The organism is Peribacillus sp. GL_122 (assembly GCF_057835005.1).
Genome location: NZ_CM174415.1, coordinates 1,099,556 through 1,156,818, shown reverse-complemented (window position 1 = coordinate 1,156,818; position 57,263 = coordinate 1,099,556). Strand labels below are relative to the sequence as shown.

Below are 57,263 nucleotides of genomic sequence, written 5' to 3'. Positions count from 1 at the left end.
ATTTTTTAAGAACGATGAAAGACTGTCAATTATTGACAGTCTTTTTTGTTGAGTGAATTAAGCAAAAGCTTGTTCATGCTCCCTTTCCTGAGAATCACCACGGCAACTTCCAGTCCCTCCATTTATTCAAACCTTCCCGAATTTCATTTCCTTTATCAATCCAATATTGTCTCTTTTGCTCCTCCTCTTCTTTTGCGTTTTGCTCAGATACAAGTGCCTGTTGTTCAGCTATAAGCGGACCGATATCTTGAGCTTTAAAGGATTGAGCGGCTTGATTCTGTAAAGCTTGCGACATTATTTTTTGAAAGATGATTGCACTTCCCTGACTGCTGTGTGTCGTTAGATAATGCTTTTCGTCCGTCTTATCATATCCAGCCCATACAGCACCGACCAGCGAAGGTGAATAACCGATGAACCATTGATCTTTAACCCCTGATATTCCTTCGATGGGAACTTGTGTGGAACCTGTTTTACCTGCTATTTCATAACCGGAAACAGCCGCGTTTTTCGCTGTGCCATATTCCACTGTTCCAAGCAGCATGGCATTCATTTTGTCGACGGCGCCTTCAGAGGTCACTTTGGTGCTTTTCTCTTTCCAAGCGGCTACCTCTTTTCCATCGGCATTTTCTATTCTTACAATGGCATGGGTTTCCATCCTTTCCCCATCGTTGGCGAAAGCTGAAAAGGCTCCCGCCATCTGCAGCGGGGACACACCTTTTTTCATCCCCCCCAAAGCTATCGATAGGTTTCGATCATCCTTTTCATATGGAATCCCAAACCGCTTAAGTGAATCAAGCCCCTTATCGATGCCAATCTCATTCAATAGCCAAACCGTTGGTACATTCAAGGAATTCATCACCGCTTCATACATCGGCACTTCTCCTTTATATTCACCACTAAGGTTTGTTGGCTCATATTCACCGAAGCTCATTTTTTCATCCTTTAAAGGGTCAGTGATATCGTATCCCTCTTCAACCGCTGGCAAGTATACGACAAGCGGTTTAATGGATGAACCAGGAGATCTTGTCAGCTGGGTTGCCCGGTTATATCCCATGAATTGATGCTTACCTCTCCCACCGACAAGTGCCTTTATGCCTCCCGTTTCAGGATCAAGGAGGACAGACCCGCTTTGAACCAGTTCATCTGCACTTGTTCCCACTGGAAAATTGGCATCATTCGCATACACGGTTTCTGTAGACTGCTGCATGGATTGGTCCAGTGTCGTGTAAATTTTGTAGCCCTTTGAAAGCAGCTCCTCAAGCTTGATTCCATATTTACTCGATGCTTCTGATAAAACTTGATCGACAAAATAAGGATATTTACCTCTTAATGGATCGGTTTCCTTCTCCCCCATAAGAAGTGTCACCGAATCTTTTTTTGCAGCTGCTTCTTCGTCTTTCGTCAAATAACCATGTTCCGCCATTCTCGAAAGAACCAAATCACGCCTCTTGACTGCCCCGTCTAAATTCTTGTAAGGATCAAGCTTAGATGGCAAGTTAATGACACCCGCCAGCAAAGCTGCCTCGGCAACGGTCAATTCAGAGACCTCTTTGGAAAAATAAATATTTGCAGCCTTTTTGATTCCCCATGCCCCATGGCCAAAATAAACTTGATTCAAGTACATTTCCAAAATTTCATCTTTTGTATATTGATTTTCAACTTCCTGGGCTAGAAAAAACTCTTCTATCTTCCTCTTCAATGTTCGTTCCGATTCCAGCATCGTGATTTTCACAAGCTGCTGGGTGAGAGTGCTCCCGCCTTCAACAACACTTCCAGCCTTCGCATTTTTAACCAAAGCCCGCATAATTCCTTGATAATCTATGCCGTGATGTTCATAAAAACGGTGATCCTCAATGGAAACCACCGCTTGTTTCATATGTTCCGGTATTTCATCTATCGCAACCCCTTCGGATTTATTGGCCGTGATCGTACTGGCAAGATTCCCATCCAGATCATAGATTCCTGTCGGTTGCTGAAGAATATTTTCAAGATGGCTTATATCTGCACCCTGCCTGAAATACAATAATGAACCGGCGCCTAAAACCACAATTGCCAATATTATAATTAGACCTAATTTCACTAACCCTCTCATTTGTACCCCCATTTTCCCATCTGCGACATGTTTCATTAAAAATATTTTACCCTTTTTATTAAAGAAAACACGCCGATTGAATAAAAGGCGCCCTTTTCTTGTAGCACTATACTCGCGAATCGGCATCCTTGCTGATGATATCCCTTCATCGCCTGAGCATGCCAGCTAAATGAAGGACCAGATTTCATCCTACCATTTTAACTATGCTCGTATCTATCCTTTACCCGTAAAAGGCAATCTATATACCGATTAAAGGCGTGAAGCCATTTAAAAGTGGGTATAACACTTATAACGTCTTATAAAGGGGAGAGATGATATTAATGAAAGACTTAAAACATATTGTCGTCGCTTTTGATGGAAATGAAGAGAGTAAACGGGCGGTGGAATATGGAGCAACATTGAAAAAGGCCTTTCCAAAAGCCGAGTTAACCGTAGTTCATGTCCTGAATGATAAGGTTGAACAGCGTATCATGGGAGACGCCTCGGCTCCGGGGTTCGTACCTGCTGCCGGATTTTATGTAGATCCAGTCCAGACACATCCCGTTATTGAAGTCGATCAGCCAGGACCTCAAAAGGTAAATGACACCCCTTCCCCCGTCGAGAATAGTATTCAGAACGCAGAAAGTAATACGTTGAGATTGTTAAGTGAATGTCAAGTCAAGGGGAAATTCGAACTATTGGAAGGATATGCCCCAGATAGCATATGTGACTTTGCAGCAAGAACTTCAGCCGATCTTATCGTTGTCGGCAATAGTGCTAAAAGCGGTTTGGAGAAATTCTTCCTTGGCAGTACAAGTAGTTCCATTGCGAAAAACGCACCCTGTTCAGTATTCATTGCAAAATGAAAATTGAGCGGCTTCGCCCTGTATGGCTCAAGTAGAGCATTCTCCGAAAAAGGCCGGATCCTTATAGAATCCGGCCTTTTTGTTAATAGGACTTTTTCAGTCATACATTTGGAGCAGCCGAAAAACACTGGGGCGCTAATTGCTGCCCAAAACCACATCCTACACAGCGCTAACTATCAGGTTCAAAGTGTCACTCTCAGCCATTTGGCTCCCTTTGCGGAAGTATTTAATTTTCGATCATCGGTTAGAATATACTATTAGTTTCTACAAATGACAATTAAAGAAAATGTACATATCATCTCAACTTGCCATTCCCATTTTATGGCGATATTCTTTTGTTTAACCAACTTCTTTACAGACCTTCATTACACCTGCCATTAATCAAGTTAGATGGCTAAATACGACAATTTTCTATAGACTCACTAAGGTTTGATTTAATAAGCCTAATTTACATTAGGGAGGGAATGGACATGGATAAACATTCGATTTCAGCTGAAAAAGGCGCCTACATAAGCATTGCCGCTTACATGTTCTTGTCTGCTCTTAAATTGTCATTTGGTTATTTCGGTGATTCTAAAGGGCTTTGGGCTGATGGTTTAAATAATACGACCGACATCATCGCTTCCTTAGCCGTATTGATCGGTTTGAAAATCTCAAAGAGACCTCCTGATGATAATCATTCATATGGTCATTTACGGGCGGAAACCGTAGCCTCGTTGGTAGCTGCCTTCATCATGATCACCGTAGGCCTTCAGGTAGTATTCAGTGCCATTGAATCCTTCATAAACCAAGATTCAACAACCGTTCCCAGTATGCTGACCGGTTATGTCGCTCTTTTCTCTGCAATTTTCATGTACGGAATCTACCGTTATAACTTATCATTAAGTAAAAAGATCAACAGCACTTCCATCTATGCAGTTGCACAGGATAATCGTTCCGATGCCCTTGTCAGTGTTGGTGCTTTCATTGGAATAATCGGTTCTAAGATGGGAATCCCTTGGCTGGATGCGATAGCTGCAGCAGTCGTAGGGGTCATCATATGCAAAACGGCCTGGGACATCTTTCGTGATGCCTCCATCTCTTTAACTGATGGTTTCGACGAGCAGCTCCTGCAAAAGATCGGACAAACCATTATATTGACAGAGGGTGTTAAAGACATGAGTGAAATTAAAGCCCGGATGCACGGCAGTGAAATCTTGCTCGAAACTACCGTTCATGTTAACCCTCTCTTGACCGTCATTCAAGGTCATGATATTACAGTTAAAATCGAAGAAAATCTTTTGAAGGAATATAATATCCAGCATGCGATCGTTCACATCGAACCATATGCATTTCATAAAAAAGGTAACCGAGATTAACTTTACGGATACCTTTTTTTGTTATCAATTACTGTAATAAAACTGTGTCAAAAAAAGGGATTTATTGATTGATTGCCGAATATTTATCCAATTGACACATGTTAAAAGGACATTAATCTGTTATCATGAAATTAAGATGTAATTATTTTGATATTTTGTAATTTTATTCAAATAAAGCAAGTTCTGGGTCAAAAGTAAATTCATTTTCCTACAGTATGGAGGGCAAAATGGTATCTAATCGAGAAATGACCATTCACTTTTTATCTTCTCAAAAAAGCAGTATCATTTCCAAGTGGAAAGATGAGTTGCTGCATTTACCGGACGGATATCTGGGGTATTTTAAAGGAGAAGTGGAAAATATTTTCAATCTTCTAATGGATCAGCTTGGAAAATCGGATACTGAAATAGACGATGTACTGAAGGTCGTAGGGGAAAAAATTGCGTCTGATCGAGTTAATAAGCAATTGGATATGGAAAATTTCTTTTCCACTGCAACCATCGGGAGATCCATCATCATAGAGCATGTTTTGAATTCCGAATCACCCAAAGAAGAAATATCGGATCTAATTAAGCAAGTAAACGTTTACTTCGATAAACTCATTCATATTGCATTTTCCCATTATACCGAATTGAAAACGATGGAGCTTGAAGAAAGCTATCAATTCATAAGCCCAAACCATAAAGACCGGTTGACACTCCTTGGCCAAATGACCTCAAGCTTTGTCCATGAATTCAGAAATCCACTGACTTCCATCATGGGATTCATACAATTGTTACAGGCAGAACAACCTGAGATAAAATACCTTGATATCATTTCGAAGGAATTGGATCAGCTCAATTACCGGATCACACAATTTCTTAATATTTCCAAAAAAGAAACTTCAGCATCACCACCAGATCTATTTTCCATTGCTCAGCTTGTGAATGAGGTGATCGAATTTTTATATCCAAGCATTTTGGAAGTTAATGCTTCCATTACATGTAATATTGCCGAGGATGCCGTAATTTCCGGTTCTAAAGAAGAATTCCGTCAAGTTTTACTTAATATTATATTAAATGCTCTTGATGTGGTTGCAGGGATGTCTTCCCCGTCCATTTACATTTCAGGCTCTGAATCACCACCCGGCATTCTTACTTTAAATATATCGAACAATGGGCCGAAGATACCTGACGACGTCCTGCCGAATATTTTTGAACCATTCATCACCACAAAAAAAAGAGGAACGGGATTGGGATTATTCGTCTGTAAAGAAATCGTTTTAAAGCATCAGGGAACCTTATCCTGTCACTCTACCGATTTCCTTACGACCTTTTCCATTCAATTAAAAACTAAATAATGGATAAATATCCTTTTTTCCTTAGGTTTTTAGTGTGAAATTTTTGACTGATTGACGTCCAGTTACTTATACTAATAGGTAGGTTCCACTACTAATCGAGGTGAATGATCCTATAGATTGAAAATAAAAACCAGAGAAATTTTCATACGAGATAGACGAGACTTATTTTTCATCTAACATTTTATATACTAATATCATTTCATTCATTATTGGTTTTGGGAGGTGACTGGGATAATTAAATCGTTCTCAACATCTGGCGATTCAATTAAGTCCCACACTAATTGGACATATTAAGTTTTTTATTTGTCATTATTTTAATTGCTTTAACGGCCTTTTTTGTAGCTTCGGAATTTTCGATCATAAGAGTTCGTAGCTCTCGGATCGATCAATTGATTGAAGAGGGAAACAAAAAAGCCATTGCGGCAAAGAAGGTTACATCCGATCTTGATGAGTACCTATCCGCGACACAGCTTGGAATTACCGTAACTGCCCTTGGATTGGGGTGGCTAGGACAACCGACCGTCCTCAAATTGGTTGGGCCTTTATTCAAGGCATTGAACATCCCTCAAGAAGTCGCAAGCATTCTGACATTCGTTATTTCATTTTCCCTGATTACGTTCCTGAATGTGGTTGTAGGTGAATTGGCTCCAAAGACGGTTGCCATCCAAAAGGCTGAGCAAGTGGCCTTGGCAATTGCCAACCCGCTGATTTTTTTCCATAAGATAGCCTTCCCCTTCATTTGGGCCTTGAATCATTCTTCCCGATTCGTTGTCGGATTATTTGGCTTTAAGCCCGCATCTGAAAGCGAAATAGCCCATACGGAGGAAGAATTACGTTTCATCCTATCAGATAGCTATAAAAGCGGAGAAATTAACCAGTCGGAATTTAAATATGTAAATAACATCTTTGAGTTCGATGATCGTGTTGCCAAAGAAATCATGGTTCCAAGAACAGAAATCATGACCATATCCAAAGATGAAACGGTACAGGAATTCGTCGATGTGGCCAAATTGGAAAAATACACTCGATATCCTGTTGTCGAAGGTGATAAAGACCATGTCATCGGCTTAGTGAACTTAAAGGAAGTTTTCTCGGATCTTATTAAGAACCGGGAAATCCATATCAAAGCGATTGAAAATTACGCTCGTCCGATCATTCGGGTGATGGAAAATATACCAATTCACGATCTGCTGTTAAAAATGCAAAAAGAACGCATTCATATGGCCATTTTGATGGATGAATACGGCGGAACTTCCGGACTTGTCACAGTCGAGGATATCCTCGAGGAAATCGTTGGGGAAATTCGTGATGAATTCGATATCGATGAAGTCGCCTCGATCAGGAAAATTAAAGATGGACATTATATTTTAGACTCTAAACTTCTTGTAAAGGAAGTGAATGATCTACTTGGCATTCACTTAGAAGAAGATGATGTCGATACTATAGGCGGATGGGTCCTTACTGAAAATTATGATGTGAAGGTAGGGGACATCATGGAAAAAGACGGATTCTGCTTTAAAGTGATTGAAATGGAAGATCACGCCATTCGTTCTATTGAGGTCACCAAAAAGGTCGTACAGCTTCCTCTGGAAGAAGACCTTCCTCAAGGATAATGATTAAAAACAGCCACGTAAAAGGTGATTTTACGTGGCTGTTTTTTCTTGTTCATTTATCGGGAAACCGTCCCATTTTTTTGACCGTTACGATTGGAGGAGTGCTCTTTTTTTTCCATAAAATATACAGCATGATAAAGATAAATGAAAAACCAGCAGCCGGAATTAGATATGGTTCGGTTAGTTCCCGGATTTGCTGCCAATTCTCGCCGAGAACCCTTCCTAAGGTCAGGAACAATATGGTCCAAGGTATGACAGCCGCAACCGTATAAAATATAAACTTCCATACGGACATCCTCGCAATTCCGGCAGGGATGGAAATAGCATGGCGAACCACTGGAATGAATCGAGCCGTAAAAATCACGCCTACGCCATACCTTTGAAACCACTCTTCAGCATTTATAATATGATTTTCTTTTATTAAAATATATTTTCCATACTTCAAGAGAAAGGGCCGTCCTCCATAATAACCAGCCCAATAGAGAAATAGTTGTGCCATCGTCCCGCCTGCCACACCTGCAATAACAGCTCCCCAAAAATTCATTTTCCCCAGGCCGACCACATAACCACCGTATCCTAGAACAAGCTCACTCGGGATGATTTCAACCATAAGCCCCAATAAAATCCCCATATATCCCATTTCCGCAAACCAATTCAATATCGTCATAATAAGCTGTGATATCATGCTATCGGACTCCCCTTACCGCTAATTTCAAATTGTTTGTCCTTCTATCCTATTTCAGCTCATAACGTTCTATTCGGTTTTTCATATCCAGTTTCACAATGCATCACATTTAGGAATGCACAAAAAAAGACCAGCTGATATATACTCCGGTCTCATTGCATCAATATTCTTTTAGCTCCCGTTTTTGGGAAAATTGAGAAAAAACAGCTGTGGTGAGTAAGGATGAATCATTTTGCGAAACATTAGTGAAAATCTCCTGGCGTGATTTCGTTTTTTCAATATGAATCCCGAGATTTTTATACTTGTTGATTATTTGATTGTTCATGCTTACCCTCCCTTTCTGCTGTACCGTTATCCTTTAACTTCCCATTTAACGAAAGGATAAAACCTGTTTAAACAATTCGCTCCAAAAAACAATCAATTGACTTGAATGGTTTGCAGTTGGTGTTCATGCACTTCGTCTTTTTCAACATGTACCTGCACCTTATAGGTTCCCGATTCTTCGAAAGATACCTTATTTAGATATGTTCCATCTCCATCTTCTTCAGCTTTGGTGAAATGACTCTCTTCGCTGCCTTCCTTCCACACCTCGAAATTCACATCTGCATTTGTCAGTGGCTTCCCATTCAATTCAACTGTCGCTTCAAAGTCCGAACTGTTTCCTGCCTTTACAGGTTTACTTTGAAACTCGATGGATACATCCGTACTTGGATGAACCGATGCGCCTTCACTTTCATGTTCTGGAACGACAACTTCTTTTTCAGGCATTACATGAAGGCCTTTGGCCGTTACATGGGAGACTACAATATATTTGCCTTGTTCTTCAAAAGTATGCATCACTTGATACATGCCACTTCCAGTATTCTTTGCTTCAAGCATTTCCCGTTTATCCTGCCCTGACTTTCTCACTTCAAACAGTACCTCATCTGCTTCATTCACCAATTGGCTACCCTGTTTCACTTTCGTTTCAAGAATGACTTCTTTTCCTGGCTCCAATTTGCCTTTAATGACAATTGATGCATCCATCGATTCTGGAACAGCACTGTTCACTTCCTTATCCTCTGGCATTTCAGACTCTTGACAACCTGCCAGCATAACTAACAACGCAGTAAACATATAGAGTTTTTTCATATGAACTTTCCTTTACTATTTATTAGACTAAAAATCTGTCCTTTTCATATTGCCCATCCTTTCCTTTTTTCAGATTTTTATACATCATTTAACATTAAATAGTTCGCATCACGGTGACTGAGGTCAGCATGGCTACCGCAATGATCGTTAAAAATGAATATAAAAAGATTGAAGTCCCCACAACATTCAATCCGCAAAGAAGTACGCATCCATCAATTATAAAAATCAGCAAACCTACATTGAATCCGCTCTTCCTGGATAGGATCTGCGCCAGCATATCCGTTCCGCCTGTTGATGTCCCATACCGAAGCATCAAGCCGATTCCTAATCCAATCAAACCTCCCCCGATCATCGCACTTACATAAATGGGAAGATTCCATCCGATGACAGCGTCGGAAAAAATATCGATGCATAAAGAGGAAAAAAGCAGGCCATGCAAGCTGTTCAGGAATAATTTCTTTTCAAAGTACCAAGCATATATATATAATGGAATGCTGCTCAAAATCACACCCAGGCCTGTCGGAAGTCCTATATAGTAATGAAAAATCAGCCCAATCCCTATCATGCCGCCATCCAATAAATGATAAGGTATCAGGAAAAAATTGATTCCCACGCCTACAAGCATGCTGCCGGCAATGATCGCTGCCATCCTTTCCATGATTTTCATGGCTGCCACCCCCTTTAATCTGCATTTAGAACTTGTCTTGGACTCTATAGAATATGTATGAACCATCGAAAAAATAATGAAACTGACCAATTTTTTATGAAACCGCCTCTAATTTTCTGAATATTCTATAATATCATACAATAAAGTAGAGAAAACAGTCAAAAACAGCTAATTATTAGCTCAAACTGATCCTTTACAAGCAATTTACCGGATTTATGGTGCCGGAAGCTATTTGACTGAATGATTAACTCTTTCTATAATGAAAGTATTTAAATTAATTAGATTGAGGTGATTTGATGGGGCATTAAAGAATGTTCGTTTTGACAGGCGGACGCTGATTTGCGTAATGGATATGTGCATCCTATTGAAAAATGGCTGCACTCCTTCAGACAGAAATTCTTCTATTTCCCGTCTACGCATCGCCAATCGGCATATACTATTATTCTCTTCATCACTTAAAGAAATGGGAGTTCAAGCGGCTGGACATCAATTACCACAGCCACTTTGAATGATTCCCGATAATATTCAGCACGGCAAAAAAAATATACTTGTATATTTTAAAAATGTAGGAGGTGTACTCCTTATTCGTCTCGAAGGCGAGTTAAGGGAGACTATTTGGACATAATAAACTTGGTTCTTATTGCCATTTTAATTGCTTTAACAGCATTTTTTGTAGCTACGGAGTTTGCGATTGTTAAAGTGAGAAGCACGAGGGTCGATCAATTAATTGAAGAAGGAAAGCCGAATGCTCTTTCAGCAAAGAAAGTCATATCCAACCTGGATGAATACCTTTCAACATGCCAGCTCGGAATTACCGTTACCGCTCTAGGGCTTGGGGTGCTTGGGGAACCGACAGTTGAAAAGATTTTGCACCCACTCTTGAATCAATTGAATCTTCCAAATTCAGCTTCACATGCACTCTCGGTTGCAATTGCCTTTTCTTTAATTACTTTCATACATGTGGTTGTTGGGGAATTGGCTCCAAAAACATTGGCGATTCAAAAAGCGGAGCAAGTAACTTTATTGGTTTCCAAACCTTTAATTGCTTTTAACAAAATCATGTATCCTTTCATCTGGGTACTGAATGGCTCTGCAAGGACGCTTACAAGAATGCTAGGATTAAAGGCAGTTTCCGAACATGATTTGGCTCATACAGAAGAAGAGCTTCGTATCATTGTTTCCGAAAGCTACAAAAGTGGCGAAATTAACCAATCAGAGTTTAAATATGTGAATAAAATTTTTGAATTCGATGATCGGATTGCAAAAGAAATCATGGTTCCACGTACAGAAATTGCAACGGTATCCAAAGATGATACGATTCAACAGTTTTTCACCGTCATGGCGGAAGAGAACTTTACACGATATCCTGTCATTGACGGAGATAAAGACCATGTTATCGGAATGGTCAATATAAAAGAGCTATTCACTGAAATGATAGACAGGAACAATCAGGCAGCATCAACGATCCAACGATATGTTCGTCCGATCATCCGTGTCATTGACAGTATCCCAATTCACGATTTACTTTTAAAAATGCAAAAGGAGCGCATCCACATGGCTATCCTCATGGATGAATACGGCGGTACGTCAGGTTTGGTGACCGTTGAAGATATCCTTGAAGAAATCGTTGGCGATATCCGCGATGAGTTCGACCTGGATGAAGTTCCGGATGTCCGCAAATTAAAAGAAGATCACTACATCATCGATGCCAAGGTATTAGTCAGTGAAGTGAATGATTTACTTGGATTGGATATCAATGACGAAGATATTGATACGATGGGCGGATGGATCCTTACCGAGAATTACGAGGCCAAACAAGGTGATATCCTGACTTATGGTCCCTATAACTTTAGGATAAAAGAAATGGAAGATCACCATATTCGTTATATTGAAATATACAAACAAGCAAAAGTCGTAAGCGAAGTAAAAGAATTCCCGATAATATCACAAACTGAAATCGTTTCATGATAATAACCCCCGTTCCTAATTGACAATAGGAGCGGGGGTTATTTTTTTCCAACTGGTACATGAAATGAAATAAAAACATATTATATAAAACCTGCTTCATTTAACATTGAATGATTACATGAAGTATAGTTCTACCTTTATTGTTTCATACTGTTAGAAAAGCGATACTTTTTGAAGGAGTGAGGAATCATGAAACTCATAACCATTTGCCAACACTGCAAAGGGAAAGGGAAAACACGCTATCTGCAATTCTTTTCCCGGGACTGCAATCATTGTAACGGTCAAGGTAAAGCTGTAAAGGATATGTCAAATTTAAGAAATCAGGCAAAAAACATCTAATAATCTTTCATATTTTGAAGTTGGGTTTGATGACACCTGCCCTCTTTAGCGTATCATAAACAATCAGTATCGAAGGTCCAAGGAAAAGCCCGATGAAACCAAGCATTTTAAACCCTAAATAAAGGCTGACCAAAGATGCCAATGGGCTCAATCCCATATTTGCTGAATAGATTTTCGGTTCGATGGTCCTTCTTACGATGGTAATGACCAGGAATAGGATGATGAGGCCAACACCTAGATGATGGTTTCCTTGAGCCCAAACAATTACTGCCCAAGGAACCAGTACAGATCCCGTCCCCAAGATAGGAAGAATGTCCACAACTACTATTAACAATGCCAATGGAATTGTATACTTCACATTTAATAACCACAGTCCTCCATAAGCCATGATGAACGTTATTAAACTCAAAAGGATTTGTGCCTTCATGAAGCCTACGGCTGCCATACTTAAATCTTGATAAACTAGCGAAATCTTTTGATAAGTGGATGTCTTTAAATAAAGGACTGCCTTTTTTCTTAACTTAGGCAATTCAAGACTAAATAAGAATAAAGCGATTAAATAAATTAAAAAGTCAATGAAAAATCCGGGAATGAGTGTAACGAACTGAACCATATCCTGAACAAAGCCCTCTGTGAACCCCTCTAAAGCCCTGACTCCCTTTTCCATCGTTTGTTCAATGGACTGTATGAGATTTGGCGGCAACGTTTGGGAATACCTTTCCCATTGCCTAATGACTGGCAATATAGCCGTCAAATACACTTCACGTATGAAACCAGGAAATTCCTCCGAATAGATAATGACCTTCTTGATTAATACCGAAAAGGAAAAATAAGTGATGCTCATAAGCCCGCCTACATATAGAGCAAACGAAATCAATACTGCCCAAAAGCGATGCAGCTTTGCCGTTTCACTAATCATGCGGACCAATCCATCCAAAAGTATGGCGGTAAGCAATGCTAAAATCAAAGCCCATGAATATGGAATGACGATTAATATGCCTAAAAGGAGAATACCTCTCCAAAACCAACGGAAAAAGACGGCGACATTCACTGAACAAACCCTCCTTGCACTTTCCTGTTCTCCTTATATTTATGAAATGGGGTCACATATATTTCGCTTATACGTTTTATTTTCTCAATAAGGGGAAAAAGAGATACAAAGAGATGGAGGGATTGACATTGGATAATAAAGATAAAGAAAAGTATCTTGAGGAACGTAATGATAAATCCAAGGCATTCAAGAAAGATCAGGAAAAACAGCTGGAACGTGATCAAGTGGTCATGCCCATTGATGATTTACCAATTGATGAAATAAAATATGAACGACAAGAAGAACGAAATAAAAAAGAAACAAAGCACCGCTCCACCAGCGAGAGGGTTTAACCAAAAACCAGCCACTTTAGAGGCTGGTTTTTGGTTGCAGAATAATTGCATTCAGCTTCAAGGTGATGTGTCGTATTGACTTTTACCAATTCTCGGCGGCACTTTGGTACCTGCTAATGGAACATTTGAAGAAAATATATTTTTGCCATCATATATTAAGGTCCCTCTTGTCATTTTTTGAAAATTCAGTACAATTGGACTCTCCCATAATTCATTCGCATTGCCGGAATCCCCCCTCTCCTGCTTTACTTCCAAAAATAAACATTGACTGAAAAAAATGATTCTTTACAATAGACTTTTAAGAATTAAAGAATATAATGGACTGGTCGACCATTATAAAGGAGAATCATATGACGAACCCTACTCAATTATTTCATCAATATTTACAAGTATCGAGATCATTAGTCAGCAAAATGAATGAACAAATTACAGCCCTTGAAATTTACCATAATCAGTGGACAATCCTCAATTATTTAAAGAACTGTGGATATTCCACAATTCCCGATATTTGCAGTTACTTGGATGTTGATAGTGTTATCATCACACGTTCGGTCAACAGCATGGAACAGAATAATATGATTAAACAAGTTCCTGGAAAAGATGAACAGGAAAAACGAATCGAACTGACTCCCCGGGGAAAAGAAGTACATACAAAATGTCTTAAGATTGCAGAAAAAATCGAAGGAAAAGCCCTGGAAGGCATTACTGAGGAAGAACAGGAAATATTTTTCCAGACGGTCCTTAAAATCCTCAATAATATAAGAAACTAAAATGGATACCTTATATCATTGTTGAATAAGTGTAAATCAAGGCCTTTTCCTTATTTTTTCGCACCAAGCTATAGCCATGCCATTTTTAAAAGTCGGATTCCCGCTTTGATTTCCTTTTCGGTTAAACCACCGTACCCAATCAAAATAGTCGGATCTTTCACATTCTTAGAATGATAAACCGAAGTTGGGCGGACTTTAACCCCAACACTGGCAGCCTTTTGAATGAGCTCTGCCTCACTGCTGCCGTTTTTTACTTTTAAAAGAACGTGCAATCCTGACTTTTCACCGATTACGGCTACACGATCATGGAAGCTCTCTTCTATTTCATTCAGCAGCACCTTATTTTTTTTACGATAAATCGTTCGCATTTTATTTAGATGGCGTTCCCAATGTCCATTTTTCATAAAAAGACAGAGCGTTTCCTGAATCAGTCTGGAAACGGTCTGTTTATATCCAATTAACTTCTCCTGATAGCGGCAAGCCAGCTCCATGGGTAACACCATGAATCCCACCCTGATTGATGGGATGAGCGACTTTGAAAAAGTGCCTAGGTAGATGACCGTTCCCTTTGTGTCCAACCCCTGCAAGGACGGAATCGGTTTGCCTGAATGTCGGAATTCCCCGTCATAATCATCTTCAATGATATAACCTTTTTTTTCCACTGCCCAATTCAGCAATTCCACCCTTCTAGTTATCGGCATGATCATACCGGAAGGAAATTGATGGGAAGGAGTGACATAGGCAACATTCGCGGCACTCTCTTTCAAGGAGTCCACACTCATTCCACTTTCATCCAAGGGTATGAATGCCATATCCGCTTCCTCCAACCTCAGTACCTCCCTTACTCGATGAAAGCCAGGGTCTTCCAACCCAAATACCCGCTCATTTCCAAGAAGTAACCGCAGCAGATGGATGAAATACTGGGTACCTGCCCCAATGATGATTTGATCAGCCCCGCAGCGAACTCCTCTCGATTGAAATAGATAGGATGAGATCTCAGACCGGAGCCCCCATTCCCCTTGAGGATCACCGCTCATGAACATTTCCCTTTCCTGTAGATACAATGTATTGTTCAAGCATTTTTTCCACACGGCATGCGGGAAAGAATCCACGTCCACCCGTCCATGATTGAAATCTATCTCATTTCTTTCATTCGGAGGGCACATCATCCCTTCTTTTACAGGCAAAGGCTCATTCAAAGGTGAGATCGGCTCTAAATCGGCTACGTAATAACCTTTCCTTAATTGACTTTCCACATATCCTTCTGCCATCAACTGCTGATAAGCCGTATCCACTGTATTTAGGCCTATCCCTAAATGCAAAGCTAGTTTTCGTTTAGAAGGCAGCTTCATTCCGGCCTTTATTTGTCCATTCTGTATTTCCTTAATAAAGTATTTATACAATTGGACATATAAAGCTTCTTTATTCGTTTTATCTAAGTTTAGAGTGATTTCAAACATTTGGTCCTCCTTCAAACTGGTTCCATAAATTATATCAGCGTTGGCCCTTATTGCAGGACCAGAATATTTTTATAATGAAGATATCAATCAAGAGGAGGAGACTATGGAACATATCGAATTATTCGGGAAACACGTGATACTCACCCCGATGATGGATCATCATATCGAACCGCTTTACACCGCTTCCCTGCCAACTGAAATATGGGAATGGAGCGCAACAAAAATTTTGTCATATGAAGAGGCGATTTCCTATGTAAAGGATGGCATTCGAGCAAGGGAACAGGAACTTCATCATCCATTTGTCGTTATCGATCAGACTGATGATTCGATAGTTGGCAGCACGAGCTTAAGAAATATTCAATTTCATAATCAATCCCTGGAAATCGGTGCGACTTGGTATCATCCCGACAAATGGCGGACAGCCATTAACACAGAATGTAAGTACCTGCTATTGCAGCATGCTTTTGAAAAGTGGAAAATGAAACGGGTTGAATTCAGGACGGACGAATGCAATAAAAGATCGCGTGCAGCAATAACCAGGCTCGGCGCCCTAGAAGAAGGCATTTTGAGAATGGAGAAAAAACTGCAAGATGGAAGGATTAGGAACACGGTGGTCTACAGTATTCTCGAGCATGAATGGCCCAGTGTGAAAAGGAATTTGGAAGCCTTTTTGAAAAGGTGAAGAGATGAAAAAGAGTGCCGTTGTTTTGCACTCTTTTTCTCTTGCTGCTATCTTTCATGTGAGTCTTTATTAATCTCCGATAAAAAATCCTTTTGCCTTTTTGTTGATCGAATGAATATGAAAACGCCAAGCGCAAATAAAAACAGCATTAGTAAAGCAAAAAGAAGATAAATCATATCTCCAATGAACAAGTTCATTCCCCTAAGCAATGCGACGCGCACTTTTGTCTGTAAAGCTTTTCAGTCAAACTTGGATGATCATTGCTTAGTCTAAACTTTGTGACAAGCGAATCATATCCTGGCATTGAATCCCATTTTCATAAATGGCCTCGGAATAGTTTCTATTAAAAAAATCCCGATCGACCCCAGTTATTCTAAAACCGCATTTTTGGTAAAGGGCAAGCTGCCCTATCCCCGAATTTCCCGTGCCGATTTCAATCGTTTTATATCCCTGTTCCCTTGCATGGCCTATGGCGTGTTCAATCAATTGCCTGCCGATTCCTCTTCCATGGTGCCGTTCATCCACCGCGATGTTCATTATCTCTATCAGTTTTGGACCTTTTTGCAGTAAAACATAAACACCGATCATTCGCTCATCAGTCACGGCAACAAAGCATGTTCCGCTTCCCAAGTATTCCTCGACCAATTCCCTTGAAGGATCTGCCAAAAGCAATAAATGCATCGGCGGTGGCTCATCCATGAATAATTCCCTTATCTCCATCTCCATCCAAACCCTTCTCATTTTAGTTCTTCTACAAGAAGTTCAACCAATTCCGATGCGGGAAGTTCCCTGCTCACCCTATATCCTTGTCCTGCCCACAAAGCCATCAATTCAGGATTGTTTTTTTGTCCAGCCACTTTTCGCATTTGCTTTGTCATGTGATGGACATGAGGATAGGCGACTGGTGCAACGCCATCATATTCGGTTATAAAGTGATTCACCAACCCGCGTGCCCTCCGGCCGCTGAAGGCTCGGGTAATAGAGGTCTGGGTAAACCGGGGATTTCCCAGAGCTTCCTTATGGACGGGACTTGCCCCGCTTTCGGGACAGCGAAGGAAAGCTGTTCCCAATTGTGCCGCTGTTGCTCCCGCTTCGAGCACGGCTGCGATATCCTTTCCATGCATCAATCCACCCGCCGCAATGATCGGCAGGTTCAGCTCACCTTGTATCAACCGTATCAAAACTAAAAGACCGTAATCATCTTCTGTGCGGTTTTCAAAGCTGCCCCGGTGACCCCCTGCTTCAAACCCCTGTACACATAGTACATCCGCACCTCCTTCCGCCGCCCTTTTTGCTTCCTGAAGGTTGGTTACTGTCACGGCTATAAGGGAACCGACATCTTGGAGCTCCCTTATTACATCATCCGTTGGACATCCAAACGTAAAACTGACGACGGCGACCCCAGCCTCCTTCAATACCGTTATTTTATTTTCCCAATCATCGTCATCACTATCGGCTTTTCCAATCTCAGCCCCAACGCTCTCGGCCTCTTTTTCGATCTTTTCACGATAGGCAGATAATATATTTTCATCCACCGCCTCGTTGCCTGGCACAAAGACATTCACGCCAAAAGGGTGCTCAGTCAACTGACGGGTCTGCCATATCTCGACCTTCATCTCTTCTGCAGTCTTATAGCCAGCTGCGAGAAAGCCCAATCCTCCTGCATTGGATACTGAAGCCGCAAGCTTCGGGGTGGAAGCTCCTCCTGCCATCGGTGCTTGGATGATTGGATATCTCATTAAATCTTTCAACATTCCATACAACTCCTTTTGATTTTTCTTCATGCCCTTATCATTTTTACGTTTTCTTGATATAATGATTATCTGTAAGAGAAAAGTGTCTAAATGATCACCCTTTATATCTTGCAAATATAAAACATAGGTGGTAAATAAAAATGGAAACAAAACCATATAGAGTATTACTTTATTATTTGTATGTACCCATCGAGAATCACGAAGAATTCGCAGCCGAGCATCTTGCGGCATGTAAAGCACTTGAATTGAAAGGCCGTATCTTGGTGGCAGCAGAAGGTATCAACGGAACAGTTTCTGGTACGATCGAACAAACCAACAAATATATGGACATGATGAAAAGCGATCCCCGCTTTGCGGATATCGTGTTTAAAATAGATGAAGCTGACGGCCATGCTTTCAAAAAAATGCATGTTCGTCCACGAAATGAACTTGTAACGCTTCGTTTGGAAGAAGACATCAACCCGAACCGGACGACAGGCAAATACTTGAGCCCGAAGGAGTTCTTCGAGCAAATGCAAGATGAAAATGCCATCGTCCTTGATGCCAGAAATGACTATGAATTTGATTTGGGACATTTCAGGGGTGCAATCAAGCCAGAAATCACGAATTTCCGTGAACTTCCGGATTGGGTCCGGGAAAATAAAGAAATGTTCGAAGGCAAAAAAATCCTAACGTATTGCACCGGCGGTATCCGATGTGAGAAATTCTCCGGCTGGCTTGTCGAAGAAGGCTTTGAAGATGTAAGCCAACTGCATGGCGGCATCGCAACATACGGAAAGGATCCCGAAGTCCAAGGTGAGCTTTGGGATGGTCAAATGTATGTATTCGATGAAAGGATTGGCGTACCTATCAATCAAAAGGAACATGTCATTGTCGGTCGAGACATTTATTCCGGCGAACCTTGCGAACGCTATGTTAATTGTGCTAACCCTGAATGCAACAAGAAAATCCTTTGCAGTGAAGAGAACGAGCACAAACATATGCGCAGCTGTACTCATGAATGCCGAGTGCATCCCCGTAACCGCTATGTAGTCGAGCATAACCTTTCTGAAGAAGAAGTGGCTGAGAGATTACAGCTAATCGAAGAAACCATTACCGCAAAATGATAAAGCAAACCCGAATCAGTGGACATGATCCCTATTCGGGTTTTTTTATCCTTTCAAAGTAAATCTTATTTTCCTATATTAAACCTATGCCTTGGGCTTCATCCCACTGCAAGAATTAACTATGATCTTTTAATACCATCTGCTTCTAATGCACTATTACTTACTCTCTTACTTCTATATCACAATAGAAAAAACCTTCTTAAAACGTAAAAAGAAAAAATTCAGCTCTTTTAAGATTTTAGCGGTCAGCGGTTTTACCTTCAATAAAAAGAGCGATTCCTCTTTTGAAGAATCGCTCTTGCTTCATTAATGCTATTTTTCCTCTGTACTTACAACAATCCCGCAGGCTTGCCTATCGCCTGCATCACCTGTTTTCAAGGTATCTACATCAGGTCCTTTTTCTCCATTGGCTTCATAACGGTCAGGAATATTGGCAAAGTTGTCTGGATTCGCATGAACGATTACAGCCAACTCTTCTTTCTTCAGCTGGTCTATCGTCATGTTATCCAATGTTGCCGTATATTTGGCTGTCCCATCCTCTTTTACATATAAAGAGGGCATATCCCCTGCATGTTTAGAGTGCGTGTCATCAGTTGGATTAAAGTGTCCTCCCGCTGTAGTGAACGGGCCTTCCTTAGCATCCGGCTCACATACTGCGTTTTCGTGGACATGGAATCCATGATAGCCTGGCTCAAGGCCTTCCAAAGCGGTCTCGATCACTACAGTATTCTCTTCGGCGGTAAAGTTAACCGTCCCAAGTGTTTTACCTTCTACATCTTTAACTTCCGCTTTCACCTGCGGATCAACCCCTGTTTCTGTTCCTTGTCCCACTGTAGTCATTTCCTCGGCATCATTGTCGGACTGATTTGAGTCATCCGCTGAATTACATCCATACAGTAAAAGGGCAGCACATATTGGCAGCACAAGTTTTTGTTTATAGTTCATATAAACTCCCTCACTCTCTTATATGTATCTTCCTCTTATTACTTTCCACCATAATGGAAGAATAAACAGAAATCGGAATAAATAGGAAAATAGATTATACCGTGAGGGTGAACACCTTACTAAATTCACAGACAGGAATTTTGCATTATAGCTTAATGGGCTCACATTTTACAAAGTGATGACCCCAAAAGTAATCGCTGCAATCGTCATGATGATGGTTGTCCCAAATGCCCATTTAAACAGGAATTTTTGGTGATCCCCAAAATCCACGCCTACAAGGCCAATTAATATGAATGTTGCAGGCACCAATGGCGATAATGGGAACCCTGCGGTCGAATGGCCTAATAAAGCCGCCCTTCCGATTTCTACAGGAGCAATACCGAAGTTCGATGCCGTTTCACTTATTATTGGCAGAATACCAAAGTAATAGGCATCAGGTGAAAAAATGAACCCCATCGGAATGCTCGTCAGCGCTACCACCAGTGGCAAATGTGCCCCGAGCCACTCTGGAATGACAGTTACGATTGAAGCAGCCATCGAGTCCATCATCTTTGTTTCTGTGAATACACCCGTAAAAATCCCTGCAGCGAAAATGAGTGTACAGATCATCACAAAACTATTGGCATGACTTAAAATCCTTTCCTGCTGTTCTTTTGGGTTCGGAAAGTTAACGAATAGTGCAATCGCAAAAGCAGTGGCAAATAAAATTTGGATCGGCAGCACTTCCATCACCAGCAAAACCATCAGTAAAATCGTCAAGAACCAATTAAACCAAAAAAGCTTGGATGTTCCTTTAGGTGCGGTTTCAACAGCTGCAGCCTGTTCACCCATACCAGGTTGCATGTTCGTCTCCACCGAACTGACTCCTAATCTCTCCCTTTCCTTTTTGCCAAGTACATATGCCGAAAAAAGCGTCCATAAAAGACCGCAAATCATGACCGGAATGAGAGGAATGAATAACTCCGATACTTCAACCTGAAGGCTCGCGGCCGCCCTGACCAAAGGACCTCCCCAAGGAATCATATTCATGACGCCAGCGGCTAAACCAACAACACAGGCCAATACGAGCCTGTTCATCCCTAATTTGATATAAAGCGGCAGCATGGCTGAAACGGTGATCATGAATGTGGAAGATCCGTCTCCGTCCAAACCTACCAACATGGTTATAATGGCGGTTGCCATGACAACCTTTAGCGGATCTCCTTTTACAAAACTGAGTATTTTAGCGATCATGGGCTCGAATAAACCAACGTCAATCATTAAACCAAAGTATAGAATGGCAAAAACGATCATGACTGCTGTCGGTGTCACCTTTAAAATACCCGCAACCATCATATCTCCCATTTCCGAGGCAAAGCCACCAATCAGACCAAATGCTATCGCAGTGAAGATAAAAGCGACAACCACTGATAAGCGTTTTGTGATGACTAAGACCAGAAACGTTAAAATCATGCAAAATCCTAAAATCGTCAACATGTTAAAAACTCCTTTAAATGAAAAAGTGAATACCTTTGTTTAATTTGATTTTTCTGAAAAATCAATATTTTCACATTATACCATTTGCATATTCATTAAAAAACCTGTAAAACAAATTCGTTTAATAAATTAGTTAAATTATGTATACTATTATTTAGGAACCCGAAGTTTTTTTTCGGAGGAAAGAAGTGTTGAATGTAAAATGAATGATCATAAAATAGCTAAACGGAATCTTTTCATCATGTGGTTCGCCAATTTCTTCATAGGCGGGAGCATGACGATGGTTCTCCCATTCATATCCTTATACATTGGTACATTCGGAGATTATTCGACTCAATATATCCAGCATTGGTCCGGATGGACATTTGGAATCACTTTTGTGACTGCCTTTTTATTTTCTCCCATTTGGGGACGAATTGGTGATCGGTACGGCAGAAAAAAAATCTTGATTGCCTGTGCCTTTGGGATGGGGCTGTCCATTTTCTTGATGGGATTCGTTGAAAATGTTTGGCAGCTATTCGTCTTAAGGATGTTCACCGGAATATTCACTGGCTTCATTTCCATGTCACAGGCCTTCATATCAACGCAGACCCCTAAAGAAATTGCCGGACGTGTGCTGGGAACCTTGCAAACGGGAAATATAACCGGTTCGCTTTTCGGACCTTTGCTTGGCGGCCTGCTTGCAGACACACTCGGCTATTCAACCGCCTTTAAATTCACCTCCATCACCATTTTCATCTCTGGACTTCTTGTTTTTGCAACCAAGGAGTACCGAATGGAACGGCAGAAGGGAACAAAGTCGAGCTATACAAGCCGGGAGGTTCTCTCGCATATCTTAAGGAATCCCATCCTAGTCAATGTCATGCTCATTTCGACACTTGTTCAAGTTGCCCACTTCAGCATCCAGCCCATTCTTTCTTTATATGTTGGCGAGCTGCATGGAACTTCCAATCTTGGATTTTATTCAGGTATCGCCTTTTCTGCAGCAGGCCTGGGGAATTTATTGATGGCGCGTCACTGGGGCAAGATAGGTGATCGTCATGGACATGTGAAGATTCTTGTGCTGCTTCTTTTTCTAACTGCTACAGTCTACTTGCCCGGTGCCTTCATCAATCATTTTTGGCAGCTTGTTTTGGTACGTTTCATACTTGGCATGGCAATAGGCGGCATCATCCCTGTAAGGATTGCCTACATTCGCCAGGAAGCTCCTGTCGCAATGCAGGGGGAAGTACTTGGGTACAATACGAGCCTGCGCTTTTTAGGCAATATCATTGGACCTGCGATGGGCGGAATGGTTGCTGGTTTCTACGGATTCTCCGCCGTTTTCATCACGACCAGCACGTTACTCCTCATAGCGGGACTTGTCCTCTATTTCGCGATGCACCGCAATCCGGAATTGGCAAGATCACATTAATCACACTTTGGCAAGAAAGCCTGCTTCCAGATGGAAGCAGGCTTTCTCATGTTTAATGCTCATACAGCTGTAGTGCTGGATACTTCTGGAACTGGATTTCGTTTCGGTCGTTTTCCGATACAGGCAGTGAGGCCAAAAACGAACAAGAGTCCTGCACTCATGAAAAAGGAATATTGGAAACTAGCTGCTGAACATGGTTTCCCAAGCTATAGGTACATAGCATACCAAAAGAGTCTCTTTCATTCGTACTTTTTGTACGAATCGAAGAGACCCTTTTGTATACCTAGCAACTAAAAAAGTACCCGTTCCAAACCTTTCTTCTCTATTTTCCTTCTATATTTGGACAATCCAGCTGATTGCTGTTGATACTTAATAAAAGGGGAAGGTTGGCCGAAGTCATAAACACTTCATAACGCATCAAATTTTATGTTAAGATTATTTTAGGCAAATTTTATGAAAGTAAAAGACGCAAAGCCACGGGCCTAACACAACATCTTAGTTGTCATGGCAGCCGGGCTGCCAAGATTTTTCTTGAATGGATCACTTATTATCAATTGCCCCTATTTAATTTGCCTAAAATTAAAAATAGGAGGGTTATATATGTTTTTTCCAACCATTTATTCAGCTACTACGGATGAGAGACACATAGTTAAAGATCAAAATACTTGTGCATGCGGCACAAGGTATAATGTATTCTCAATGTTGACCAGAAGCGACCTTCGAAAGATCAGGTTCAAGCATTATAAAGAAGTGACATGTCCTAAATGTAAATCAAGTATCATTGATAAGGAATAGCCTCTTAACACCGGGAGGGTTCCTACTCCAAAAACTTTGATAGAGCTGGCCTTTTCTTTTCACCCTCACCACTTCTATGTATGTTGAAAAGGGAAGTTATTGTTCCGGTAACAATAGCCATCTTCCTCATGCCTCCTTACCCAGATTACACACAAAATCGAATAAAAAAAAGATCCTTTCAAGATCTTTTATCATTGCTATGTAAAGTGAATATGCGGCGGAATATAACTGGCTCGATTCATATAAATCATGCAGTTTATAAGCTCTACTCCGCTTCCCTTTTGATATTCCATCAACTGGGTCAATTATTTCTCAAGTAATAACTCGGCAAGTCCAGGATCTTTCAGGTTATTCAATAGCGTGTAGGAGCCCAATTCGTCAAAAATGGCCAAGACATTTTTCGGGAATCCATTTCGGGGAACATTATAAGCATGCATGGCCTGTTTGTAGTCATAATAATAATCGTCCAGCTTATTGGTGGTACCGCCCACCCTCATAGTATCGTCAAGGAAAGCTTCTTTAATATCGGATATTCACTAAGATAATGATTTATCCCTTCCCAGTATGAGGATGCGAGTTTATTTCCCTTTCCACCGGTATCATCAAAATCAGCATATCATCCCGTTTTGTCACGATGATTTCTTTATATTTAAGATAAAGCTGTTCTTTCATATGATCCCATTCCGAGGCTTTTTCCGCTTCTCGATCAGATTCGAATGGGCAGTAAGTGATTCCTCTTCCAGTTTCAAAACGGCAATCCGGTGTGGCCTGTATAGATCATTGTTCATCAATGACTATTTTAGCCTTATCTTCTATTTTCTCTTCAAACAATTTAGTTATGTAACTGTCCTTTACCTCTTCTTCGAAAATTCCCGGGGAACATTCACCTAGGTGAATGGGAAAAGAATCAGCAAAATGCGGCGAACCGCCTTTCCATACTTTTGGATATAAACGATCATCATCCCTCAATACGATCGCCACAAACCCACGAAAATTCTAATTGAAATGATTCCACCGTAAAATCCAATGTTTCTTGGATTGTATCGAATTTCACTAAATTTCTTGCAGTCAATCTTAAACGACTCTCAATCTTTTCCAATAGTTTCGTTCTTTTCTCACTCTTATTCATAGGAGTAACCCCCATTTTCATTCATAATAAAAGAATAATACTTTTAAATACAGAAAAATCTGAATCATGAAAGCGAAATTCATTCAGAAGGCTTTGGAAATTTTTTGCCCTTCCTTATTGGATGATGCCCACGCCATTTCTCTGGATTTCCTTTTTTAGGAATTTCAACTTCTTTCGCCAATGCTAAGAAATGAATAGCCCTCGGTTTGTCGTTAATATTATCCATATAGATAGAAAGAAGGACTCATGCTATAATTTAGTGCGTTAAAAAAGAAATGAACACACATAGATAGAAAGAAGGAGTGTTTCTTTGAATACATCTGGATATAAACAGGAATGGTTCGGCAACGTTAGAGGAGATGTCCTATCGGGAATTGTCGTTGCCTTGGCATTGATTCCGGAGGCGATTGCCTTTTCGATCATTGCTGGCGTTGACCCAATGGTTGGTCTATATGCCTCATTCTGCATTGCCATCGTCATCTCTTTTGTCGGCGGAAGGCCGGGAATGATATCGGCAGCCACTGGTGCAATGGCACTCGTCATGGTCGATCTTGTTAAAGATCATGGCTTGAACTATTTACTTGCTGCAACAATATTGACTGGTTTGCTGCAAATTTTACTAGGGGTTTTAAAAATCGGGAAATTAATGAAGTTCATACCGAAGCCGGTCATGACTGGTTTTGTGAATTCTTTAGCCATCTTGATTTTCACGGCACAGCTCACCCATTTCGTGGGCGAAACATGGATCATGTATGTCATGACAGCCGTTTCTTTAGCTATCATTTATCTTTTTCCGCTAATCACGAAAGTCATACCTTCACCACTTGTAGCAATCATATTCATGACGATCGTTGCAGTTACCACGGGGGCTACGGTGCGGACGGTTGGGGATATGGGGCAATTGACCGAAGCGCTTCCGATGTTCATGCTTCCAGATATCCCTTTGACCTTCGACACTTTGGCGATCATTTTCCCTTATTCCATAGCTCTTGCATTTGTTGGCCTGCTTGAATCATTATTGACAGCTCAAATAGTCGATGAGATGACTGACACGGACAGTAATAAAAATAAGGAAGCCAAAGGCCAGGGGATTTCGAATATCATTGCCGGATGCTTTGGCGGCATGGCAGGATGTGCGATGATCGGCCAATCCGGTATCAATATTAAATCGGGAGGAAGGGGCCGGCTCTCCACTTTTGTAGCTGGCGCTTTCCTTATGGTATTAATCGTGGTATTGAATGATGTCCTTATTAAAATCCCGATGGCTGCACTTGTCGCAGTCATGATCATGGTTTCAATCGGGACCTTTGACTGGTCTTCCCTAAAGAGGCTCGTTAAAGCTCCAAAGTCGGATGCAGCCGTGATGATCGTGACGGTCCTCATTGTCCTTTATACACATGATTTATCAAAAGGGGTATTCGCCGGAGTGCTCTTGAGCATGATTTTCTTTTCGGCTAAAATTTCTAAAGTGGCTGTAGAGAAAACGGAAGATGTCCAGGCTAAGAAAATCATTTATCATATCAGCGGGCAAATATTTTTCGCTTCTGTCCAGGACTTTGTTTCGAAGTTCGACTTCAAGGAAAAAGCCGATTCAATCGTCATCGACTTTTCCCATTCTAAAATCTGGGATGCTTCAGCAGTCGGTGCTGTTGATACGGTTGTTCTTAAATATCAGCTTCTGGGAATACCTGTCCAAGTGCAAGGACTCGATGAAGAAAGTTCGTTATTGCTTGAAAAACTCGCCACCTCAGAAAGTAAAATATCTTGAAGTTGTAAAATTTTGCTGAATAGAAACTTTTCAAACCGACAAAATAGATAACATGAATGATTTCCTTTTGAAAGGAGCGAAAAGCATGACACCCGAGCAGGATTATACGGCAGCAAATCTGTCACCGGATTTATTGAATGAACTGAAAAGCTTTGAAAGCAGACTTGGCGAGGAAGCCAACAAAGAACTGATTGTCATTGCCTATGAAAAAGAAAAGGAAGCTTTGAATTAAGAAAAAAGACTCAAAACACCCTTAATGGTGGTTGAGTCTTTTTTTTGCATGTACAGAAAAAGGATGCCCATGTTTTTAATGAGCATCCCTTCTACTGTATTATTTGCTGAATACGTCCGTTAAGACCGGCACGATTTGTTTTTTACGCGATACAACGCCTTCTAAGACGGCGATGTTATTATTTAATGAAACGTCGTATGCTTTTTCCACTGCATAAGCTGCTTTACCAAGAGCCAAGGCAACAGAATCATTAGTCAAGATATCCGTTACGACAAATAGGAATAAGTCCAATTCCTTCTCAGCAATAACCGCTTCAATCGCCGCTTCCAATTCTGCTTGCTTAGCAAGGACTTCGGTCGGATCTACAGCATTGACCTGTGCTATCTCCACTTTAGCCATTCCCATGGAGAATTCCTTTGCATCAAGAGTGATAAGCTGGGCAATCGTTTTGTCGCTCAAGTCAGCTCCAGCTTTCAACATTTCTAAGCCGTATGTTTCAGCGTCGACTCCCGCAATGGCAGCCAGTTCCATTGCTGCTGCAACGTCTTGCTCCGTGCATGTAGGAGATTTGAACAATAACGAATCGGAAATGATGGCAGACAACATAAGACCTGCGATTGCTTTAGGGACTTCAATGCCGTTTTCTTTATAAATTTTATTTAAAATGGTTGCCGTACATCCAACTGGTTCCGCACGGTAATATAGTGGATCGCTTGTTTCAAAGTTAGCGATACGGTGATGGTCGATAACTTCCAACACACGGACTTGGTCAATATCTTCAGCACTTTGCTGGCGTTCGTTATGATCGACCAGGATTACGCCTTCAGCTTCCCCTGCAACTTTTTCCACAAGGCGGGGAGCTTCGAATTTGAATTGGTCCAATGCATATTGAGTTTCACCATTTACTTCACCCAGACGAACTGGTTCAGCGTTGATACCTAACTGCTTTTTCAGGTCTGCATAAGCGATTGCTGAACAGATTGTGTCTGTATCCGGGTTTTTATGTCCAAAAACTAATACTTTTTCCAAGATTTTATCCCCTTTTTCTTAAATATTTTTCCGCGAATCCCCTCATTGCAATAAGGGAGAGCCACCTTTACTAGACAATTTATTTTAACACAAAATCGCGTAAAATCAGCGCTTGAATTACCCATTCCCCAATAAAATCTTTCATTCCTTCACACTCTGCCATCACTTTGTCAATAGATAAGGATTGGTTTTTTTCAAATATATTAGTTGAATTATCATCGTATATGGCTTACGATAATATAAGCAGAAATACTAGATATTGATTATACAAACATTAACAATAACTATATATAGAATTTTTTATAATCCAAGGTGCCAGTGATGGCTGAAAAGGGAATCCGGTGTAAACCCGGAACTGTCCCCGCAACTGTAAATGTGACGAAATGAGATACCCACTGTATAGCTCTCAATACGGGAAGGACTCAAAGTAGGGTGATCATGAGTCAGGAGACCTGCCTTGAATTTTTCACGTTTCTTATTCTTCGGGGATTGAGATGATGAAACGATAGTTTAACGGCTATTTTTTCATGGCTCTTTTATTCTATCGTTTGATCCGCTCAATTCATTGGGCGGTTTTTTTATTTTAGCGGAAGTTAACAAGGAGGATCATTAATGACTCAAACATATAACTCTACCATAAGTGAAAATGACACAGAAACGAAATCCATCCAGCTCGAGATGTTATCAAAGGAATTCGAAGGCCATCTCGATATGGAGAAGTTCAAAAAGCGTTTTACAAAATGGCTAGATCGCAAAAGTGACTCAACCGAAGAACAGGCATCAAGAAAACTGATTCAGCTCGCTCTTGAAAGTGTGGATATCGATGCTCCGGATTGGACGTTCGTTGCTGCAGCAGAACTGTTGAATACAATGTATAGGGATGCACAAGCCAATCGAGGTTATGAAGGTATGAGTTATGGCCCATTCTATGAGCTGATCACGGAACTCTCCCAGCTTTCAGAAGGTCAGCGTTATCCCATTTATAAACCAGAACTGCTATCTTCATATACGAAAGCGGAAATTGAGGAATTGGGTTCGGTGATCGACCCGGAAAAAGATAAATTATTCTCTTACATAGGCATCTACTTATTGAACGACCGCTATCTAGCCCGCCCACAAAAGGATAAGGTCTACGAACTGCCACAAGAACGTTTCATGATCATCGCGATGGAAATCATGCGATTGGAAAAAACGGAGCACCGCCTGCAACTTATAAAAGAAGCATACTGGGCCATGTCCAATCTTTATATGACCGTTGCGACTCCTACACTCTCCAATGCAGGTAAAACACATGGACAGTTAAGCTCTTGCTTTATCGACGCAATTGAAGATTCCATTGACGGAATCTACCTATCAAACTACGATGCGGCAAAAGTATCTAAATTTGGCGGCGGTGTCGGTCTTTACGTCGGTAAGGTTCGCTCGCTTGGTTCTGATATCCGGGGTTTCTCTGGAAACAGTTCCGGCACGACTCCCTGGATTCGACTATTCAACCAGACAGCGGTAAGTGTCGATCAATTGGGTCAACGTAAAGGTGCCATCGCGATTTACTTGGATGTCTGGCATAAAGATATCATGAGCTTCCTCGATTTGAAGACACAAAACGGAGATGACAGATTAAAAGCCCATGATATTTTTACAGGTGTATGTATACCCGATTTATTCATGGAAGCTGTACGCGACAGAAAAGAATGGTATCTTTTCGATCCGCATACCGTTAAGCAAACCCTTGGATTTTCACTTGAAGATCTTTATGACGAGAAGAAAGGCGAAGGAAGCTTCAGGAATCATTATGCACTTGCTGTCGAGGCCGCAGAAAATGGCAGGCTTCCAAACTATAGCTTTGAAAAAATCAATGCGATGGACATCATGAAAAGCATCATGATTTCTCAATTAGAAGAAGGCGTACCGTATATGTTCTACCGTGATGAAGTGAATCGGAAGAATCCCAATAAACATAAAGGTATGATTTATTGTTCTAACCTTTGCACGGAGATTGCCCAAAACCTAAGCCCTTCGACGATCACGGATGAATATGAAACGGAAGATGGAGATGTTGTTGTGGTTCGTAAAAGCGGCGATTTCGTTGTCTGCAACCTTTCATCCATTAACTTGCCCCGGGCAGTGGGCAGCGATGTTTTGGAAAGATTGATTCCCATTCAGATCCGCATGCTGGATAATGTCATTGATGTGAATAATCTTCCTGTCAAACAAGCATCCATCTCGAACAAACGTTACCGGGCAATTGGTTTAGGAACGTTTGGATGGCATCATTTACTTGCCACGCAGAATATTTATTGGGAATCCGATGAGGCTGTTCACTATGCAGATGCTTTATACGAAAGGATCGCATACTTAACAATCAAGGCATCCAACGAATTGGCCAAGGAAAAAGGATCATACCCATATTTTGAAGGATCTGATTGGCATACAGGGGACTATTTCGAACTGCGTGACTATACAGATCAAAAATGGATGGATTTAAAAGCAGACGTGCAGGAACACGGGACCCGTAATGGCTATTTAATGGCCATTGCCCCGAATTCTTCGACAGCTAAAATCGGTAATTCCACGGATGGAATCGATCCTTTGTATGAAATTGAATTTTACGAAGAAAAGAAAAACTTCAAATTCAAGGTGACCGCGCCAGGCTTGACGCCAAATACGTATGAATATTATAAAAAGACGCGATTTAATTTGGACCAACTGGAAAGCATCAGGCAAAATGCAGCGCGCCAACGCCATATTGACCAAGCAATCAGCTTTAATCTGTATGTACACAATACAATCAAAGCGAAGGTCCTATTGGATATCCATTTAACGGCATGGGAAAGCGGATTGAAATCAACGTATTATGTTCGTTCGACTTCTTCCGAATATGACAATGCCTGCGAAAGCTGTTCAAGTTAACGACAATCATAACCCAGTAATCTATTCTTAAAGGAGTTTTCACGAATGACCAATCATATCAAAAAGATTCGGATGCTCGAACCTACGCATCCAACCAAGGCAACCGGTGTTTTCAAAGGAGAAGCTTCAGGCTTCCTCCTTTGGAACGATATTCAGTATGAAAAATTCTATGATACCTATACACAGCTCATCAATAACTTTTGGAAGCCTTCGAGCGTGAACATGATTCAGGATAAAAAGCAGTGGGGCGAATTGGACGAAGATATCCAGGACGCTTTTCTCGATATCCTTACGATGATTGCTGGAATGGACAGTCTTCAAACGCCCACTTTAGTAGAAATCCTCCGGTACATTAAAGATCCGGCAGCAAAAGCTATCCTGGCCAACATGGCACAGCAGGAATCGATCCATAATGAATCTTATTCCTATATCCTTGCTTCCTTGATTCCTGTAGGCAAGCAAAAACAGCTTTTCGACCGCATTAAAGAACATCCTGAAGTGATTAAGCGTAACCAACCGATCGTTGATGCTTATCAAACGTTCGTGGACGATCCCAGCCCTCAGCATTTATTCGAGGCACTGATCCATTCAACGAACCTTGAAGGGATATATTTCTATCTGGCTTTCGCCTTTTATTATAATTTAGGACGACAAAATTTAATGACTGGTTCCGCTACGATGATATCCTATATTCATCGCGATGAAATGGTCCATTTCGATTTCATTGGAATGCTCGTTCAAATCTTGATGTATGAATATCCTGAGTTAAATAATGAAGAAAACACGAAGTTCATCTATAAAACGATTGAAAAAGCAGTCGAACTCGAAAAAGAATGGTCTGAATATATGCTCGAAGATATCCAAACCAAAGCCGATCTCGATTTGGAAGAATTCAATGAGTACATCGAATATATCGCCAACAAACGGTTACGTATGCTAGGCCTTGAAAATTTGTATAAAGAGTATGGCGAGAATCCGATGCCATGGATCAAAACGTTCGATGATGAATCCATCGGACTTACCAAAACCGATTTCTTCGAACAGAAGTCAAGGACATACAGTCAAGTAAATGCCAGCAATGGGTTCGATGAGCTGTAAAGTTGCCATTGTCTATCATTCTGCCGGCGGCAATACAAAAGCGCTTGCTGAAGCCCTCGCTTCCCTTTTACCTGAAGCTGGACTATATCGAATGAATGAATTCGACATACGCACATTGCCGGATTACGATGCATTGATCGTCGGCACCTATACATGGGGCAATGGGGAGCTTCCTGCTAAATCAGCAGCCTTTTATAAAGAATTGGAACAGTTGCCTATTGCTCATCTGAAAACGGGAGTCTTCGGCACTGGTGAAACCAACTATCATCATTTTTGTGGGGCGGTCGATCATTTCCGGGACATGTTATTTGCCAAGAGCCAGTTATTGGTGACATTGAAGATAGAACAGATGTATCAAGAATCGGACTTGCCCAGACTTCAAAAGTTCGCCTCGCTTTTCCAGGACTGACTGAAAGGGGATATGCGTTTTCGCATATCCCCTTTCAGTGTTTTTTTAAAAAACTTGGCTCCCTCTATCGTAGCAGCGGTAAGCATGAAGTATAATGGAAGAAAAAAGGAGATAATATCCAATGACTGAAAATATAACCCAGTTCCTGCCTATCCTTTTTATGCTTGTGCTTGTCGCATTCATTATATTCATCGTGTTTTTCTTGGCAGGACATTTTAATCGTTCTAAACGGATCGAAGAAAAATTGGACAAAGCATTAAAGGAAATGGCCGAAAAAAAGGAAAAATAAAAAGACTCCAAAATCGGAGTCTTTTTTTTATATGCGTTCAATTATTTTTGAACGTTAGCTGCTTGTGGTCCACGAGCGCCTTGCTCGATTTCGAAAGAAACTTCTTGGCCTTCTTCAAGCGTTTTGAAGCCTTCGCCTTGGATAGCTGAGAAATGTACGAATACATCGTCTTGGCCTTCAACTTCGATGAAACCGAAACCTTTTTCTGCGTTAAACCATTTTACTTTACCTTGTACCATGATAGTTCCTCCTGTGTTTGGAAAAATCCATTTTATTACTATTTTTGGTTCTGGATAATGTTTCAAGAGGAATCCTATTACAGTAAATCCTTCTATCAAACTTATTCCGAACAAAAATAATTACTTATATTATATCATGGGAATTCCTAAAAAAACAAGATTATCACAGTAAATCAACCGACAAATTATCCTAAAATTCTACATATTCCTCTTTTTACTTTGTCGGAAGCCTTCGTCCAATAAGTAGCGCTCCGCCTCTACTGGACTCTCGAAACACTCCTCAAGGTTCGAGCCTGAATACACATTCCATAGCAGGTCTTCCCTTTCAAGTGTAAGCTCTTGCTTTTCAGGGCCAATCCATGTCCCTTCCAACCTAGCGAACTCGTTTTCCTCTTCTTCGAATTCAACCGGAGGTTCAGATAGGTAATCGACGCTTTTTTGGATCAATTCTTTTAATTCCGCTTCATTATAGTCACGAATATTGATAAAACCTTTACGGTCAGTGTCTTTTTTTCTCATATGCCCTGCGTAAACGAATCCATTTCCATTGGGATGCAAGTGCTGAACGACGATCTTTTTCTCCTGGACGCTATCTGGATAATGGAAGTTCACACGTCCCAATGAAACATCTTTTCGCTGTAATTCCGGAAAAGTTTCAATGATGCTCAATTTTTCTTCAAATGTTAACAAATTTCTTCCTCATTTCATTAGTTCATATTGTTTGTCGATTATAACACAGACTGTTTAGAAACAATAATCTCCCTTTTCCATTATAATGTAATGAAAGGGAGTGATAAGATTTGATCATGAAAATTCGGGATCTGGACTCCAATTATGGCCAGCAGCTTTTTAAACTTCAGAAAGAGGCCTATAAGGTGGAAGCGGATATAATCGGTTTTGCCGATATACCTCCTCTATTGGAAACATATGAACAATTCATTCATTGTCATGAAACGTTTTTATGCTACTTAAAGGGTGATGCCTTAGCGGGTGCAATATCTTTTTCAAAAGAGAATGGTCAAATGCTGATTTGCAGAATGGTCGTCCACCCTGATTATTTTCGGCAGGGTATCGCGGATGCACTGTTGCATGCTCTTCAATTACAAGGGGACTGGGAAAAGATATCCGTTTCAACCGGTAAAATGAACCTGCCTGCACGGAACCTTTACGAAAAAAACGGCTTCACACATAAAGCAGACATAGAAGCCTCACCTCACTTTTTCATAAGCATATTCGAGAAAAAACGTTCATTTTATGTATGTCACGATAAAAAGCATAACAAATGAAATGACAATGATTACGGCAACCCATAGCCAGGCTAATGTCATATTCCCCGAGTCCATGGCGATATATATCGCAGTCGGTATGGTTTGTGTCTGTCCGGGAATGTTTCCGGCAAACATGAGTGTCGCTCCGAATTCTCCCAACGCACGAGCAGAACTCAAGATGGCACCTGTGACGATGGATTTCACCGCCAATGGAAGGGATACATTCAGGAATAATCTCCACTCGCCGGCCCCGTCAACCCTTGCTGCATTTTCGATTTCTTCATCTATACCTTCAAAGCCAGTTTTAGCGGATTGGTACATAAGCGGAAACGCTACCACGGTAGATGCAATGACCGCTGCCCACCACGTGAACATCAGGGGCTGATCAAAAACCCTTTCAATGAATTGTCCCGGCACTCCACTCTTGCCAAAAATCACAATCAATAAAAACCCAACGACGGAAGGCGGCAAAACAAGCGGCAATAAAAACGCTGTTTCCAACAGGACCCTTCCCCTGAATTGCTTTTTAGCCATCATTCGCGCCATGATAATTCCTAAAATGAAAACAAGGATACCCGATAGTCCCGCTACTTGTATCGATAGCCTGACTGGTGACCAAAAATCCCCTGTCATGATACTATCCGCACATCACCGTTAAATATCGGCCTATGCAGGTCCTTGTTCCGCATCATTACCCAAACGGCTTCTTTTTCATTAAAGGCAGATTTCATTTCATTTTCTCCCTTTCTTTTTAAAATAACATTTAAGTTTATTTTTCTTGACATCTTGCTGACACAAAGAAACGTTAAAGTAAGAGTATCACAAATATAAAAATAATTTCATTCCAATAAACTTGAAAACTTTGAAGGAGTCGATTTTAATGGTAACAATTTATACTACTCCAAGCAGTCTAGCATGTCGTAAAGCAAAAGCTTGGCTAAAGAAGAACGAAATTTCCTTTAATGAACGCAACCTATATTCCCAACCTCTTTCTATAGAAGAAATAAAAGAGATTTTACGTAAAACGGAAGGCGGGACAGATGAAATCATCTCAACACGTTCCAAAAAATTCAAAAGCCTGAATATCGATATAAATAATACACCACTTAATGATCTATGCAAGCTTATCCAAGATAACCCGGATTTACTTCGCCGGCCAATCATTTTCGACCATAAGAACTTGCATGCAGGATATAATGAAGAAGAAATGGGACGTTTCCTTCCAAGGAAGGTCCGTCATGTACAATTATGGCGTGCAATCAGCCAATTGGCTTAATAGTTAGCGTCACGCATAATAAGAGGGTTGTCCATTACATCGGACAACCCTTTTTTATACCTGATCCGCTTTCTCTATGACAATCGTGAAGGTGGTGCCTTGTTCATCGCTATCCTTAAGCACCAGATCACCCTTTTGCGCTTTTGCGAGCATCTTACTGAATGGCAGTCCCAAACCTAAACCACGTACCTTCAACTTTTTGTTTTCACCTCGATAAAATGGTTCGAACACAAATTGTTGTTCATGTTTTGGGATCCCCCGGCCACTGTCCAGTACATCAAGGCAGATTCGTTCTTCATCCTTTTCATAAAGGTGAATCGCTATTTTCCCTTTGCCATCAAGTGCATGTCTGGCATTATTCAAAAGGTTAATGACGATTTGCTGCATCCGCAATGAATCAATTTGACCAAAGACCGGTTCATCAGGAACTTTTATCTCAAGAGCGAACGCTTGATCATCATCCTGGGTCACCTGCCAGCGATAGGCGATTTCCTTGATGAATATATTGATATTCTCTTTTTGCAGCCGAATTTTAAAAGCACCTGCCGATATGGCATTATAATTGAGTAAATCCTCTATCATACCTTGTAAACGTTGAGTTTCCTTTAAGGAAATATCGAGGAATTCCTTACTTTGCTCTCCCTTGACGACATCATCCTTAACCGCTTGTATCAGTCCGCTAATGGAAGTGACTGGCGTTTTCAAATCATGGGTTACGCCTGCAAGCAATTCCGCCCGCAACTTCTCCATGACCTTCAATCGATTGGTCATTTCCTTAAATGATTCTATCAGTTCATAAATTTCTTCTTCCTTGATTTCCTCTTCCTCTTTGAAATGGATATCATAGTTGCCTTCACGAACCTGGACAGCGGCGTTAGCTACGTCCTGGATGGGACGTGAAATCTGCCTGGAAAGAAAATAAATGACCCCCGTTCCCAGAATCAGTAGGCCTCCAATCATGATCGCCAACAAGCCATGATCTTGGTTGATTTCCTTCAATGCCCCTTCTTCCTGTGCAATGACCACCCAGCCTCTCGTCTCATCATTAAACGTAATGGGGGATTTGACGACATATACTTTGTTGTCGGAAATCTTGACCTTCTGGATTAACTCCGTATTTTTCATGATGACGTCCGGGAGTTTATTTTCATCCGGATCTATATACAATTGTGGCATCGTATATATGATGGTGGCATCGGGATCGACGATATAGATGATTGGCTGTTGGTTCAGATGAAGGATTTTCTCCCTTTCCTCTACAATTTCCGAAAGGATCGGGCCAACGACAATCTGACCATTTTCCTTAATCGCCCGATCGGATGTTTCATCAGCTAAGTACTTAAGAAGGCTAAGCCTATATTCCAAAGCCGTTTTTTCCATCCACCATAAGGAAAAAACAGACAATAAGATCAAACCGGAAATCAAGGTCAATACGTATCTCTTAGTCCAATAGCGTTGTAAAGTGGTTCTTTTTTTAGTTTTCATAGACACTCAATTGATACCCCAATCCACGCAATGTTTTTATTTCCCCCTCAGTTACAGGCCATGCATCTATCGCCTTCCTGATCCGTTTGATCGCCAGGTCCACCGCCCGGTCACTGCCGTCATAATCCATGCCCCACACTTGGTCGAGCAGCTGTTCTCTCGTGAAAATTTGATTAGGGTGCTTAGCGAAAAAAACGAGCAGCGACAGATCACGCGGCGTCAAGTTTATCTCTTCCCCATTCAAATGCACCATATAAGACAGATCATCGATGGTTAAACTCCCAAACTCATGTACATGACCATCTTCCGTAACAACCGATGAGGATCTTCTTAAAACGGCATGCACCCGGGCCACGACTTCTTCGGCAACGAAGGGTTTGGAGATGTAATCATCCGCACCTGACTTAAATCCCGATAATCTGTAATCGACATCTGTCAGTGCAGTCAGCATGATAACCGGACATGTATCGTCCTCCCGAATTTCCTTCAATATATCCCAGCCTTCCTTACCCGGCAGCATGACATCAAGCAGGACAAGGTCTGGCTTCGTTTCTTCAAACACTGGAATGGCCTTTAGCCCATCGTAAACTTGGACTACATCAAAACCTTCCCGCTCCAAATATGCTTTCAATACCATCGATATGGCGATTTCATCTTCTACTACAAGAATTTTCTTCATTTATGGATTCCTCCTTCCTGAATTATAGTGGAATCATTTTGTATATGCTAACCATTAAAACTCCAAGCATTTTCCCTCAATCTTACCCTTTTTATGTGTCAGGATTATGTTCGCAGTAAAATTAACCGATGTTTTCACTTAGCTAATTATGTGCAAGTGATCTCGATTCATTTTAACAGGAATGCTGCTAAATGGTCGTAAAAATCATTCAGGAAAAACTATGATTTTCTTATTAAACTTTTAAGAGGCTGGCTCTATACTGAGCCAGCCCTTTTCAATTACAAGTCTCGTGTGGATTGGGACAGCCCGCTTCCTGTCTTTCCACTTGGATCGTGCTATGTTCGATCCCAAACCGATCGTGAAGTAGTTTTTGCGCTTCTGCCAATACTGAATCGTGATTACCGCTCTCATCTATGACAACATGGCAGCTCATTGTCAAAAAACCAGAGGTGATCGTCCAGATATGGAGATCATGGACATCGGATACTCCGACCAATCCCATCAAGGATGCTTTCATTTCATCCATATCGACTTGGTCTGGTGTGCCCTCCATCAAGATATGAAAAGAATCCCTCACTACCCTAAAACCGCTGATAATAATTAAAATCGCGACTATGACGCTCGCAATCGGATCTGCAATTCCCCAATCGAAAAAATAAATTAAGAGGGCGGCCGCAATGGCACCCACAGATCCAAGCATATCACCAATAACATGTAAAAAAGCACTCCGTACATTCAGATTGTCTTCCTTATCTCCGCTCATTAAAATCCAGGCCGCAATGATATTAACAAGTAAGCCGATGATTGAAATCATCAGCATTCCCAAGCTTTGCACCTCAGGGGGATCCAGGAACCTCTTAATTGCCTCTACAAAAATGAATACGGATATTACGATCAAGGTCAATCCATTCAAACAAGCAGCAATGATTTCAAACCGTTTATATCCAAACGATTTGGAAGATGTCGCTTTTCTCTCCCCCAACCTTATCGCTGTATAACTAAGTCCTAAAGCTGCCGCATCGCTAAGCATGTGACCTGCATCCGACAGTAAAGCCAAACTATTTGTCAAGAAACCACCAATGACCTCGACTATCATAAAAGTGGAGATTAATAAGAAAGATGCCAACAATGCTTTTTTATTATTAGAATGGTGGTGTCCGTGCCCATGATCATGGGAGTGACCATGATGATGTCCCATGCCATCCCTCCTCTCGGATTTGAAACTTATATATAGTATGGGATAAATCCAGAATGGTTTCAAATGATTCATTTCCAGGATTCACTGGAAGAAAAAGGGTGATGAAAACAAGCAGGACGAGACGTTGTTCGAAAAACCAAAATTCTGCCTTCAACCATTACAAAGTAAAAATAAACGCTACAGACCTTTCCTGCAGCGCTTTTCCCGTTTATCTATCCTCTTGCATCGTATCATCGACAATGGCGTACAGATCCTTATTAAACAATTCATCATTACAGACAAGACTATGCCGTTCCATCTCTTCCTGCTCTTGACTTACCTGTTCCTGTTCCAGTTCCTTTTCCTTCATAACGTACCTCCAGCATCATGATGTTTGCCTATTATCGTATCCACAGGCATGTACCTTTATGCTCAACATTTTCCCATACTTCCTCATTTATAAACGTATTAGGCCTGCTGCCCGCCATGGAAGGCACGTATAATGAATTCATGCTCTGGAACTTGTAAACTTTGATACGATAACAGGAACGATGTATTATCATAGGCGACTTTTTCAAGCTTTACCTGTATACCGGTATTTTCAATCGTAACAATGGCATAAGGAGCAATTGGTTCACTATTGCAGCCAAGAGAACCAGGGTTCAGGAATATCGTTCGGTCATTTTTAAAGAGGTGGATAGGATGATGATGTCCAAACCCTATTAAATCGTGATGCTGATCTTTGAAAAGCATTTCTAAGTTATTTAAATTCGGTTCAACTATTTTACTAAATGGATTTTGGCTTATGTGCTCATCCAATTTCTTCGATTCCATGTGATAATGGGTGAAGTAAACGGAGTGATCATTAATGATATGATGTATGGTTCGAGGCAATTTTCCCAATTCATTTATGAATTTCCGCTGCATCCTTTCAGCTATCCATTCATGATGCTCCTTTACATGAATATGACCGTCCGGATGCGGCTCCCCGTTAATGATGGCCAGAACAGCTTCATCATGATTTCCAGTTATCATCGATAAATCATTTCTTGAAAATAAAAGTTCAAGGACTTCATTTGTATCAGGGCCAATCCCGACCATATCTCCCAAACAATAGAGACGATCTATATCTTCCCTTTGATCAATATCCCTAAGAACGGCTTTTAACGCTGAAGCATTTCCATGCACATCCGTTATAATGGCAACTTTCATGACTTAGTTCAGCTCCCTTCCCCCACAATCCACATGGTATATTATAACATTTAAAACGAAATCAAAAAAATATTCGGGCTTATTTCCCCTTATTGCGCACGCCCATTTTTTATGAATAAGCAAACACTTCGGCCTAGAATACATAGTATGAAGTATTCCCGGTAAAGATGTTTTGCTAGGTATGTAATTCATAATATGTATTGAGGAGGAAATCAAATGGGTGGACATTGTAACGATCGTTGCGACGACGGCTTTGGCGGTTTCGATAACGGATTTGCATTGCTGATTGTATTATTCATCTTGTTGATCATCATCGGAAGCAGTTGGGGATTCGGCGGCGGCTTCGGTGGATGCTGCTAATAATGACATAAATCAAAAAGGCGCCTGATCAAGGCGCCTTCTTTGTTATGAATTGACTTTTAGTTTTTGTCTTTGCTTTTGTTTTTGAGTCTTCATAATGAACCAAATGATTATAAGTGCGATTGGGATAAGCAAGAAATTCGCATATTGTGAAAAGATGGCTCCTGCCTGCTCCCATCTCGGTCCTAACTTATACCCTAGATAAACATAAACGCTAGTAACAGGAAGCATCGCCATATAGGTATATAAAATGAATTTCCAAATACTCATTTTCAATATCCCGCATGGCAGCGAAACGGCGGTACGAATTCCTGGTACAAACCGTCCAAAAAAGGCAATTCCCCCACCAAACCTTTCAAAGAATCGGTCAGCCTTATTCAACTGCTCATCTTTGATCAAAAAGTATTTCCCGAACTTTAATACAAGCGGTCTCCCGCCATACTTGCCTAAAGCATAAAGCGTCAATGGGCCCGTTACCCCACCAAACGAACCGGCAAGAATAGTCAAGTATAAATTCATATCACCTTGATAAACCCAGTATCCAGCTAGTGGCAAAACTATTTCAGCAGGAATGAATTCAAAAGTCAAAGCTAACAACACACCGAAATAGGATAAAGATTTAAACGCTTCAATCATATCCATTATTAAAGTTTCCATTGAGGTTTCCCCTTTTCCAACTTTTATTACATATAAAAGGCGTGCTCCCAGATTGATTCTGGGCACCCCTTGATTTCAAAAAGGACATTCTCCATTGTATCACAAGTTCAATCACATTTTTCCAAAATGTTATCCTAAAACAATGTACCTTATGGAGTCCATTTTATGTTATCGGGCTATTCACATAAGATTTCAGATTGTATGAAGAATGATCATATAATTTCAGATGGTCCAGAAATGAAAAAAGCTTGAGGACGAATTTACCTCAAGCTTTCGGTAGTTTACCAAGGAATAAACCCATGAACTAATGACAAGATGGACCCCTCCGCTCTCAAATCATAAAAGGGGCAGAGAGCCTGCTCAATCCATCCTCCATTTGTTTTTTCGCATCTTTCATCATGCCATCAAGTAATTCCTTAACAGTGGGTATATCGTCAATCAATCCGGCTACCTGGCCGCTGTTCATGAATCCATTGTTAACATCCCCGTTCATCGCCCCATTAATATGATAGACTTCAGAGGTCATTTCACGATAATTCACAGGAGACAGTCCCTGTTTTTCCAAACCCAGGACCTTCTCGGTATATGGGTCCTTCAATACTCTTCTGACCTGGCCAAATGTTCTTCCCAAAATTACCGTATCATTGCCCATCGCTTCGATTAGTTTCTGCTTATATGACGGATGGAACGGCGCTTCTTGTGTAGCGATCAGCCTGGTTCCTAATTGGACTCCTGAAGCCCCCAGCATCAATGCAGCTGCCAAACCCTGCCCATTGCCTATTCCGCCAGCTGCCAAAACTGGAAGCGTCACATGCTTGCTGATTTGCGGAATGAGTGTAAAGGTCGTCATTTCCAGGTTCGAATTGATGCCGGCAGCTTCAAACCCTTCTGCGACCAACACATCAGCCCCTGCAGCTTGCGCTTTTTGCGCGTGCTTGACCGACGCAACGATGGCGATCACTTTTACATTCTTTTTTTGAAATAATGGAATGAAAGGGGCAGGATTTCCTGCAGATAAGGAAACTACAGGTATATCATGCTTCAGGACAAGATTCACTAACTCATCAGTATATGGACTAACGTTTATTGGAATGTTCAACGCAAAATTGTTATTGGTTTTATCTTTGGTTTCGAGAATGATTGCTTCTACCTGTTCAGGATTCATGGTACCGCACCCTATTGTCCCAAGTCCCCCTGCATTGGATACTGCAGCTGCAAGACTTGCATTGCTTATATTCCCCATGCCGCCTTGTATAATAGGATATTTTATCGCAAAAAGTTCACAAATATATTTCACTTTCATCCCTCCCTGTCAATTTAATGTTATACTATATTCATTAGAAAAACAATTCTGACTTTTCAAAAGGAGCGAGACTATGATTATACCGTATAATAATAAAAAACCATCCATTGATGATACTGTTTTCGTGGCACCTGGCGCTCATTTAATCGGTGATATTGCGATTGGGAAAGACTCTACCATTTGGTTTAATGCCGTACTCCGCGGTGATGAAGATTCAATTACAATAGGTGAAAAATGCAGTATACAAGATAACTCGACCATTCATTTATTTGAAGGATGCCCGGTTGTCATTGAAGACGAAGTGACGGTTGGTCACAATGTTATCCTGCATGGCTGTAAAATAGGCAAACGATCCATTATTGGAATGGGTTCAACGATATTGGATAATGTAGAGATCGGCGAAGAGTGCATCATCGGAGCGAACACATTGATTTCCTCTGGCAAAATCATACCCCCACGTTCACTGGTTATTGGTTCCCCGGGGAAAGTGGTCCGCAGATTGAATAATAAAGATCTTGAATTGATCCAACTTTCTATCGATACATATGTTCAAAAAGGGAAAGACTTCAAAGGGATACTTGATTAACTATTGCAGAAGTCGAAAATGATAATGTGAAAAGAGCTTCTGCAAGTCGTCATTAGCGACTGGCTGAAGCTCTTTTTCACTTAATGATAAGTGGATGATCCTTGGCATCATAGGTTTCGTCTTTCCGGCATAAATCATTATTTTCCTGAAATACGCTTTCAAAGAAACGGCTTGCTGGTTCAGCCAAGACTTGATAATACTGGCTAAATAAAAGAGCAGCATGATTCCCATTCCACTTTGAAGGCAGAAGTTCCTTTGGCAGGCCCGGATCGATAAATAAAAACTTACGGTATTCATGCACCAAGTTCGTTCGTTCCACAAAACAATCGGCATCGGACATTTCGCCCCTGTTAATGATGCTTTGATGAACGATGAATTGTTTGCTGTATTTCTCGATGAATTCTTCATATTTATTTTCAATCTCTTCCAAATGCCAGCTTTTCTCTACAAGCGATTGGTTTTCTTTTGGACCTTTGTACTCCGATATGAAAAAATCAACATATTCATTGATGTCATATTTCTCTATCAAGCGATTGATTTGTTTCTCCAAATCATTAGGGGAAATCCAGCAACCACTTGAAAAACTGCCAAACCCGCTCCATAATAATTCTTTACGGAGATCATCCCGTAATTGCCGCTTATCTTCAGGGATCGTGTACATTAAGATACGCCATTTACCGTCCCATTCATTCGGTTTCATCTTATATATGCGATTGGCCGCTTCATCCATTCTCTGCACACCGCGATCAGTCAAAAAGTAATAGCTTTTATTTCCCTGCTTCTCTGACTGAATCCATCCTTGCTTGACCATTCGTGAAACGGCTACACGTACACCCTGCTCATTATGACCGAATTCCTTCAATAAACGAATTAAACTGCCTATCCAGATTTTATTTCCATAGTTACGGATATAATCGCCGTATATCGTAAAAATCATGGATTGAGTGTTAGTACCTATCTTTCTCACCTCGCCCTTACATTGTTACTATTTTCACACGGAAGACATAATAATTATTATATCTTTTTAAAAAGAAAGCGCAATATTATTCACCAGTAAATCGTGCTTTTCTCCGTTCACTAAATGCTAGGAGCGCTTCCAATCTGTCTTGAGTAGGGATGGTCAATTCATAGGCCTTTCCCTCTATGGCCATTCCGGTTTGCAAGTCCGTATTCAGTCCTTGATCAATCGCATATTTGGCTTGTTTGACTGCAATCGGCCCATTTTTCATGATATTGGCTGCCAATTCCTCACAGGCTGACATAAGTTGATCCCTTGGCACGACCCTCAAAAGGATCCCTAATTGACATGCCTCTTCTGCAGTCAGTTTTTTAGCGGTGAAGATCAATTCCTTCGCTTTCATTTCCCCAATCAATCTCGGCAGCCGCTGTGTACCGCCTGCCCCAGGAATAATGGCCCAGCTAGTTTCTGTGAGCCCCAAAGAAACACCTTCGGCAGCAATTGCAAAGTCACATGAAAGCAGCCATTCAAATCCTCCCCCCAATGCATATCCATTGACGGCAGCTATCGTTGGCTGCGGAAGCCCTGCGATACTATTAAAAACATCGCGAATCGCTTTAACGTTCCTTCTTACTTCCGCATCATTCAAAGACTTCCTTTCTTTCAAATCCGCTCCCGCACTGAAGGCCTTTTCCCCTGCACCGGTGAAAATGACGACACGGATATCGCCGTCATAATAAACTGCATCGATGACTTCCTGCAGTTCACAAAGTGTCTCATAGTCGAAGCAGTTCAATACGTCGGGCCGATTCACTGTTACATAGCCGATTTGATTTATCACTTTATATATAACCTTGGACATGAGTCTCCTCCCCCTTAAAAAAAATGACCCTTATGCAGATAAATCTAATAAGGGCCGGCCCCACCATCAATCTTTTTCAATATTTTCTATAATGGCTGAAATGCCTTGGCCAACGCCTACACACATCGTCGCAAGACCATAGCGGACATTCCGCTTTTTCATTTCGTGGACGAGCGTTGTTAAAATACGCGCCCCGCTTGCACCGAGCGGATGGCCAAACGCTATTGCCCCGCCGTTGACATTCACTTTCTCCTGATCCAATTTCAATTGGCGGATGCACTCCAAGGATTGGGAAGCGAATGCTTCATTCAATTCCACTAGCCCGATGTCTTCAATGGTCAAGCTTGCCCTCTCCAATGCTTTTTTAGTGGCATGAATCGGGCCAAGGCCCATAATGGACGGTTCTAAGCCCGCTACCGCCCCTACAACATATTTGGCCAGAGGTTTCAATCCAAGCTCCCGTGCCTTTTCTGCACTCATCAAAAGTAATGCCGAGGCTCCATCATTTACACCTGAAGCATTACCGGCCGTTATAGTGCCGTCTTTAAAGATCGGTTTGAGTTTTTCCAACTTTTCGATGGTCGTGTCAGGACGAGGGTGTTCATCCTTCTCGACAATGACTTCATTCCCTTTACGATCCGTATATCGAACAGGTACGATTTCATTAATGAAACGCTCATTTTCCACTGCTTTTTTCGCTTTTTGCTGGCTTTGATACGCGAATTGATCTTGGTCCTCCCTTGAAACCGAAAAACGCCGGGCAACGTTTTCAGCCGTTTGAGGCATCGAATCCGTGCCATACATTTCTTTAAGTTTCTCATTCGTGAAGCGCCATCCGATCGTTGTATCCTGAAGCTCCATTGAACCCCGCGGAAATTCACTCTCAGGTTTGGCCATGACGTACGGCGCCCTTGTCATGCTTTCGGTACCGCCTGCGATATAAATATCGCCTTCACCTACAGCAATGGAGCGTGCAGCATACATGACGGCATCCAGTCCTGATCCACACAAACGATTTATTGTCGTTCCAGCCACGTTCACCGGAAGACCAGCTAAAAGGGCGGACATCCTGGCCACATCGCGATTATCCTCTCCTGCTTGATTTGCATTTCCGAAGATGACATCTTCAATTTGATCTGGCGGCAGCTCTGGATTGCGATCGGTCAGCGCCTTGATTACAATTGCACCGAGGTCATCCGGGCGAACGCTTTTCAAAGCGCCTTTATATCTTCCGATTGGTGTTCTCACAGCATCGATAATCACAACATCCTTCATTTCCTCACCAGCTCGCCATCTTTTGTATAATCGTACACACCTTTACCTGACTTTCTGCCGAGCCTGCCAGCTTTAACATACTGTTCAAGGAGCGGGGCCGGGCGGTATTTCTCACCAAGTTTACTATGTAAGTATTTTAAATTATTCAAACGGGCATCCAATCCCACCAAATCACCTAGCTCAAATGGTCCCATTGGGTAATTCAGCCCTAACTTTATTGCCTTATCGATTTCTTCTGGTGTTCCTAAACCTTCTTGAAGCATATAGAACGCTTCATTACCTACCAAACAGCTGATCCTGCTGGTAACAAACCCAGGGAATTCATTTATGACCACGGTTTCTTTTCCCATTTTTCCGGCTACCTCTTTTATTAAGGCTGCCGTTTCATCGCTGGTTTCTAGACCACGTACAATTTCAACGAGTGGCATCTTTTGTACAGGATTGAAAAAATGCATGGCAATCGTTCTTTCGGGACGCTTTCCATAAGAACCAATTTCCGTAGGGCTCATCGTGGAAGTATTGGTTGCAAAGTAACAGTCTTCTTTTGCATGGACTTCAATCGTTTCGAAGACTGCCCTCTTAATTTCCGCCTTTTCCGGAACTGCCTCTATGATCAAGTCGGCATATGCTGCTGATTCTTTCAAATTGGAAGAATAGGAAAATCTGCTTTTTGCGGCTGCCGCTTCTTCCTGGGTGATTTTTTGGTAGCGCACACCCTTCTCAAAAATGGAATCAATCTCTTTTCTTGCACTTTCCAAAGCATCCTGATTCACACCCACCAGTACTACATTAAAGCCGCCTGTGGCTCCTACATAAGCTATTCCCCTGCCCATGACACCAGATCCGACAACCACTAAATTTCTAATCATTCGTTCATTCCTCCTTCAAAAATAAATAGGGGCTGGCTACGATGAACCAGATCAGCATTCATCCATACCTGAATTACTTTTCCGACATACCGTTCAGCCAGCCGCCTATTTTATGTTTTATTAAATTCCAAAGGGATTTAAGGGACGGCTTCCATGATAGGAAATGATGCTTTTCGTTTCTGTATAAAGATCAAGTGTCTCAATACAAAGTTCCCGGCCGAATCCTGACTGTTTATACCCTCCGAAAGGTGTTCCAGGAAATGCGGAGAATGGGCAATTTACCATGACGATTCCCGCTTCTATTTGATTGGCCACTCTAGTCGCACGCCCGCCATCTTTTGTCCATAGAGCTGAACCTAAACCGAATTCCGTATCATTTGCGAGTCTCACAGCTTCTTTTTCATCTTTGAATTTCATTATGACAACAACCGGTCCGAATATTTCCTCTTTCACTACATCCATTTCATGATTGACATTCGCTATCACCGTCGGCTCATACCAATAACCGTTTTCGAAACCTTCAATTACCGCTGGCTTCCCTCCTGTCAGGATTTTCGCTCCGTCAGTAATGGCAGATTGTACATAATTGTCGATTACATCCAATTGCCCTTGATCTATGACTGCACCGACGTGTGTTTCTTTGTCGAGAGGATTGCCCAATTTCAATTTTTTCGTTTTTTCTACGAATCTGGCAACGAACTCATCATATATGTCTTCGTGAACGTATAAACGGGATCTAGCTTCGCAAGACTGTCCAGTATTGTAGAAAATGCCATATAATGATCCATCGATAGCTGCTTCAAGGTCCGCATCTTCGAAGACAATATTAGGTGACTTACCGCCAAGCTCCAATGTCACCCTTTTTAATGTCTGTGATGCTTTGCCCATGAGATCCCTGCCAATTGGCGTAGAGCCCGTGAAGGCCACCTTATTCACTTTCGGATGCTCGACAAGATAATTCCCTACGTCCGATCCAGGCCCTGGAATGATATTGACCACGCCTGAAGGAACACCAGCTTCTAAACAGATTTCCCCTAATACAATGGCAGTCAGCGGCGTTAACGAAGCTGGCTTGACAATGACTGAACAGCCAACTGCGATTGCAGGTGCAATTTTCCACGCTGCCATCATCATAGGATAATTCCAAGGGATGATTTGAGCACAAACACCTACTGGCTCTTTTTCCGTATAGTTATGGAATTGACCAGGAACATTATTGACAGATCCGCGGTGTGCAACTAAAGCGCCTGCATAAAACTCGAAATCTTCAATTGCCTGCATGACTTGGCCTTGCGCTGCAGAAATGGATTTGCCGCTGTTCAGGACTTCCAATTCAACCAATTCATTGAAGCGTGAACGCATGATTGCAGCAATTTTGTTCAATACACGAGACCGTTTATTGATCGGAGTTTTCTTCCATTTACCATTATCAAATGCTTCACGAGCAGCTTGAACAGCTCTTTCTGCATCTTCCTTAGTGGCTTTTGCAACCTTGGCAATGATTTCACCAGTCGCAGGATTGTACGCATCAATCGTGGATCCATTAGAGCTTTCCACTCTTTCTCCATTAATGATCAGGTGGTAATAATCACGTTTCGTTTCCGCCTTTTCAAATGCTGACTCTTGAACTCTTACCATGTACTCCCACTCCCTTTTCTATATTACTTGCCTATGAATTGAGCCTTCCTTTTTTCAATGAATGCTGCCACACCTTCTGCATAATCCTTCGTTAAGCCAGCGATCCGCTGACCCTCCGCTTCTTCTTTTAAGTATTCTTCCAATGAAAGGTGATAGGATGCCTCTAAGTATCTTTTGATTAAGCCGATTGCTTTCGTTGGTTTGTTTGCGAGATTCTCTGCAAAGGCTTTCAATTCCTCGTCCCATGCTTCCACACTGATCACTTTTGTAGCGATCCCGATATTTTCCGCCTCGCTAGCCGTAACCTTTTCCCCTAATAATGATAATTCCAAGGCTTTCGCATGACCGACAATCCGCGAAAGGTAATACAGATTTCCTGAATCAGGAATCAATCCGATATTGACAAAGGCATTTATAAAACTGGCTTTTTCAGAAACAAGCCGGAAATCGCATGCTAGTGCAAGGCTGAAACCGGCCCCTGCAGCCACCCCATTGACCGCTGCGATGATCGGTTTTTCACAGCTTGCTATTTGCTGCATCATTGGACCGTAATTTTCACGCAGCAATTGACCTAAATTCATGCTATCATCCAAATCCGATAAATCTTGTCCCGAGCAAAAGGCCCTGCCTTCCCCTGTGATGATAATGGCCCGCACTTCATCGGACCCCGCAGATGTTTTGATCGCTTTTTGTATTTCTTTATTCATTTGGGAAGTAAAGGCATTAAGTTTATCAGGACGGTTCAAAGTAAGCCAAGCCACTCCGTTTTCAACCCTATAAGTGATCGTTTCGAACATAGAGCACTCCTTATCCGCCTGTGAATTTAGGCTTTCTTTTTTCAACAAATGCTTTCATTCCTTCTTTTTGGTCTTCTGATGCAAAAAGAATATAGAAGTTCTTTCGTTCAAATTGCATACCCTCATATAAGGAAAGATCAACAGCTTTATTGACGGATTCTTTAATCAGCCTTACAGCTAACGGAGGTTGCTTTGCTATCTTTCTAGCAAAATCAATCGATTCTTCCATTAACAATTCAGGAGCAACGATCTTATTGATGAAACCGTATTGCAAAGCTGTCTTAGCATTGATCCTTTCAGCCGACAATATCCATTCAAGCGCCTTCATTTTGCCTACCAATTTCGTCAGCCTCTGCGTTCCGCCTGCACCAGGCATGACTCCAAGAGTCACTTCCGGAAAGGAAAACTGGGTGTCGCTGGCGGCAATCAAGAAATCGCAGGATAAAGCAAGTTCAAAACCACCACCGAATACAAAACTTTTCACCGCACCAATCACAGGCTTCTTAACTAGGCTAATTCGATCCCAATCGGCAAATTGGTTCGTTAACTCCAGATTAATTGGATTGTCGTTAGCCATTTCGTCAATATCAGCTCCAGCAGAAAATGCTTTTCCATTGCCCGTCAGCAAAATCACCTTCACTTGTGGGTCGAGGTCGAATGCCTCCATGGATGAAACGATTTCCCTGACCATTTTCCTGTTAAGCGCATTCAATTGCTTCGGCCGATTTAAAAAGATATAACCAATGCCGTCCTCGATTGACGTTTCAATGAATTGAAGCGCATTCATTTTATTTCTTCGCCGATCATCATCGTTACAAGTTTCCCCGCAAAGCCCATTAAGTCTTTCCCTGATGCTTTGCCTTCCGGAGAACGCATTCCTTTTTGCAGTGCATCATGGTCTTCATAATACATTTCACATAGAATGTGATACTCAGAGTCTTTGCCCATTGGTGTCCCGACTATTTTAGTGACCTCCATTTTTTGAAGACCAGGAATTTTTTCCGTTATCGGACCATGTACATTGAAGTAGTGCTCATCGAATTCTTCCTTGTTTTCAGGTTGTTTATAAAGGGCGATTAGTTTTACCATTTTAGAAAACCTCCATTTTATTAGATCATTTTTATCATCGGTTTCATCGCTTCGAACGGATTTTTACACGATTTGCAGTATAAAATGCTGCGGCAAGCCGTTGGGCCGAATATATTTTCCATCGTGACATAAGTTGATTCACAATACGGGCAATCCACATGCCATGATCCATCACTTTTCATTTGTCGAGGAGGAGGGGAGATTCCGAAAACCTTCAATCCAGCTTTCCCTTTTTCCGTAATTCGATCGGATGTCCACGAAGGGGAACGTAAAAATTCCACATTTACATTTCTTACGGCAGGCAGCTCTCGAAGGGCTGTTTCCACATTTTTTTGGATGATCGACAATGCCGGGCACCCAAGAAAAGTTGGCAGCATTTTTACCGAAACGTCCTGGCCCGAAACCGTCACGTCTTCAACCATCCCCAAATCCAGGATACTTACTGTATCGATTTCGGGATCTTTAACGTCTTCCAGGAGCTTATAAATTTCTTCTGTGTTTAACTGTATGGTCGACATGGTACCCCTCCCCTTTCCATTGATTCACCATGAAGCTGCTTTATCGGTTGCGTACACTTCACTTAACGTTTCTAGCGCCTTTTCCAAATCTTCCGTATGCTGGCCATTACGACCATCACCTCTTGCCATGCCTATTTCAATAGTTGTTGCTAAGCCTACACTTTCAAAAATTGGGGTGATAGCCTCAATCCATTTTTTCTGTAAGTCAGCTTCGCCTTCTATCAAGCCAAGCTCCACCATTTCCTCTCCATATTGTCCAAGTGAAAATACGCCGGCAAAATCCGGCATTGTTTTCCCAATCGCCGCTTTCATTCTCGAAACCGCTTCCAAGTGACCAGATCCCAGCAATTGGACGAACCATGTTTTCCAGTGCATCAAATGATAGTAAAGTTCCATCTGTACCTTTTGTGCCACCTCAGCAAGCGGTTCATATGAACATGAATGAAGGGATTGAACCTTAATCGCTTTGGCTTGGGTATAAAAATAATTCCGCACTACCGCAAACGCCCAATCATATTCCGGGTCTTTCAAATAGTAACCAGGACCATTGACCAATTCGAGAATGATCGCATTGCGCCGTTCCTTGGCAGGACGGTCGTGAGCCAATTTATCTGCATCGCCTTCACCGAGTTCATCCAGCAATTTATAATATATGGCTGCATGCCCCATCGTGTCTTGAGAAATCGAAGCGGATGCAACATCTTCTTCGATATGCGGTGCGAGTCCAAGCCATTCTGCACCACGGTATGAATGGATGAAGTCATCGTCCGCCAGTTGAAGCAGCAATTCCTTGATTGCGATGTCCTTCAATGATTCATTCCTCATTTTTTACACCTCCACCCCAAGACATTATCTCTTTTTCATCGAGCATTCCCTGCTCATACTTCCGCCATTTTTTTTTTAAATACCCGTATCCTTTTGTGGTCCTGTAATCTTTATTATCAATACGTTGAAGCGTTTTCTTTTCCTCGACCGTCATTTTCCGTATATTCTGTCTTTTTACGACCCAGATATCATCAACCGCTTCACGTCTCATGAAGTTTTCTTGCGCCATCATGATGGCGATATCCTCATTTGGGGCCAGCAGGCTGAAGTGGTATTGAACGGGTGATGATTGCGTTTTACGGCTGAATACTTCAAATTCTTCAAAGTAATTTCCTTGTTTAGTTTCCATATCGTCCTTCCCCCCTCCATTAGATGACCTTTGGCGCCAATGCCTCACGTACCCATTTATTATTTTCATAAGAAATTCTTCGAAGGCTTAAGCGATCCTGCGAACGGGGGCCTTCATTCCTTGCGAACACCTTCAATTTCCCCCAATCGGGTTGTTTGTAAATCCAGGATTCAGATGCTTTATCAAACCTAAGCGTTTCATCGGGAATTCTAAAACCGAGTGAAAGGATCCGCTTCACATATTTAGAAAAAAAGGCTTGTCGAAGCTCTTCATTCGTACTGGTTCTGATTCTGTACTTAATCGTTATATCCTGTTTGGATGTACCCACTTCATTCTTGCTGGGAGGTCCAAAGAAAAGTAATAAAGATTCCCACCAATAATCGATGGAGTCTTGAACCAATTTCCTTTGTTCTTCCGTCCCTTCAGCCAAAGCCATGATTATCGTTTCACCATGTTGGGCGTGAAAAACTTCTTCCGCGCAAATCCTTTGTAACGCCCGGGCATAAGGTCCGTATGAGGCGCCAAGCATGTTCGTCTGGGAAATGATGGCCGCACCATCAACCAGCCAGCCAATCAATCCAGCATCGCCCCAGGATTTGGCTTCCATATGGAAAACATTATGAAACTTTAAATCTCCTTTAAACAAATCTTGCATTAGGTCATCCCGTTTTTTTCCATACGGCTTTAGCAAATCCTCGGCTACCCGAAGTAATAATTGCCCATGCCCCATTTCATCCTGCACCTTTGCCATGATTCCAAGTTTTCTATTTAAGGTCGGGGCTTTAGGCACCCATTCCTTTTCTGGAAGAGCCCCCATGATTTCACTGATTCCATGCATCGATATTAACTTGATTAAAGTGCCCCGGTATTCTTCCGGCATCCAATCATCCGCTTCTATCTTTTCTCCTGCTTCGATTCTGGCAATGAATTGATTGAGCTTTTCTTCTCCTGCCATATCATTTAAAAGAACGTTCATCCAAATCACCTCTTTTTATAATATAACGTTTATATAACGTTATTATATTTTATTGTTATATTCAATGCAAGACTATTCTGTCTTTTTTCATAATAAAAGGAAATTATCAGGGGATTTCACGAATCTTTTAATCCACTAAAACTTTAAAGGGCGAAGTTTCAACTTTAATTGAATCTGTTGGGCAGCCTTCCATTGCATCATCCAGATCATCAAACAAATCTTCCGCGACCTCTGCAGTTCCTTCATTTTCATCCAGGATGACAAATGCCACCCCCTCATCATTGTAATCAAAGATTTCCGGGGCAGCGGCGCCGCAAGCAATGCAAGTTTCTTGATCAACAACTGTATATTTAGCCAAGATGCCCTCCTCCTTCTCTATTTCATGATTGGTTCCATCTCCGCTTCCATTAAGAGATGGAACCATGGTTAACCACGAATGCATCCACTTTATGTATCGCGTTTTCAAACCACTTGTTCGAGTTCTTTTGCTTCACGTATTTCAATCGGTACATAAGCAGTCAAATACTGAACGTCAGAATTATGTTCATGAGCACGGAATTATAAACTAATGACTTCATCCTTCCGCTTATCAACGACACGAATGGCTTTTCCTTCTGAACGTGGTATGCTTTTTGGAATGTTGACAACAACATCCATCGTTACAAGACATGCGGATTTCAAATGATGCTGAATCGTTTTCCTTAATATCTCTACATTCCCATGCGTTAAGTCTTCTTCAATCTCCCTATAGAAACCGCTTTCAATTTCAATATGCAGTTCAACACCGTCCATTTTCCCCTTCTTAACGAGATGAATCTGATAATGAGGCACAATTCCCTCCATTTGGAATAATACACGCTCAATTTCAGAAGGAAATACATTCACTCCCCTGACTATTATCATATCATCCGTTCTGCCTTTAACACGGGACATTCTAGTTGTGGTCCGCCCGCATTTACACGGTTCATGGGTAATTGAGGCGATATCACCCGTCCGATAACGAATGATTGGCAGCGCTTCCTTTGTAAGGCTGGTAAAGACAAGTTCCCCATCTTCGCCGTCCTCCACTGGTTCAAGCGTGTCCGGGTTAATGACCTCGACAAGAAAATGGTCTTCTGCGATATGCAATCCATCCTGTGCTTCATGGCATTCTATTGCGACTCCGGGCCCCATGATTTCACTTAGTCCGTAAATATCAATGGCTTTCAAATTCAGTTTTCTCTCAAGTGTTGCCCTCATTTCCTCTGACCATGGCTCAGCTCCGAAAATCCCATACTCAAGCCCATTATCTGCAGGATTAATTCCCATCTCTTCCATCTTTTCGGCGATATTCAAAATATAAGTAGGGGTTCCACAAATACCGCGCGGTTTAAAATCATTGATGATGGTAATCTGCCGATCGGTATTCCCCCCTGAAATGGGCACTGTCGCAACTCCTAGCTTTTCTGCACCGCAATGCAAACCAAGGCCCCCTGTAAACAGACCATATCCATATGCGTTATGGAAAATATCTGACTTGCGACCTCCTGCTGCTACAATTCCACGTGCGACGATTGTTGCCCAGTTTTCCAAATCATTTTTCGTATACCCGACAATTGTAGGCTTTCCGCTTGTTCCGGATGAACCATGAATTCGTGTGACATCCTCCATCGGAACGGCGAATAAACCGAATGGATACTGATCACGAAGAGTCTGTTTTTTTGTAAAGGGAAGCTTTATTACATCGTTTAGGGTTTGTATATCTTCTGGTCCCAGGCCCATCTCCCTAAATTTTTCTCTGTAATAAGGTACATTTTCATATACATGGCTTATCGTTTTTTTTAGGCGAGCCAATTGTAAACTTTCCATTTCAGCACGCGAAGCCGTTTCAATTTCCTGATTGTACATTGTTTCAGTCCCCCTCAATTTTACTATTGTCCCACCTGACATACATAACGATAATAAAACGGAGATTAAATTATTGTTATGATTTATTTCAAGATTAATACGTCATTTCTACGTTGTCAATAATGTTTTTTAATTCAGAAAAATGACCGAACAAACAAAAATATTAATTTACTAAATTTTCAGACTATGTTAATTTTAACAATGATATATCATTTTATCAAACATTCGTTTTAAAAACGTACTACAACAAAAAGGGGGCTTATTATGGAATCAACAGCTAAAACTGGGCATTCACCATCAGGTCATGACAGCGGAAATAAGTATCGTCAATTAATTGAAACGGAAGAATTCAAGTATTTGCTTCAAAAGAAAAAAGCTTTCATAGTACCTGTCACTCTCTTCTTTCTTACTTTTTATTTTGTTCTGCCTATTTTAGCTGCTTATAGTGAAGTATTGAAAGGTGAAGCATTTTTTAATATTACTTGGGCGTGGGTATATGCACTTCTCCAATTTGCCGTCGTATGGTTAGGAGGAATTGTCTATATCAAAAAAGCGGCGAAGTACGACAAACTGGCTAAAAATATCTTAAAAAAATATGAGAAGGAGCTTGGCGAATGAGCATTTTATCCCTCACACTATTTTTGGGCATCATTTTGTTAACGCTTACAATAACCTATTACTCTTCTAAGAAAACGAAAAATGCCAGTGACTTTTATACTGCCGGCGGCGGATTGACAGCATGGCAAAACGGATTGGCCGTAGCAGGTGACTTTATGTCAGCCGCTTCTTTCCTGGGAATTACAGGTGCAATCGCACTGATTGGTTTCGATGGCTTTTACATGAGCATCGGGAACCTTGTTGCCTTTCTTGTCTTATTGTACCTTGTGTCGGAACCACTTCGCAATCTAGGTAAGTTTACGCTGGCAGACATGATTTCAGCACGCTTCAAATCAAAAAAAGTGCGAGGGATAGCTGCCGCCAATACACTTGTCATTTCAATCTTTTACATGATTGCACAACTTGTTGGTGCAGGGGGATTAATTAAACTGCTGCTCGGCATCGATTATTGGCTATCCGTCCTACTTGTCGGTGTACTGATGACGATTTATGTAATTTTCGGCGGGATGAGAGCGACAAGCTGGGTGCAGATCACCAAAGCGGTTCTCTTACTAGGCGGTTCCGCTGTGCTGACGTTCATCGTATTTTCCCGTTTTAATTTCAACATTTCAGAGATGTTCCATCATGTCCAAACTGCAACACCACTCGGAAAGGAATTTTTGAATCCTGGAAATAAATACACCGATGGACTCGACATGATTTCATTTAATATGTCGCTTGTCCTTGGAGCAGCAGGCCTTCCGCATTTACTCGTCCGCTTCTTTACAGTAAAGGACGCAGCTACCGCAAGGAAATCCGTCGTATATTCCACATGGTTTATAGGGATATTTTTCATCATGACGATTTTCCTTGGTTTCGGTGCTGCATCTTTCGTCGGTTTTGAGCGGATCGTCGCTGCAAACTCGGCTGGAAACATGGCCGCGCCCCTTCTTGCATTAACCATGGGCGGTGAATTTTTATTCGCATTCGTTTCTGCTGTGGCATTTGCCACGATTTTAGCGGTTGTATCCGGTCTTGTTTTAACGTCGGCATCCGCTTTTGCACATGATATATACGGTGAAATCATCAAGGAAGGAAAGATTACGGAAAAACAGCAAATACTCGTCGCCCGAATGGCTTCAGTCGGCGTAGCTGTCATTTCAATTTTACTCGCTTTATTTGCACAATCAATGAATGTCGCTTTTCTTTCAGTCCTTGCGCTTGGAATTGCTGCAAGTGCCAATTTACCGATCATCCTTTGCACAATATATTGGAAACGCTTCAACGCAACCGGAGCGATCACAGGAATGTTATTCGGGTTACTCAGTTCCATCATACTGGTCATGCTCAGTCCCAATGTATGGAACCCGGAACCTGGAATGGGTATTTTCACAGGCAATCCCCTCTTCACGATGAGTAACCCGACCATTTTCACCGTACCGCTTGGCTTTATTGGAGCCTACTTAGGTACAATCTTGTCAAAGACAAAAGATGAGGAAAACAGTTTTCCTGAAGTACTGTTCAAATCTAACACCGGATATGGGATAAGTTCAGCAAAAGACCATTAAAAAAGGGGGATTTCCATGACCACACATTTAGATCAGGATATTCACGAATTGCATTATGACCAAATCAAACAAGTACTGGTCGACGAACCATATGCTTCTTTTCTCGGGATGAGATTGACGAAACTCGGT

At 41.5% G+C, this 57,263-nt stretch carries 63 protein-coding genes and 2 riboswitches (1 of these 65 cut by a window edge); of the genes, 23 read left to right on the top strand and 40 right to left on the bottom strand.

Translation table 11 applies throughout. The annotated features are described in order from the left end of the window. Positions 1-94 precede the first annotated feature (94 nt). Positions 95-2,092 (bottom strand): transglycosylase domain-containing protein, encoded by a 1,998-nt coding sequence (locus tag AC3ISB_RS05570; RefSeq protein ID WP_480339932.1) that lies wholly within the window; start codon positions 2,090-2,092, stop codon positions 95-97. A 320-nt stretch (positions 2,093-2,412) separates the two neighbouring features. Between AC3ISB_RS05570 and AC3ISB_RS05565 the strand changes: the two genes are divergently transcribed. From AC3ISB_RS05565 to AC3ISB_RS05550, 4 genes are all read left to right on the top strand, one after another. Next, on the top strand, positions 2,413-2,937 hold the full coding sequence (locus AC3ISB_RS05565; RefSeq protein ID WP_179891123.1) for a universal stress protein: 525 nt from the start codon (positions 2,413-2,415) through the stop codon (positions 2,935-2,937). Positions 2,938-3,407: 470 nt separating this feature from the next. Beyond that, a complete protein-coding gene (locus AC3ISB_RS05560) occupies positions 3,408-4,295 on the top strand; it encodes a cation diffusion facilitator family transporter (RefSeq protein WP_489275777.1) in 888 nt (295 codons plus the stop codon). Positions 4,296-4,522: 227 nt separating this feature from the next. Further along, the gene (locus AC3ISB_RS05555) at positions 4,523-5,632 is read left to right on the top strand and encodes a histidine kinase N-terminal domain-containing protein (RefSeq protein WP_181762225.1); all 1,110 of its coding nucleotides are present in this window, start codon (positions 4,523-4,525) and stop codon (positions 5,630-5,632) included. A gap of 281 nt (positions 5,633-5,913) precedes the next feature. Continuing rightward, a complete protein-coding gene (locus tag AC3ISB_RS05550) occupies positions 5,914-7,245 on the top strand; it encodes a hemolysin family protein (protein WP_098372552.1) in 1,332 nt (443 codons plus the stop codon). Positions 7,246-7,297: 52 nt separating this feature from the next. Here the strand turns inward: AC3ISB_RS05550 and uptA are convergent, their stop codons facing one another. From uptA to AC3ISB_RS05530, 4 genes are all read right to left on the bottom strand, one after another. After that, a complete protein-coding gene (gene uptA / locus AC3ISB_RS05545) occupies positions 7,298-7,927 on the bottom strand; it encodes an undecaprenyl phosphate transporter UptA (protein ID WP_144527145.1) in 630 nt (209 codons plus the stop codon). Between the two features lie 163 nt (positions 7,928-8,090). Next, positions 8,091-8,255, bottom strand: coding sequence for an Lmo0850 family protein (locus tag AC3ISB_RS05540; protein WP_179891125.1), 165 nt, complete (start codon positions 8,253-8,255; stop codon positions 8,091-8,093). 92 nt (positions 8,256-8,347) lie between these two features. Further along, a complete protein-coding gene (locus AC3ISB_RS05535; RefSeq protein WP_098372553.1) occupies positions 8,348-9,061 on the bottom strand; it encodes a FixH family protein in 714 nt (237 codons plus the stop codon). A 94-nt stretch (positions 9,062-9,155) separates the two neighbouring features. Then, complete coding sequence (locus tag AC3ISB_RS05530) at positions 9,156-9,728, bottom strand: YitT family protein (RefSeq protein ID WP_311608592.1); 573 nt, start codon at positions 9,726-9,728, stop codon at positions 9,156-9,158. A 615-nt stretch (positions 9,729-10,343) separates the two neighbouring features. Here AC3ISB_RS05530 and AC3ISB_RS05525 point away from each other — a divergent pair. Next, positions 10,344-11,696 carry a hemolysin family protein gene (locus tag AC3ISB_RS05525; RefSeq protein WP_141993068.1) on the top strand — a complete coding sequence of 451 codons (1,353 nt, stop codon included), beginning with the start codon at positions 10,344-10,346 and terminating at the stop codon, positions 11,694-11,696. Between the two features lie 346 nt (positions 11,697-12,042). Here the strand turns inward: AC3ISB_RS05525 and ytvI are convergent, their stop codons facing one another. Next, positions 12,043-13,086: a sporulation integral membrane protein YtvI gene (gene ytvI / locus AC3ISB_RS05520; RefSeq protein WP_489275774.1), complete on the bottom strand. Its 1,044-nt coding sequence runs from the start codon at positions 13,084-13,086 to the stop codon at positions 12,043-12,045. A 128-nt stretch (positions 13,087-13,214) separates the two neighbouring features. On the opposite strand from ytvI, the gene AC3ISB_RS05515 reads away from it, so the two are divergent. Next, positions 13,215-13,418 (top strand): hypothetical protein, encoded by a 204-nt coding sequence (locus AC3ISB_RS05515; protein WP_098372640.1) that lies wholly within the window; start codon positions 13,215-13,217, stop codon positions 13,416-13,418. A 350-nt stretch (positions 13,419-13,768) separates the two neighbouring features. Continuing rightward, the gene (locus AC3ISB_RS05510; RefSeq protein ID WP_076367409.1) at positions 13,769-14,188 is read left to right on the top strand and encodes a MarR family winged helix-turn-helix transcriptional regulator; all 420 of its coding nucleotides are present in this window, start codon (positions 13,769-13,771) and stop codon (positions 14,186-14,188) included. Between the two features lie 68 nt (positions 14,189-14,256). Here AC3ISB_RS05510 and pdxR read toward each other — a convergent pair whose 3' ends face one another. Continuing rightward, the gene (pdxR, locus tag AC3ISB_RS05505; protein ID WP_141993067.1) at positions 14,257-15,648 is read right to left on the bottom strand and encodes a MocR-like pyridoxine biosynthesis transcription factor PdxR; all 1,392 of its coding nucleotides are present in this window, start codon (positions 15,646-15,648) and stop codon (positions 14,257-14,259) included. Between the two features lie 103 nt (positions 15,649-15,751). On the opposite strand from pdxR, the gene AC3ISB_RS05500 reads away from it, so the two are divergent. Continuing rightward, positions 15,752-16,330, top strand: a complete 579-nt coding sequence (locus AC3ISB_RS05500) for a GNAT family N-acetyltransferase (protein ID WP_141993066.1) — start codon at positions 15,752-15,754, stop codon at positions 16,328-16,330. Positions 16,331-16,594: 264 nt separating this feature from the next. On the opposite strand, the gene AC3ISB_RS05495 is transcribed toward AC3ISB_RS05500, so the two are convergent. Continuing rightward, positions 16,595-17,050: a GNAT family N-acetyltransferase gene (locus AC3ISB_RS05495; RefSeq protein ID WP_144550856.1), complete on the bottom strand. Its 456-nt coding sequence runs from the start codon at positions 17,048-17,050 to the stop codon at positions 16,595-16,597. Positions 17,051-17,067: 17 nt separating this feature from the next. Next, complete coding sequence (locus AC3ISB_RS05490) at positions 17,068-18,084, bottom strand: nitronate monooxygenase (protein WP_480339930.1); 1,017 nt, start codon at positions 18,082-18,084, stop codon at positions 17,068-17,070. 140 nt (positions 18,085-18,224) lie between these two features. Here AC3ISB_RS05490 and trhO point away from each other — a divergent pair, with 140 nt between their 5' ends. Continuing rightward, the gene (gene trhO, locus AC3ISB_RS05485; protein WP_480339929.1) at positions 18,225-19,190 is read left to right on the top strand and encodes an oxygen-dependent tRNA uridine(34) hydroxylase TrhO; all 966 of its coding nucleotides are present in this window, start codon (positions 18,225-18,227) and stop codon (positions 19,188-19,190) included. Between the two features lie 312 nt (positions 19,191-19,502). Here trhO and AC3ISB_RS05480 read toward each other — a convergent pair whose 3' ends face one another. Continuing rightward, positions 19,503-20,135: a superoxide dismutase family protein gene (locus AC3ISB_RS05480; protein ID WP_489275772.1), complete on the bottom strand. Its 633-nt coding sequence runs from the start codon at positions 20,133-20,135 to the stop codon at positions 19,503-19,505. Between the two features lie 168 nt (positions 20,136-20,303). Continuing rightward, the gene (locus tag AC3ISB_RS05475) at positions 20,304-21,611 is read right to left on the bottom strand and encodes a CitMHS family transporter (RefSeq protein WP_144526869.1); all 1,308 of its coding nucleotides are present in this window, start codon (positions 21,609-21,611) and stop codon (positions 20,304-20,306) included. A gap of 202 nt (positions 21,612-21,813) precedes the next feature. Between AC3ISB_RS05475 and AC3ISB_RS05470 the strand changes: the two genes are divergently transcribed. Then, positions 21,814-23,025 carry an MFS transporter gene (locus AC3ISB_RS05470; protein ID WP_098372561.1) on the top strand — a complete coding sequence of 404 codons (1,212 nt, stop codon included), beginning with the start codon at positions 21,814-21,816 and terminating at the stop codon, positions 23,023-23,025. 433 nt (positions 23,026-23,458) lie between these two features. Then, a riboswitch (cyclic di-GMP riboswitch) is annotated at positions 23,459-23,549 on the top strand. A 576-nt stretch (positions 23,550-24,125) separates the two neighbouring features. Here the strand turns inward: AC3ISB_RS05470 and AC3ISB_RS05465 are convergent. The 4 genes from AC3ISB_RS05465 to AC3ISB_RS05450 all read right to left on the bottom strand — a co-directional run bounded on the left by AC3ISB_RS05465 (position 24,126) and on the right by AC3ISB_RS05450 (position 24,949). Next, positions 24,126-24,311, bottom strand: coding sequence for a hypothetical protein (locus tag AC3ISB_RS05465; RefSeq protein ID WP_141993064.1), 186 nt, complete (start codon positions 24,309-24,311; stop codon positions 24,126-24,128). A gap of 58 nt (positions 24,312-24,369) precedes the next feature. Beyond that, complete coding sequence (locus AC3ISB_RS05460) at positions 24,370-24,492, bottom strand: hypothetical protein (protein WP_260398020.1); 123 nt, start codon at positions 24,490-24,492, stop codon at positions 24,370-24,372. Between the two features lie 105 nt (positions 24,493-24,597). Beyond that, the gene (locus tag AC3ISB_RS05455; protein ID WP_480339927.1) at positions 24,598-24,789 is read right to left on the bottom strand and encodes a hypothetical protein; all 192 of its coding nucleotides are present in this window, start codon (positions 24,787-24,789) and stop codon (positions 24,598-24,600) included. Then, the gene (locus AC3ISB_RS05450; RefSeq protein WP_480339926.1) at positions 24,779-24,949 is read right to left on the bottom strand and encodes a hypothetical protein; all 171 of its coding nucleotides are present in this window, start codon (positions 24,947-24,949) and stop codon (positions 24,779-24,781) included. Before AC3ISB_RS05450 ends, AC3ISB_RS05455 begins: the two co-directional genes overlap by 11 nt. Positions 24,950-25,259: 310 nt before the next feature. Here AC3ISB_RS05450 and AC3ISB_RS05445 point away from each other — a divergent pair, with 310 nt between their 5' ends. Next, on the top strand, positions 25,260-26,717 hold the full coding sequence (locus tag AC3ISB_RS05445) for a SulP family inorganic anion transporter (protein ID WP_098372565.1): 1,458 nt from the start codon (positions 25,260-25,262) through the stop codon (positions 26,715-26,717). A gap of 85 nt (positions 26,718-26,802) precedes the next feature. Next, positions 26,803-26,949, top strand: a complete 147-nt coding sequence (locus AC3ISB_RS05440) for a hypothetical protein (RefSeq protein ID WP_179891129.1) — start codon at positions 26,803-26,805, stop codon at positions 26,947-26,949. Positions 26,950-27,048: 99 nt separating this feature from the next. Here AC3ISB_RS05440 and AC3ISB_RS05435 read toward each other — a convergent pair whose 3' ends face one another. Further along, complete coding sequence (locus AC3ISB_RS05435; protein ID WP_480339925.1) at positions 27,049-27,978, bottom strand: manganese-dependent inorganic pyrophosphatase; 930 nt, start codon at positions 27,976-27,978, stop codon at positions 27,049-27,051. Positions 27,979-28,271: 293 nt separating this feature from the next. After that, positions 28,272-28,452, top strand: a riboswitch (cobalamin riboswitch). Between the two features lie 138 nt (positions 28,453-28,590). On the opposite strand from AC3ISB_RS05435, the gene AC3ISB_RS05430 reads away from it, so the two are divergent. From AC3ISB_RS05430 to AC3ISB_RS05415, 4 genes are all read left to right on the top strand, one after another. Beyond that, positions 28,591-30,888: a ribonucleoside-diphosphate reductase subunit alpha gene (locus AC3ISB_RS05430; protein WP_098372567.1), complete on the top strand. Its 2,298-nt coding sequence runs from the start codon at positions 28,591-28,593 to the stop codon at positions 30,886-30,888. Between the two features lie 45 nt (positions 30,889-30,933). After that, positions 30,934-31,986 carry a ribonucleotide-diphosphate reductase subunit beta gene (locus AC3ISB_RS05425; protein ID WP_098372568.1) on the top strand — a complete coding sequence of 351 codons (1,053 nt, stop codon included), beginning with the start codon at positions 30,934-30,936 and terminating at the stop codon, positions 31,984-31,986. Then, positions 31,958-32,395: a flavodoxin domain-containing protein gene (locus AC3ISB_RS05420; RefSeq protein ID WP_098372569.1), complete on the top strand. Its 438-nt coding sequence runs from the start codon at positions 31,958-31,960 to the stop codon at positions 32,393-32,395. Before AC3ISB_RS05425 ends, AC3ISB_RS05420 begins: the two co-directional genes overlap by 29 nt. A 121-nt stretch (positions 32,396-32,516) precedes the next feature. After that, complete coding sequence (locus AC3ISB_RS05415) at positions 32,517-32,684, top strand: hypothetical protein (protein WP_480339924.1); 168 nt, start codon at positions 32,517-32,519, stop codon at positions 32,682-32,684. 41 nt (positions 32,685-32,725) lie between these two features. On the opposite strand, the gene AC3ISB_RS05410 is transcribed toward AC3ISB_RS05415, so the two are convergent. Both AC3ISB_RS05410 and AC3ISB_RS05405 read right to left on the bottom strand, forming a co-directional pair. Beyond that, positions 32,726-32,923, bottom strand: coding sequence for a cold-shock protein (locus AC3ISB_RS05410; RefSeq protein WP_028393295.1), 198 nt, complete (start codon positions 32,921-32,923; stop codon positions 32,726-32,728). 198 nt (positions 32,924-33,121) lie between these two features. Then, positions 33,122-33,613 (bottom strand): hypothetical protein, encoded by a 492-nt coding sequence (locus AC3ISB_RS05405; RefSeq protein ID WP_076367434.1) that lies wholly within the window; start codon positions 33,611-33,613, stop codon positions 33,122-33,124. Positions 33,614-33,729: 116 nt separating this feature from the next. Here AC3ISB_RS05405 and AC3ISB_RS05400 point away from each other — a divergent pair, with 116 nt between their 5' ends. Continuing rightward, on the top strand, positions 33,730-34,209 hold the full coding sequence (locus AC3ISB_RS05400; protein WP_480339999.1) for a GNAT family N-acetyltransferase: 480 nt from the start codon (positions 33,730-33,732) through the stop codon (positions 34,207-34,209). Here the strand turns inward: AC3ISB_RS05400 and modB are convergent. Beyond that, positions 34,171-34,824, bottom strand: a complete 654-nt coding sequence (gene modB, locus AC3ISB_RS05395) for a molybdate ABC transporter permease subunit (RefSeq protein WP_480339923.1) — start codon at positions 34,822-34,824, stop codon at positions 34,171-34,173. The two genes, AC3ISB_RS05400 and modB, sit on opposite strands and share 39 nt — an antisense overlap. Before the next feature lie 247 nt (positions 34,825-35,071). Between modB and spx the strand changes: the two genes are divergently transcribed. Then, on the top strand, positions 35,072-35,467 hold the full coding sequence (gene spx / locus AC3ISB_RS05390) for a transcriptional regulator Spx (protein ID WP_034314875.1): 396 nt from the start codon (positions 35,072-35,074) through the stop codon (positions 35,465-35,467). Positions 35,468-35,521: 54 nt separating this feature from the next. Here spx and AC3ISB_RS05385 read toward each other — a convergent pair whose 3' ends face one another. From AC3ISB_RS05385 to AC3ISB_RS05365, 5 genes are all read right to left on the bottom strand, one after another. Continuing rightward, on the bottom strand, positions 35,522-36,952 hold the full coding sequence (locus AC3ISB_RS05385) for a HAMP domain-containing sensor histidine kinase (RefSeq protein ID WP_260399655.1): 1,431 nt from the start codon (positions 36,950-36,952) through the stop codon (positions 35,522-35,524). Continuing rightward, a complete protein-coding gene (locus tag AC3ISB_RS05380; RefSeq protein ID WP_053534009.1) occupies positions 36,942-37,631 on the bottom strand; it encodes a response regulator transcription factor in 690 nt (229 codons plus the stop codon). Before AC3ISB_RS05380 ends, AC3ISB_RS05385 begins: the two co-directional genes overlap by 11 nt. Positions 37,632-37,905: 274 nt before the next feature. Beyond that, a complete protein-coding gene (locus AC3ISB_RS05375) occupies positions 37,906-38,829 on the bottom strand; it encodes a cation diffusion facilitator family transporter (protein WP_489275766.1) in 924 nt (307 codons plus the stop codon). Between the two features lie 208 nt (positions 38,830-39,037). Then, the gene (locus tag AC3ISB_RS05370; RefSeq protein WP_489275764.1) at positions 39,038-39,178 is read right to left on the bottom strand and encodes a hypothetical protein; all 141 of its coding nucleotides are present in this window, start codon (positions 39,176-39,178) and stop codon (positions 39,038-39,040) included. A 98-nt stretch (positions 39,179-39,276) separates the two neighbouring features. After that, positions 39,277-40,020, bottom strand: coding sequence for a metallophosphoesterase family protein (locus tag AC3ISB_RS05365; RefSeq protein ID WP_144526860.1), 744 nt, complete (start codon positions 40,018-40,020; stop codon positions 39,277-39,279). A gap of 216 nt (positions 40,021-40,236) precedes the next feature. Here AC3ISB_RS05365 and AC3ISB_RS05360 point away from each other — a divergent pair, with 216 nt between their 5' ends. Next, positions 40,237-40,380 (top strand): YjcZ family sporulation protein, encoded by a 144-nt coding sequence (locus tag AC3ISB_RS05360; protein WP_098372575.1) that lies wholly within the window; start codon positions 40,237-40,239, stop codon positions 40,378-40,380. Positions 40,381-40,425: 45 nt separating this feature from the next. On the opposite strand, the gene AC3ISB_RS05355 is transcribed toward AC3ISB_RS05360, so the two are convergent. Further along, the gene (locus AC3ISB_RS05355; RefSeq protein WP_076367448.1) at positions 40,426-41,037 is read right to left on the bottom strand and encodes a DedA family protein; all 612 of its coding nucleotides are present in this window, start codon (positions 41,035-41,037) and stop codon (positions 40,426-40,428) included. A gap of 331 nt (positions 41,038-41,368) precedes the next feature. Further along, entirely contained in the window at positions 41,369-42,334 is a 966-nt protein-coding gene (locus AC3ISB_RS05350; RefSeq protein WP_489275762.1) for an NAD(P)H-dependent flavin oxidoreductase, read from the bottom strand. Between the two features lie 79 nt (positions 42,335-42,413). Between AC3ISB_RS05350 and AC3ISB_RS05345 the strand changes: the two genes are divergently transcribed. Further along, positions 42,414-42,926 (top strand): gamma carbonic anhydrase family protein, encoded by a 513-nt coding sequence (locus AC3ISB_RS05345; RefSeq protein WP_098372577.1) that lies wholly within the window; start codon positions 42,414-42,416, stop codon positions 42,924-42,926. 76 nt (positions 42,927-43,002) lie between these two features. Here the strand turns inward: AC3ISB_RS05345 and paaX are convergent, their stop codons facing one another. The 14 genes from paaX to AC3ISB_RS05275 all read right to left on the bottom strand — a co-directional run bounded on the left by paaX (position 43,003) and on the right by AC3ISB_RS05275 (position 54,969). After that, positions 43,003-43,884 carry a phenylacetic acid degradation operon negative regulatory protein PaaX gene (gene paaX, locus AC3ISB_RS05340; RefSeq protein ID WP_098372643.1) on the bottom strand — a complete coding sequence of 294 codons (882 nt, stop codon included), beginning with the start codon at positions 43,882-43,884 and terminating at the stop codon, positions 43,003-43,005. An 85-nt stretch (positions 43,885-43,969) separates the two neighbouring features. Continuing rightward, a complete protein-coding gene (locus tag AC3ISB_RS05335; protein WP_141993054.1) occupies positions 43,970-44,746 on the bottom strand; it encodes an enoyl-CoA hydratase-related protein in 777 nt (258 codons plus the stop codon). 66 nt (positions 44,747-44,812) lie between these two features. Next, positions 44,813-46,021, bottom strand: a complete 1,209-nt coding sequence (locus AC3ISB_RS05330) for an acetyl-CoA C-acyltransferase (protein WP_141993053.1) — start codon at positions 46,019-46,021, stop codon at positions 44,813-44,815. Continuing rightward, entirely contained in the window at positions 46,018-46,890 is an 873-nt protein-coding gene (locus AC3ISB_RS05325; protein ID WP_489275760.1) for a 3-hydroxyacyl-CoA dehydrogenase, read from the bottom strand. The genes AC3ISB_RS05330 and AC3ISB_RS05325 overlap by 4 nt, the downstream gene beginning before the upstream one ends. A gap of 120 nt (positions 46,891-47,010) precedes the next feature. Then, positions 47,011-48,528, bottom strand: coding sequence for an aldehyde dehydrogenase family protein (locus AC3ISB_RS05320; RefSeq protein WP_141993052.1), 1,518 nt, complete (start codon positions 48,526-48,528; stop codon positions 47,011-47,013). Between the two features lie 23 nt (positions 48,529-48,551). Then, complete coding sequence (locus tag AC3ISB_RS05315) at positions 48,552-49,325, bottom strand: enoyl-CoA hydratase-related protein (protein ID WP_489275758.1); 774 nt, start codon at positions 49,323-49,325, stop codon at positions 48,552-48,554. Positions 49,326-49,335: 10 nt separating this feature from the next. Next, positions 49,336-50,112: an enoyl-CoA hydratase/isomerase family protein gene (locus AC3ISB_RS05310; RefSeq protein ID WP_098372583.1), complete on the bottom strand. Its 777-nt coding sequence runs from the start codon at positions 50,110-50,112 to the stop codon at positions 49,336-49,338. After that, positions 50,109-50,414, bottom strand: a complete 306-nt coding sequence (locus AC3ISB_RS05305; protein WP_098372584.1) for an EthD family reductase — start codon at positions 50,412-50,414, stop codon at positions 50,109-50,111. The genes AC3ISB_RS05310 and AC3ISB_RS05305 overlap by 4 nt, the downstream gene beginning before the upstream one ends. 20 nt (positions 50,415-50,434) lie before the next feature. Then, the gene (gene paaD, locus AC3ISB_RS05300; RefSeq protein ID WP_098372585.1) at positions 50,435-50,932 is read right to left on the bottom strand and encodes a 1,2-phenylacetyl-CoA epoxidase subunit PaaD; all 498 of its coding nucleotides are present in this window, start codon (positions 50,930-50,932) and stop codon (positions 50,435-50,437) included. Between the two features lie 24 nt (positions 50,933-50,956). Next, positions 50,957-51,757 carry a 1,2-phenylacetyl-CoA epoxidase subunit PaaC gene (gene paaC, locus AC3ISB_RS05295; RefSeq protein ID WP_144526852.1) on the bottom strand — a complete coding sequence of 267 codons (801 nt, stop codon included), beginning with the start codon at positions 51,755-51,757 and terminating at the stop codon, positions 50,957-50,959. Beyond that, positions 51,747-52,106, bottom strand: a complete 360-nt coding sequence (gene paaB, locus AC3ISB_RS05290) for a 1,2-phenylacetyl-CoA epoxidase subunit PaaB (RefSeq protein WP_489275754.1) — start codon at positions 52,104-52,106, stop codon at positions 51,747-51,749. The genes paaC and paaB overlap by 11 nt, the downstream gene beginning before the upstream one ends. A 19-nt stretch (positions 52,107-52,125) precedes the next feature. Further along, positions 52,126-53,082: a 1,2-phenylacetyl-CoA epoxidase subunit PaaA gene (gene paaA / locus AC3ISB_RS05285; protein WP_489275752.1), complete on the bottom strand. Its 957-nt coding sequence runs from the start codon at positions 53,080-53,082 to the stop codon at positions 52,126-52,128. Between the two features lie 127 nt (positions 53,083-53,209). Beyond that, positions 53,210-53,440 carry a ferredoxin gene (locus AC3ISB_RS05280; protein WP_489275751.1) on the bottom strand — a complete coding sequence of 77 codons (231 nt, stop codon included), beginning with the start codon at positions 53,438-53,440 and terminating at the stop codon, positions 53,210-53,212. A gap of 200 nt (positions 53,441-53,640) precedes the next feature. Further along, complete coding sequence (locus AC3ISB_RS05275; protein WP_489275749.1) at positions 53,641-54,969, bottom strand: phenylacetate--CoA ligase family protein; 1,329 nt, start codon at positions 54,967-54,969, stop codon at positions 53,641-53,643. A gap of 264 nt (positions 54,970-55,233) precedes the next feature. Here AC3ISB_RS05275 and AC3ISB_RS05270 point away from each other — a divergent pair, with 264 nt between their 5' ends. The 3 genes in view from AC3ISB_RS05270 to AC3ISB_RS05260 are tightly spaced (at most 15 nt apart) and all read left to right on the top strand, a layout consistent with a single transcriptional unit that may run on beyond the window. Beyond that, on the top strand, positions 55,234-55,587 hold the full coding sequence (locus tag AC3ISB_RS05270) for a DUF485 domain-containing protein (RefSeq protein WP_141993045.1): 354 nt from the start codon (positions 55,234-55,236) through the stop codon (positions 55,585-55,587). Then, complete coding sequence (locus AC3ISB_RS05265; protein WP_098372591.1) at positions 55,584-57,134, top strand: solute symporter family protein; 1,551 nt, start codon at positions 55,584-55,586, stop codon at positions 57,132-57,134. Before AC3ISB_RS05270 ends, AC3ISB_RS05265 begins: the two co-directional genes overlap by 4 nt. Positions 57,135-57,149: 15 nt before the next feature. Further along, on the top strand, positions 57,150-57,263 hold the 5' end (the start) of the coding sequence (locus AC3ISB_RS05260) for a PaaI family thioesterase (RefSeq protein ID WP_098372592.1). It continues 336 nt past the right edge of the window; only the first 114 of its 450 coding nucleotides appear in the window; the start codon lies at positions 57,150-57,152; its stop codon lies off the right edge, out of view.

Excerpts from the sequence above, each read along its gene's own strand:
- AC3ISB_RS05570 (WP_480339932.1), bottom strand. The coding sequence starts at position 2,092 with ATGAGAGGGTTAGTGAAATTAGGTCTAATTATAATATTGGCAATTGTG.
- AC3ISB_RS05565 (WP_179891123.1), top strand. The coding sequence starts at position 2,413 with ATGAAAGACTTAAAACATATTGTCGTCGCTTTTGATGGAAATGAAGAG.
- AC3ISB_RS05560 (WP_489275777.1), top strand. The coding sequence starts at position 3,408 with ATGGATAAACATTCGATTTCAGCTGAAAAAGGCGCCTACATAAGCATT.
- AC3ISB_RS05555 (WP_181762225.1), top strand. The coding sequence starts at position 4,523 with ATGGTATCTAATCGAGAAATGACCATTCACTTTTTATCTTCTCAAAAA.
- AC3ISB_RS05540 (WP_179891125.1), bottom strand. The coding sequence starts at position 8,255 with ATGAACAATCAAATAATCAACAAGTATAAAAATCTCGGGATTCATATT.
- AC3ISB_RS05535 (WP_098372553.1), bottom strand. The coding sequence starts at position 9,061 with ATGAAAAAACTCTATATGTTTACTGCGTTGTTAGTTATGCTGGCAGGT.
- AC3ISB_RS05530 (WP_311608592.1), bottom strand. The coding sequence starts at position 9,728 with ATGAAAATCATGGAAAGGATGGCAGCGATCATTGCCGGCAGCATGCTT.
- AC3ISB_RS05510 (WP_076367409.1), top strand. The coding sequence starts at position 13,769 with ATGACGAACCCTACTCAATTATTTCATCAATATTTACAAGTATCGAGA.
- pdxR (WP_141993067.1), bottom strand. The coding sequence starts at position 15,648 with ATGTTTGAAATCACTCTAAACTTAGATAAAACGAATAAAGAAGCTTTA.
- AC3ISB_RS05500 (WP_141993066.1), top strand. The coding sequence starts at position 15,752 with ATGGAACATATCGAATTATTCGGGAAACACGTGATACTCACCCCGATG.
- AC3ISB_RS05495 (WP_144550856.1), bottom strand. The coding sequence starts at position 17,050 with ATGGAGATAAGGGAATTATTCATGGATGAGCCACCGCCGATGCATTTA.
- AC3ISB_RS05490 (WP_480339930.1), bottom strand. The coding sequence starts at position 18,084 with ATGTTGAAAGATTTAATGAGATATCCAATCATCCAAGCACCGATGGCA.
- trhO (WP_480339929.1), top strand. The coding sequence starts at position 18,225 with ATGGAAACAAAACCATATAGAGTATTACTTTATTATTTGTATGTACCC.
- AC3ISB_RS05480 (WP_489275772.1), bottom strand. The coding sequence starts at position 20,135 with ATGAACTATAAACAAAAACTTGTGCTGCCAATATGTGCTGCCCTTTTA.
- AC3ISB_RS05475 (WP_144526869.1), bottom strand. The coding sequence starts at position 21,611 with ATGTTGACGATTTTAGGATTTTGCATGATTTTAACGTTTCTGGTCTTA.
- AC3ISB_RS05470 (WP_098372561.1), top strand. The coding sequence starts at position 21,814 with ATGAATGATCATAAAATAGCTAAACGGAATCTTTTCATCATGTGGTTC.
- AC3ISB_RS05460 (WP_260398020.1), bottom strand. The coding sequence starts at position 24,492 with ATGAAAGAACAGCTTTATCTTAAATATAAAGAAATCATCGTGACAAAA.
- AC3ISB_RS05450 (WP_480339926.1), bottom strand. The coding sequence starts at position 24,949 with ATGAATAAGAGTGAGAAAAGAACGAAACTATTGGAAAAGATTGAGAGT.
- AC3ISB_RS05440 (WP_179891129.1), top strand. The coding sequence starts at position 26,803 with ATGACACCCGAGCAGGATTATACGGCAGCAAATCTGTCACCGGATTTA.
- AC3ISB_RS05430 (WP_098372567.1), top strand. The coding sequence starts at position 28,591 with ATGACTCAAACATATAACTCTACCATAAGTGAAAATGACACAGAAACG.
- AC3ISB_RS05425 (WP_098372568.1), top strand. The coding sequence starts at position 30,934 with ATGACCAATCATATCAAAAAGATTCGGATGCTCGAACCTACGCATCCA.
- AC3ISB_RS05420 (WP_098372569.1), top strand. The coding sequence starts at position 31,958 with ATGCCAGCAATGGGTTCGATGAGCTGTAAAGTTGCCATTGTCTATCAT.
- AC3ISB_RS05415 (WP_480339924.1), top strand. The coding sequence starts at position 32,517 with ATGACTGAAAATATAACCCAGTTCCTGCCTATCCTTTTTATGCTTGTG.
- AC3ISB_RS05410 (WP_028393295.1), bottom strand. The coding sequence starts at position 32,923 with ATGGTACAAGGTAAAGTAAAATGGTTTAACGCAGAAAAAGGTTTCGGT.
- AC3ISB_RS05400 (WP_480339999.1), top strand. The coding sequence starts at position 33,730 with ATGAAAATTCGGGATCTGGACTCCAATTATGGCCAGCAGCTTTTTAAA.
- modB (WP_480339923.1), bottom strand. The coding sequence starts at position 34,824 with ATGACAGGGGATTTTTGGTCACCAGTCAGGCTATCGATACAAGTAGCG.
- spx (WP_034314875.1), top strand. The coding sequence starts at position 35,072 with ATGGTAACAATTTATACTACTCCAAGCAGTCTAGCATGTCGTAAAGCA.
- AC3ISB_RS05385 (WP_260399655.1), bottom strand. The coding sequence starts at position 36,952 with ATGAAAACTAAAAAAAGAACCACTTTACAACGCTATTGGACTAAGAGA.
- AC3ISB_RS05380 (WP_053534009.1), bottom strand. The coding sequence starts at position 37,631 with ATGAAGAAAATTCTTGTAGTAGAAGATGAAATCGCCATATCGATGGTA.
- AC3ISB_RS05375 (WP_489275766.1), bottom strand. The coding sequence starts at position 38,829 with ATGGGACATCATCATGGTCACTCCCATGATCATGGGCACGGACACCAC.
- AC3ISB_RS05370 (WP_489275764.1), bottom strand. The coding sequence starts at position 39,178 with ATGAAGGAAAAGGAACTGGAACAGGAACAGGTAAGTCAAGAGCAGGAA.
- AC3ISB_RS05365 (WP_144526860.1), bottom strand. The coding sequence starts at position 40,020 with ATGAAAGTTGCCATTATAACGGATGTGCATGGAAATGCTTCAGCGTTA.
- AC3ISB_RS05360 (WP_098372575.1), top strand. The coding sequence starts at position 40,237 with ATGGGTGGACATTGTAACGATCGTTGCGACGACGGCTTTGGCGGTTTC.
- AC3ISB_RS05355 (WP_076367448.1), bottom strand. The coding sequence starts at position 41,037 with ATGGAAACTTTAATAATGGATATGATTGAAGCGTTTAAATCTTTATCC.
- AC3ISB_RS05345 (WP_098372577.1), top strand. The coding sequence starts at position 42,414 with ATGATTATACCGTATAATAATAAAAAACCATCCATTGATGATACTGTT.
- AC3ISB_RS05335 (WP_141993054.1), bottom strand. The coding sequence starts at position 44,746 with ATGTCCAAGGTTATATATAAAGTGATAAATCAAATCGGCTATGTAACA.
- AC3ISB_RS05330 (WP_141993053.1), bottom strand. The coding sequence starts at position 46,021 with ATGAAGGATGTTGTGATTATCGATGCTGTGAGAACACCAATCGGAAGA.
- AC3ISB_RS05325 (WP_489275760.1), bottom strand. The coding sequence starts at position 46,890 with ATGATTAGAAATTTAGTGGTTGTCGGATCTGGTGTCATGGGCAGGGGA.
- AC3ISB_RS05320 (WP_141993052.1), bottom strand. The coding sequence starts at position 48,528 with ATGGTAAGAGTTCAAGAGTCAGCATTTGAAAAGGCGGAAACGAAACGT.
- AC3ISB_RS05315 (WP_489275758.1), bottom strand. The coding sequence starts at position 49,325 with ATGTTCGAAACGATCACTTATAGGGTTGAAAACGGAGTGGCTTGGCTT.
- AC3ISB_RS05310 (WP_098372583.1), bottom strand. The coding sequence starts at position 50,112 with ATGAATGCGCTTCAATTCATTGAAACGTCAATCGAGGACGGCATTGGT.
- AC3ISB_RS05305 (WP_098372584.1), bottom strand. The coding sequence starts at position 50,414 with ATGGTAAAACTAATCGCCCTTTATAAACAACCTGAAAACAAGGAAGAA.
- paaD (WP_098372585.1), bottom strand. The coding sequence starts at position 50,932 with ATGTCGACCATACAGTTAAACACAGAAGAAATTTATAAGCTCCTGGAA.
- paaC (WP_144526852.1), bottom strand. The coding sequence starts at position 51,757 with ATGAGGAATGAATCATTGAAGGACATCGCAATCAAGGAATTGCTGCTT.
- paaB (WP_489275754.1), bottom strand. The coding sequence starts at position 52,106 with ATGGAAACTAAACAAGGAAATTACTTTGAAGAATTTGAAGTATTCAGC.
- paaA (WP_489275752.1), bottom strand. The coding sequence starts at position 53,082 with ATGAACGTTCTTTTAAATGATATGGCAGGAGAAGAAAAGCTCAATCAA.
- AC3ISB_RS05275 (WP_489275749.1), bottom strand. The coding sequence starts at position 54,969 with ATGTACAATCAGGAAATTGAAACGGCTTCGCGTGCTGAAATGGAAAGT.
- AC3ISB_RS05270 (WP_141993045.1), top strand. The coding sequence starts at position 55,234 with ATGGAATCAACAGCTAAAACTGGGCATTCACCATCAGGTCATGACAGC.
- AC3ISB_RS05265 (WP_098372591.1), top strand. The coding sequence starts at position 55,584 with ATGAGCATTTTATCCCTCACACTATTTTTGGGCATCATTTTGTTAACG.